We start from the raw sequence: 53,064 nt of genomic DNA on the forward strand, positions 1-53,064 counted from the left end.
GCTGCCATCTTCGGCCCGTCGGCCGTGATCACGCTGGCAGGCTGGTGCAGCGAGGTGAAGAGGTCCACGGAGAATTTGATCAACGGCACATTGATGGCGCCCACCATGGCCAGGATTGCCCCGGCGCGGGCTGCCTTCTGGCGCGAATCCATCGAGGCGCGCAGGGCCATGTATCCCAGAAACAGGAACAGCAGGAACAGGACGGACATCATCCGTGCGTCGTCCCATTGCCACCAGGTTCCCCAAGTTGGTTTGCCCCAGACAGAGCCGGTGGCCAGGCACAGCGCCGTCCACACCGCGCCGAGCGGGGCCATCGCCTTGGCGGCAATGTCGGCCAGCTCATGGCGCCAGATGAACCAGATGAAGCTGGCCACCGCGAGGCCCGAATAGCTCGCCATCGACAGCCAGGCGGCGGGCACATGGATGAACATCACGCGCATGATGTCGCCGCCCTGATATTCGTCTTTCGGCACGATCCACAGGCCCTGCCACAGGCCCCACAGGATGCAGAGCGCGCCCGCGCCATAGAAGAGGGGCGCCGCCACGGCGGAGAATTTCAGAAACTTGTGCGGGTTGGCGAAGGCAGACCACATGGGACTAACGCAATAACCTCCCCTCAGTCCGCCGCCAAGCGCAGGGCGGCTGCCATGGCATAGGGCGCAATGGCGCAGGCAAAGAGGGTGGAGGCGGCCAGCAGCATCGGCGCGCCGTCCGATCCGATGCCCCCGGTCATGGCGAGCGCCCCGAAGATGGCGGTCGGCACATAGAGGGGCAGGGCGATGATCGAGATCAGCAGCCCGCCCCGGCGCACCGTGGCTGAAAGCGCCGCGCCCACCCCGCCCCAGAAGAAAAAGGCAAGTCCGCCAAGGGTGTAAAAGCCAAGGTGGACCAACAGATCCATGCTCGCCTGGGCCTGAAACATCAGCGCCAGCAGGGGAGAGGCCAGCGCCAGCGGCAAGCCCGCCGCCAGCCAGTGGGCCAGCGTCTTGGCCGCCGCAATCGCCGCCATCGGCGCCCCGGTCTGCAGCCAGAGGTCCAGCGTGCCGTCCTCGGCATCGGCCTGGAAGATCCGCTCCAGCGTCACCAGGCTCGCCAGGGCAAGGGCTACCCAGATAATGCCGGGGCCAACCGCCTTGAGGGTCTGCGTATCACTTCCGATACCCAGGGGCACCAGCACAGCTGCGCCCCCGAGAAAGGCAAGGGGCAGCAGCGCGCCCGCGCCCCCGGCCCAGGCTTCGGCGAATGCCTGCCGGAAAGCGGCAAGGATGGGGGCGGCGCTCAAAGCGTTACCTCGGCTGTCACCGGAAAGCCGGCGGTGTCGTGCATGGATGCAATGAGGGCACCTTTTGTCCGTAAATGTCCGGAAATGACCGCGTCGAGCATCGCTCTGCCGGCCGCGTCGAGCGCGGTGTAAGGCTCATCCAGCAGCCAGATGGGCCGGTCCTCCAGCAGCAGGCGGCCAAATGCCGTGCGCCGCCGCTGCCCGGCGGAGAGATAGCGTCCCGGCACATCAGCGGCCCGTGTCAGCGCCATTTTCTCAAGGATTTCAGGGATGTCGGCTTTCGATCCCCAGGCCTGCGCCCAGAGGGCAAGGTGGCCGCGCGGGGTTTCCTGCGGCTTGATGCCTTCCTTGTGGCCGATCCAGTGATGGGGCGCTGCCCGCGCAATATCCCCCGCTTCGGGCCGGGTCAGCCCCGCGAGCATCCGCAGCAGTGTAGTTTTGCCCGCCCCGTTGGCGCCGCGCAGCACGATGGCCTCGCCGGGGGATAGGGTCAGGCCAACGCCGCGGAACAGCGCCCGCTCCCCCCGCAGGATAGCGAGGCCGCTGGCTTGAATCAGGGGCGCGGTCGAGCTTGTCACCGGCGCAGGCTTAGCCTGTTCGCCTCCGCCTGAAAACGGGGCCTTGCGCCGCTATTAACGCATTGACCCTTTGTCCCAATTGCGCCGGAAGGGCAGGGCCTATATGAGGGCCGCAGCGACGAAAGCGGGCCTCCAGCCGTGAGGCCCTTTACCAGGAGGCAAGGGTCGGACATGCCGTCAAAGGACAGCTTTAAATCGAAAAGCACGCTCACAGCAGCTGGCAAGACGTACACTTACTACTCACTGGAAGCGGCGGCGAAGAATGCAGGCCTGGGCGATGTTTCGCGCCTGCCCGCCTCGCTGAAGGTTCTCTTGGAGAACATGCTGCGGTTTGAAGACGGCCTGACGGTTGTTGAAGACGACATCCGCGCCTTCGGCGAATGGGCCGACAAGGGCGGCCAGAACCCCCGCGAGATCGCCTATCGCCCGGCCCGCGTGCTGATGCAGGACTTCACCGGCGTTCCCGCCGTGGTCGACCTGGCGGCGATGCGCGACGGCATCATGGGCCTCGGCGGCAGCGCCAAGAAGATCAACCCGCTGGTCCCGGTGGATCTCGTGATCGACCACTCGGTGATGATCGACGAGTTCGGCACCCCGCGCGCCTTCCAGGCCAACGTCGATCTGGAATATGAGCGCAACATGGAGCGCTACACCTTCCTCAAATGGGGTCAGAAGGCGTTCAACAATTTCCGCGTTGTTCCGCCCGGCACCGGCATCTGCCACCAGGTGAACCTCGAATACCTCGCCCAGACAGTGTGGACCGATACCGACACCGACGGCTCCATCCTCGCCTATCCCGATACGCTGGTGGGCACCGACAGCCACACCACGATGGTCAACGGCCTCGCCGTTCTCGGCTGGGGCGTCGGCGGGATCGAAGCTGAGGCGGCCATGCTCGGCCAGCCGGTTTCGATGCTGATCCCGGAAGTCGTCGGTTTCAAGATCACCGGCGCGCTGAAAGAAGGCGTCACGGCGACCGACCTCGTGCTGAAAGTGGTGCAGATGCTCCGCAAGCACGGCGTTGTGAACAAGTTCGTCGAATTCTACGGCGCCGGCCTCGACAACATGCCGCTCGCTGACCGCGCCACCATCGCCAACATGGCCCCGGAATATGGCGCCACCTGCGGCTTCTTCCCGATTGATGACGAAACGATCCGCTATCTCCGCCAGACCGGCCGCGAGGAAGACCGTATCGCCCTCGTGGAAGCTTACGCCAAACAGAACGGCTTCTGGCGCGGCGCCGATTATGCGCCGGTCTACACCTCGACGCTGCACCTCGATCTCGGCGATGTCGTGCCGGCCATTTCCGGCCCGAAACGCCCGCAGGATCACGTCGCGCTCGACGCGGCTGCCAAGGTCTTCGGCGAATATATCGAAGGCATCCGCAAGCCTGCCGTCGCCCCGCAGCAGCAGAAGTCGGACATGACGGAAGAAGGCGGCGCGCCTGCCCCGAAAACCATCCCCGGCGACGCGCCCGGCGCCAATGAAGGCGCCGTCGAAGGGCAGGACTACAAGCTGCGCGACGGCTCTGTGGTCATCGCCTCGATCACCTCCTGCACCAACACGTCGAACCCCTATGTGCTGATCGGCGCTGGCCTCGTCGCCCGGAAGGCCCGCGCGCTGGGTCTTACCCGCAAGCCCTGGGTGAAAACCTCGCTGGCGCCCGGATCGCAGGTCGTTTCCGAATACCTCAACGCCGCTGGCCTGCAGGAAGATCTCGACGCCATCGGGTTCAACCTGGTCGGCTATGGCTGCACCACCTGTATCGGCAACTCCGGCCCGCTGGCCCCGGAAATCTCCAAATCGATCAACGAGAATGATCTCGTGGCGGTTTCGGTGCTGTCGGGTAACCGCAACTTCGAGGGCCGTATCAGCCCCGACGTGCGCGCCAACTATCTCGCCTCGCCGCCGCTGGTCGTCGCCTATGCCATCGCCGGTGACATGAACATCGACATCACCAGGGATCCGATCGGTACGTCGAAAGACGGCCAGCCGGTCTATCTCAAGGACATCTGGCCGACGACCAAAGAGATCGCCGACATGGTCCATGCTGTCGTCACCCGCGAGATGTTCATCTCCAAATATGCTGACGTGTTCAAAGGCGACACGAAATGGCAGGGCGTCAAAACCACCGACGCGGAAACCTATGACTGGCCGGTCAGCTCGACCTATATCCAGAACCCGCCTTACTTCCGCGGCATGTCGCCAGAGAAGGGCGACATCAACCCGATCAAGGGTGCCCGCGTGCTGGCGCTTCTGGGCGACATGATCACCACCGACCACATCTCTCCGGCCGGTTCGTTCAAGGCCAACAGCCCGGCAGGCAAATACCTCACCGAGCGTCAGGTTCCGGTGAAGGATTTCAACTCCTACGGCTCGCGCCGCGGCAACCATGAAATCATGATGCGCGGCACCTTTGCCAACATCCGTATCAAGAACGAGATGCTCGACGGCGTTGAGGGTGGCTACACTCTCGGCCCGGATGGCGAGCAGACTTCAATCTATGACGCGGCCATGGCCTGGATCGACCGGGGCGTTCCGCTGGTCGTCATCGGCGGCATCGAATACGGCGCCGGCTCCAGCCGTGACTGGGCGGCCAAGGGCACAAACCTGCTTGGCGTCAAAGCCGTGATCGCCGAGAGCTTCGAGCGGATCCACCGCTCCAACCTCGTCGGCATGGGCGTCATCCCGTTCGAGTTCACCGGCGGCGACAACCGCAAGTCGCTCGGCCTCAAGGGCACCGAAGTCTTCGACATCGAAGGCCTCGGCAACGACATCCGCCCGCTTTCCATGGTGCCCTGCCAGATCACCTATGCCGACGGCACGGTGAAGACGATCCAGATCAAATGCCGGATCGATACCGAGATCGAGGTCGATTACGTCAAGCATGGCGGCGTGCTGCACTATGTGCTGCGCAACCTTGCCCGCGCCTCGTAAGACTTTGAAAATCCCGCCACAGATCGCCTGTGGCGGGGTTTTTGCAGCCTCTCACGCGGCTGTGACTGTCGGCATTTTGCCCCAGAGCATATAAGCGAGTTGTGATGAAGCGACTGGCTATCCTGTTTTCCTCCCTTGCCGCTGCCTTTGCAGCGCCGCTGGCTTATGCTGAGGGCCCGGTTCTGGTGGAGCTTTTTGCCTCCAAGAACTGCCGCTCCTGCCCGGCGGCCTACAAGGCGATGGACGAGCTGGAAGCTCAGCGCGACGATGTTGGCGTGCTGACCTGGCCGGTCGACTACTGGGATTATCTCGGCAGCAAGGAAAAGATGGCGCTGCCGGAATCGAAAGACCGTCAGCGCGGCTATGTCGAACGCTTTTCGCTGCGCGGGCCCTATACGCCTCAGGCGGTGTTCAACGGCGTGAAACAGGCGCCGGGCAACAAGTCCAGCAAGGTCGACGCGGCTCTGGAAGAGGCGCTCGCCCAGCCCGAATCCGGCATCCGTATCGTTCGCAAGACCGGTAAGGTGTCCCTGAAGGGTGAAACCACCAGCCTCACTGATCTCTGGTGGGTCGCCTACCTCAAGGATGAGGACAACGAGACCAAGATGCCCAACCCGGTCACATCCGTCCGGCAGATCGGGCCCTGGCTCGGCGGGCGCGCGGATATCGAGCTGCCAGCCTGCGAATCCGGCTGTATGCTGATCGTTCAGGAGGCCGGTTTCGGCCCTGTTCTCGCCGTCATGGACGTGCGCTGATCAGTCTTCTTCAGGCGCCGCTTCGTCCGGCGCTTCTCCGCCGGGCGGCTGCGCGATGGACGCAATGGCGGGCGCAAAATCCATCCAGTCGATCTGAGAAATCTGGAAAGCCCAGCCTCTGGCGCGTTCATTGATGGCGGCTGCGCGATGGGCTCCTTCGCCCGCTTCTATGGCGCGCAGGGTGATGAAGAAGCCGTCTGCTTCCCGATAGGGGCGCACTTCCACCTCCAGCCCGTCATGCGTCTGGGTAATATGCGTGCCCACGGGCCGCGTCCGCAGGGCGCTTGCCGGACGCACGCCCACCGGCTGCAGCCGTGTCAGCGCCAGGGCGGGGCCGGTCGTCACCAGGCGATTGACCAGCTGATAATCCTGATAGGGCGGCGCGGGAACGAACGCCCGGTCGCTCGATCCGATCGTGCGCTGAAGATAAAGGGAGGCGCCCGTCGCGTCGGTCAGGCGCACGGCGGCGACAGCATCGCCGTTCAGGTCGATGATGTCGAGGTCCAGCCAGGCCTGCGCGGAATAGAGCGGGGGCAGGGTGCCGGTTACGCGATAGGCCTGCATCTCGCCGGGGCGGCGCACATAGATATGCTCGTCCTTGCGCCCGGTCAGCAGGGAGGCTTCAACCTCCCCATCCGGGCCGATCACTTCCACCAGCGCGCCATTCCCGCCGTCGCGCGGATCGCCCAGGCCGATGGCGTTCATCTTGGCCGGATCGCGCGTGCGCGGCGCGTCCCATACCAGCGTTTCCAGCCCGCCTGCCAGCTCGTTCAGCCGGTCGGCGCGGATGGGGTATCCGTCCGTACCCGACAGGCGCCAGCCGCCCGGCGTGGCAAACAGGGTGTAGCTTTCATCCGCCAGGGTCACGCGAATCTCTCTTGCGTCTGCGCGCACCTGGGCAAAGCCGGGCAGAACAGGCTGGCCCTGCAGATCGCTGCGGGGCGCAGGGGCGCTGCCGATAAACTGGCTGGCGATTGCCGCCACAGCCAGCCCGCCCGCCAGAGCGGCCATGATCCTGACGCGGAAGGTGCGTTGCTGGCTGCGCCCGGCGGTCATGCCTTGCCCCTCCGCCGCTTGGTCTGCCGCCGCCAGACGAGAATGCCGGCCAGCGTTACCAGCAGCGGCCCGCCCCAGATATTGATGGCCTTGAGCGTTGATTCCAGCTGGTCGATGTCGCGGCGATAATCCCGTTCAATATCGCGCAGGCTTGCCCGGATGGAGAGGATATCCTCGCGCAGGGTGGCCAGCTCGCGGCGTTCGTCCTCGGTCAGCTCCGCTTCCGGATCGCCCGCAAAGAAGCCGTCTCCGGAGGCAGCGGACTGAAGCTCCGCCAGGCGTGCCTGCGCCGTGGAGAGGCGCGATTCCAGGGCAGACTGCTGGCGGAAATATTGCGCTTCGGCAGCGTCCCGCATCGTATCTATACGGTCCATCGGCCGCAGGCTCGCTGCGCGGGACCGCAGCCGGGAAAGCTCGCCCCGCCCAGCCAGCGCGTCGAGCGCATTGAGCAGCAGGGCGCCATTGTCCGCCACCACCATGCCACTGCCCGGCACAACATAGAAATCATCTGCCAGGAAATCCGCGTCGGCGATCAGCACCATCTCGGCCGGCGTCTGGCTGGCGGCGATGTGGGGCGGCAGGTTTGCCGCCTCGGCGCGGGCGGCTTCCGCCTCGGCCGGGTCAGCAGGCTGATCCATCGGCGGCGGGCCATCGGGAAAGGCAGTGGAGAGGTTTCCCGAAAGGCGCGCGGCAATCACCAGCGGCGCGGGCTCGGTCATATAGCTCTGCAACACTTCGTTCGGGCCCATATCGCGCGCCGCGCGGGCGGGATCGATATAGGAAGGGCTGGGCCCCGTAGTGATCAGCGGCGCGAAGGTCTCGCCTGCCGGCAAGTCATTCACGATCAACGCGCCGGGGGCGCCGAAATTGATCACGCGCATCAGGTCTGCCGTGATCGGATCTTCCCGGCTCATCGTTTCAGCTGGCACGCCCACGAACAGGGGGTGGGCCATCTCCTCGATACGCCCGCCGAAGGAGTCCACCGGTACGGTCAGCGCATTGGCCGCATCGGCCACCGCTTGCGGCGCCAGTTCCACGCCCCAGGCCGCCCCCAGCCGCCCGAGGCCGGAGCGGGCGAGGGAGTCTGTCGCCGAAAACATGGCTCCGGAAAGCGCCGTCTTGGCGGCGGGATCCACCACGAAAATGGCGCGCCCGTTGCGCAGCACGAACTGGTCGATCAGCCATTCCTGCCGGACCGTCAGCGGCCCCGGATGGGCCACCAGCAGCACGTCCATCTCCGGCAGGGAGTGGAAATCCTCCGGGATCTGCTCCACCGTGAAGCTGCGCCCGATATCCTGTAACACCACATAGCCGCTTTCAGCGTTCAGCGCGCGCATGCCAGGCAGCGAGCTGAGGATGCCGACTTTCGGCGGCGTGGGATTGTCCAGCCGGGCAATCATCCGGGTAAGGTCATATTCCAGCGTCGTCTCGCGCTCGGGCGCGAGGAAAGGGATGAGGCGCAGGTCGTCGATCGTGTTGCGGCCTATGATGCCGAAATAGAGCGGATCGCTCCCCGCGGCAGGAATGGCGCTGATGCCGGCGGCGAGGGCTTCATCCTCGGCCTCGGAGAAGGGTTTGGGGTCAATCTCCCGCACGCGGACATTGCCGCCCGATTCGGCGGCGTAGGTTGCCAGCAGCTCGCGTACACGGGCCGCATGGGCCTGGATCGCCGGATAATCCTGCCCCACGCGGCGGGAATAGACGTAAGTAAGCTCCACCGGCTCGGCCAGATCGCGCAGCGTCACCCGCGTGGCATCCGACAGCGTGTAGAGCTTGCCTTCGGTAAAATCGAGGCGCGCGCCGGCCAGCAGCTTCTGCGCGGCAATGTTCCCCGCCAGCAGGATCACGCCTGCCAGCAGCGTCATGACCAGAATATAGCGCCGCGCCTGCATACCTAGCCAAGCCTCCGGCGCGACGCCCAGAGGCCGTTAAGGAAGGCAAAGGTGGCAGTAAAGCCCAGGAAATAGGCCACGACGCGCAGTTCCAGCACGCCGCGCTGGGCGCTTTCAAACTGGGTGATGAAGGAAAAGCGCGCGATGAGATCGGCAAAGCCGGTGCCGAATAGCGTTTGCACGGTTGAGAGCACCAGCGGCCAGCCCGCCGCCGTAAAGATGAAAGCGACGACCACGGAAATCACGAACGCCGTCACCTGGCTGCCCGTCAGCGCGGAGACCGCCGCGCCGATGGAAAGATACGCCCCAGCCATCAGGAAGCTGACGAAATAGGTGAGCGCGATGGCGGCATTGTCCGGATTGCCGAGATAGTTCACGGAGATCCACATCGGCAGGGTGAGCAAAAGGCCCGTGCCCGCCACCGTCCAGGCCGCGCAGAGTTTCCCCAGAACCAGCCCCGGCAGGCCGAGTGGCAGGGAGAGAAGCAGTTCATCCGTGCCCGCCGCGCGCTCATCGGCCCAGAGGCGCATGGCAAGGGCGGGCAGGAAGATCATGTAGAGCCAGGGGTGCCAGGCAAAGAAGGGCTGAAGATCGGCCACCCCGGAATCGAAGAAGCGCGCGGCTTCCCAGGTGAAAAGGCCCAGTGCCAGCAGGAACACGGCGAGAAACACATAGGCCATGGGCGTTGCGAAATACGCATTCAGCTCACGGCGATATGTTGCGGTAAACCCGCTCATCTGTTGGCGGACGGCGCTGATCACAGCGTTTCCTCCTCCACCTGATCGGTCAGGCGGGCAAAGGCGCTTTCCAGCGTGCCGTCATCGCTGCGCTTGGCCAGGCCTGCGGGCGTGTCATCGGCCACGATCCGCCCCCGGCTGACCAGCACCGCGCGGTGACACATCGCGGGCACTTCGGTCAGTGTGTGGGTGGAGATGATGATCGCCTTGGTGGGCGCCATCCGGGCGATCAGCGCGCGCACGGCGCGTTTCTGGTTGGGGTCGAGGCCATCGGTCGGCTCGTCCAGCACCAGCACGGGCGGGTCGTGCAGAATGGCGCCTGCAAGGCCCACCCGGCGGCGATAGCCTTTGGAGAGCGCGCCGATCCGCTGGCCCAGAACGCCGGAAATCCGCGCATCGGCAATCGTGCGCTCAATGGCGTCCTTGCGCTGCGCTTTTGGGAGCTGCCGGGCGCTGGCGAGGAAAGCGAGAAACTCCGGCGGCGTCATGTCATTATAGAGCGGCGCGCCCTCGGGCAGGTATCCGAGGGCGGCCTGCGCGGCGCGGCGCTCGGAAATGATGGATTTCCCGTCGATCAGCACATCGCCCACATCCGGCTCCAGCACCCCGGCAATCATCCGCATCGTGGTGGATTTGCCCGCCCCGTTCGGCCCCAGAAAGCCCAGCACGGTGCCCTTCTCCACGGCAAAGGATATGCCGCGCACGGCCTGCTTGGTCCCATAGGCTTTTTCGAGCGATCTGACGTCCAGCATGAATGTCCCGCGCTTCAGCGTGCCCCCGTGATAGCGGGCGTCGCTCCAAGGTCAAAGCCGAACCCTCAGAGATTACGGGCGTTTCATGTCAGAAGGGTCAGGCAGAAAACCGCGCGACCTCTTCGATCACGCATTTGGCCGCCACCGCGACAATCTTTCCGCCATCTTCGACGCTCGATTGCGTGGGGTCCGAGCCGATCCGGCCATCGGGGAAGTCGCGGCGATACTGGATGGCGTCGCCAATCGTGCCCGAGGGCGCAATCTTCGGGCTCATCGCGGTCTTGCTGCGCTCGCGCTCGGGGTATCCCCAATAGGTGACGGAGACCTCAGACGGCGTGGCGTGGCTGCCATGACCCACGGGGTAAAGCTCGTTGCAGATGCCCATCACTTCCTTGAAGTCCCACCAGTCGCGGCGTTTCAGGCTGAGGCCGGGGCGGTTGGTCTCCCCGCGCGGGTCAAAGCTGCGGCGGGCATGGATTTCGGAGAAGGCCGCCTCGATGGTGGCAATGTTGCCGCCATGCCCGTTCAGCCAGTAGATCCGCTCAAAGCCATGCCGCATCAGGCTCTCGGTCCAATCCGTCATCACGGCGATCATGGTTGAAGGGCGCAGGGTGATCGTGCCGGTAAAGCCAAGGTGATGCTGCGCGCAGCCGACATTGAAGGTCGGCCCCACAAGAATATCGTCCGGCGCCAGGCTCTCGGCATGGTTGGCGATGATTTCCGGGCACAGAGCATCGGTGCCGATAAAGCCGTTGGGCCCATGCTGCTCGAACGAGCCGATGGGGATGACGATGGTTTTCGATTTCTTCAGCCAGGCTTCGATGTCGGGCCAGGTGGAAACGGGAAGGCGCATGAGACTAGTCCTTTCGCGGGGCAAGCCGGCGGGTGATATGGCCCATCTTGCGTCCGGGCCGGGCCTCACGCTTGCCGTAGAGGGTCAGAATATCATTCTTTCCGAGCGTTTGCGGGTCCACAAGGCCTGCGTCCCCGATCAGGTTCAGCATTTCCGCATCAAACAGGCGCCTTGTATCGCCCAGCGGCCAGCCGGCCACGGCGCGGATATGCTGCTCGAACTGGCCAGTCTGGCAGGCTTCCGGCGTCCAGTGGCCGGAATTGTGCACGCGCGGGGCAAATTCGTTGGCCAGCAGCGTGCCATCCGGCAGCACAAAGAATTCCAGCGCCAGCACGCCCACATGGCCCAGCGCTTCGGCCAGATGCATCGCCTTGGCGCGCGCTTCGTCCTCCACAGACCGCGCGAGGCCAGAAGGTACGGTGGAGCGGGAAAGGATGCCGTTCTCATGTTCATTGCGCGGCGGCGCCCAGCTCGTCGTCTCGCCGGTCAGGCTGCGCGCCACCAGCACGGAGATTTCACACTGGAAGGCAATGGCGCCTTCCAGAATCGCAGGCGCCCCGCCGATCTTCTGCCAGGCGGCGTCCGCTTCGGCAGCGTCATGTACCCACGCCTGCCCCTTGCCGTCATAGCCTTCGCGGCGCGTCTTCAGCACGCCTTTGCCGCCGAGCTCCGCCAGCGCGGCGGGAATGTCGCCCGCCGCATCAATCTGCCGGAAGGGCGCGGTCGGGATGCCATGCGCGTTGAGAAAGGTCTTCTCGGTGAGGCGATCCTGCGACACCGACAGCGATTTTGCCCCCGGCAGTACGCGCTTGCCCGCCCGCTCGATGATCTCGGCGCTCGCCACTGGCACATTCTCGAATTCCAGCGTGACGACATCACAGGCGGCGGCAAATTCGGTGAGCGCGTCGGCGTCATCCCAGTCTGCCTGCAAGGCGCCGGCCGCCACCCGGCCGGCCGGCGGGTCATCCTCGGGAGAATAGATCAGAACATCGAAACCGAGTTGCGCTGCGGCGCTCGCCATCATCCGGCCAAGCTGCCCGCCGCCCAATATCCCGATCGTCGCGCCGGGGCGAAGCGGGCTCATTCCTCGGGAACCTCTTTCACCGCTGCCGTCTGCGCCGCGCGGAAAGCGTCGAGCTTTGCCGCCACGCCCGTGTCTTCCAGAGCAATGATCGAGGCTGCGAGAATCCCGGCATTGGCCGCCCCGGCCTCGCCAATCGCCAGCGTCCCCACCGGAACGCCCTTGGGCATTTGCACGATGGAAAGCAGGCTATCGAGACCTTTGAGGGCTTTGGATTGAACCGGCACGCCCAGCACCGGCAGCGGCGTCATCGAGGCGGCCATGCCGGGCAGGTGGGCCGCCCCGCCTGCGCCGGCGATGATCACCTTCAGGCCGCGCTCTTTCGCCGTGGTGGCATACTCGACCAGCCTCTGGGGGGTGCGGTGCGCCGAAACGATCTTCGCCTCGAAGGCGACGCCCATATCCTCGAGAATCTTCGCGGCCTCGCGCATCACTGGCCAGTCAGACTGGCTGCCCATGATGATGCCCACAACCGGGGAGCGCGCCTTGTCCATGCCTGCCTCGCCGCTGGAAAGCGCGCACCATAAGTATGCGCGGCCTCTGGTCAACCGGTCCTGTGAGGGGAAACCAGCGGCGGGGAATACAGATCTCCTCTACAAGCGCTGCGAACAGGGTTAGTGTTAACAGATGCCGACAGAGCTGCCCCCGCTGACTGATGCCGAAAAGCGTGCCCTGATCGATGCACTCGGGGTTGATCTGGCGCGGCTGGACCTGCGCGCCCGCGCCGCCATCGAGGCGCTTGCCGAAGAAGTGATCGCCCTGCGCGAAGAGGCCGATACGCTGCGGGCAAGCCTGGCCGACGCCGCCCTGCTGGCCGACAATGACGCGCTCTGCCCGGTCTTCAACCGCCGCGCCTTCGAGCGGGAAGTGCGCCGCGAAATCGCGCTTTCCGGCCGGTTCCAGACGCCGCTGACCCTGATTTTCATCGATCTGGACAACTTCAAGACGGTTAACGATGTCTATGGCCATGCCGCTGGGGACAGCGTGCTTCTGAAAGTGTCTGACATTCTGCTGGCCCGCACACGGGAGACAGACATTGTCGGCCGCCTCGGCGGAGATGAGTTCGGCATCGTGCTGGCCCATGCCAGCCTTGAGGACAGCCGCCGCAAGGCCGCCCAGCTCGCCGGCGCAATCGATGCGCTGGAAGTGCGGGGGGAGGAGGGCTCGTCTCTGCCTCCGGTCCAGATCGGAGCGTCCTGCGGCGCGGTCGAATGGAGCGCGGGCCAAAGCCCGGCGGCGCTCATTGCGCGAGCAGATCAGGCAATGTTTGCCGAAAAAGCGCGCCGGAAGGGCGAAGGGCGCACATTAAGGTGAAAATGCGGCAAGATACGTGGTTCTACCCATGACTCACCTACACGTGTGTGGCATTCTTGCATCACCGGTCAAACCGGACCGGAGACGTAAAGGAGACTGCCTATGTCGCTCAACGGTCGCATCAGTGAACTTGCTGCAAAGCACCGCAATCTGGACGAACAGATTTCCACCGAACAGAAACGCCCCTCTGCCGATGGCCTGGTCCTCAAGGATTTGAAGCGACAGAAACTCAGGATTAAGGAGCAGCTGCGACACCTCAAAGTCAGCTAGCCCTATCCCGGCAGTCCCGTTCCTGGGGGGCCGCAGGGCCTCAAAAGGAACGGGACACATGCCCTCCACCCAATCCAGCCTTTCTATCCCCATGGCCGCCTGAACCATGGCTCAGCCTGTAACCCTTGTTCTTGGCCTTGGCCGTGAAACCGGAGAGGCAATCGCCCGCCGCTTCGAAGATGAAGGCCACCGGGTTCTGGTCGCAGATCCGTCACTGGAGCGGATCGAGGCCGCCCGCGACACGCTCGATGAAGCGATCGAGTTCTATCATGGCGATCTGTCGACCAAGCTCGGCCTGCGCAACGCCGTCACCGCCGCAATCGAGGCGTTCGGCCGGATAGATCATGCCGTCATCGTGCCCCCCTATGAAGACCCCGACACGTTGCTCGATCTTGCCCAGGAGAAGTTCGAAAAAGCGCTCGGCAGGTCCGCCCGTGGCGCGGCGCTGGCCCTGCGGGTCGTGGCAGAGCGCCTGCTGGAACAGGAAGATCTCCCTGAAACCGGGGTCGAGCGCAAACGCCAGAAGGGCTCGGTCACCTTCGTTCTGCGCTATGCCGCGCAGGCCTCCATGCCGGGCCGTTTCACCGATACGGTCGCCCAGGCTGCCGTGCAGGGCGTCATGCGGGCCGGCGCGCTGGAGCTTGCCGAACATGCCATCCGCGTGAATGCGATTGTGTCCCTCCGCCCCAGCGAGGAGCGGGCAACGCCCTGGTCGCTCGGGCGTGTGCCGCTTGGCCGCGCGGTGCTCGCCGATGAGATCGCCGGCGCGGCCTTTTTCCTCGCCTCGCGGGACGCGGCCTTCATGACCGGGCAAAGCCTGATCATGGATGGCGGCCGCGCCACGCTTTCGGGCGTGCTGGACTAGCGCTAGAGAGTTTTCAGCGGCGAGACGCCGCCGGCCTCTGCCACGGCCTCAAAGCTCGCAACCGTCTCTGTGCTGAAGGTCTCGGTATAGATGTCCGACACCTTGCGGAACACCGCCCGCGCCGTAGACGGCGTCAGCGTCACCAGCGTGTAGCCATGGCCGAAGGGATCATGCCACACCACTTCCTGGTTGGCATCGGCAATCTGCTGGCCGAGGTCTGGCACGTTCTTCACATACGCGCCCATGCCGGGGGAGGAGATGGATGTGCAGCCAAACTCTACCCCGCGCCGCGCGCCGGATGCATCGTAAAGTTCGTTGGCATAGGCCGTATGCGTATCACCTGCCAGCGTCACGAGCCGGGCATTGGCCGCTGCTGCGCTCTGGTAAAGACGCTCGCGCGCAGCCGGGTAGCCGTCCCACGCATCCAGGTTCCAGGGCAGGCCCAGCGCGGTAAAGGCGAGGAAAGCGCGCACCTCGGGCATGTCCTGTGCGGCCACCTGTTCGGGTGTCAGCGTTTGGGTGAAATTGGGCAATGCCACGCGCGCCATGATCACCTGATTGGCAAGAACCTGCCAGGCAGCGCCGGATGAAACGGATTTGGAAAGCTCCGTATCCAGCCAGCTTTCCTGCTCGGCGCCCAGCATCGTGCGGGCCGGATCGGCGGCGGTCTGCAGCAGTTCGCGTGCCTTGCCGCCCGCTTCCAGCGGCGAAGCGGCGTTGCCCAGTGCGCTCGCCCAGCTCAGGCTTTCCGAACGCCCCGTCAGGCGCGTTTCCAGGGCGTGCATCGTTGCCACATCGCCAAAGCGGAAGCTGCGCCAGGCTGCCGATGTGATCTCTCCGGGCTTGATGTCGCGGATAGGCATCCATTCGAAATAGGCCTGCACCGCGGCCATTTTCCGGTCGCTCCACTCGCCTTCGCCATCCTCCGGGTTATGGTTCTGCGCGCCGGTGCGGTAGGCGTCATTGGCGCTTTCATGGTCGTCCCAGGTGCAGATCCAGGGCACAGCGGCATGGGCCGCCTGCAGGTTGGGATCGGTCTTGTACTGAGCATGACGCTGGCGATAGTCGGCCAGGGTCACAATCTCCGTGGACGGTTCATGCATCCGGTCCAGCTTGGCAGCAATATCGCCGCCATATCCGTCGATACCGTATTCGTAGATATAATCGCCCAGATGCACGATCACGTCGAGGTTGGGTTCGGCGGCCAGTGCCTTGTAGGCGTTGAACAGGCCGAACTGCCAGTTGGAACAGGAAACCACGGCAAGGTTCACCGCGCTTGTTCCGCTGGCGGCCGGTGTGCGCAGACGCCCGGTGGGGGAAACCACATCGCCATGATCGGTCAGTGCGGTGAAGCGGTAGGTATAGTCCGACCCCGGCTGCAGGCCGGCGGCGTCCACCTTCACGCAATAGTCGCGCGCTTCGCTTGCTTCGGTGACACCGGCGGCAACCGGGCTTTCCTGGCCCGCACGCAGCACTTCCCAGCGCACGGGGATGGCGCCGGCGCCCGAAAGGGGCGTCACGCGCGTCCAGAGGATGATCCTGTCGGGCAGGGGATCGCCAGAGGCAACCCCGTGCTGGAAGGCCACCTCGCCCTTATACGTTTGCGGGCCCGTCTGGCCGCAGGCGGCCAAAGCCACCGTACCCAATGCTGCGCCGCCCAGCAGGCCGCGCCGTGTAACCTGTGTCATCTTGTCTGGAACTCCCCAGTTGCGTGGCGCTCTCATGGCGCGAATTTGCGACACCAGCATGACGCGCGCTGAAAGCTTCGTCTATAAGGCGGCGATGAGCACGATTGTGATTACTTCTGAGGCAGCCGATGCCGGCCAGCGCCTCGATGCGTTCCTGGGCGCCCGCGCCGAGGGCATTTCCCGTTCCCGGGCCAAAGCCCTGATCGAGGAAGGCGCGGTCTCGGTTGGCGGCGTCGTGGAAACAAATCCCCGCGCGCCGGTAAAGGCGGGCCTGGTCTATGCCGTGGCGCTGCCCCCGCCGGTGCCCGCGACGCCCCAGCCGGAAAATATCCCGCTGGACATCCTGTTCGAGGACGCTCACCTGCTGATCCTCAACAAGCCGGCGGGCCTCGCCGTTCATCCCGCGCCCGGCAGCGAAAGCGGCACGCTGGTCAACGCCCTTCTTTATCATTGCAAAGGTCAGCTTTCCGGCATTGGCGGGGTGGAGCGGCCCGGCATTGTCCACCGGCTCGACAAGCTGACCAGCGGCGTCATGGTCGCTGCCAAGACAGAAGCGGCCCATACCGGCCTTGCCGCCCTGTTCGAGCGGCACGACATCGACCGGCTCTACCGCGCCATCACGCGCGGCGCTCCGCGGCCCCTGTCGGGCACCATCGATGCCCCCATCGCGCGCTCTGAAAATGACCGCAAGAAAATGTCGGTTCACAAGAACCCCGACAGCCCCGCCGCCCGCCATGCGGTCACCCATTACCGGGCCATCGAAACCTATGGCTATAAAGACCGCGCCACGCGCCTTCCCGCCGCCGCGATGATTGAGTGCCGCCTCGAAACCGGGCGCACGCATCAGATCCGGGTCCACATGACGCATGTCGGCGCCCCGCTCATCGGTGATCCGGTCTATGGCCGCCAGTCCGGCATCATGGCGTGGAAATCACCTGCGGCGCCTGAGGCAGACTATGACGCCGCGCTTGCGGCGGCGCGGGCCTTTCCGCGCCAGGCGCTGCACGCCGCCGTGCTCGGCTTCGTCCACCCGATCACGGGCGAAACCCTCCGCTTTGAGCAGCCCCTTCCGGAAGACATGGCCGGGCTGGTCAGCGCGCTAAGAAAGCTGCCGGTGGATTAAGGCAGGCGGAGAGCCTATGGCGCGCCGCCTGCGCCGGCCTGCGCAGAGGCCGTCTGCAGCGGTTCAAACCGCAGCGTGCGGGCCTGCAGGGTCACCTTGCCGATCCTGTCGGTGTCGGCAACGATCCGCACCGGCACATGGCTGCCGTTTTCCAGCGGCGCCAGATACATGCGCAGCGGGCCATCAATACCGGTCAGCGTGTCCTTGTTCACTTCGCCCGCCTTGTAGCCGGCGATCTTGTCCATGGTCACATGGCATTCAATGGCCTGGCCGCTCCAGGCCGGGCTTTTCACGTTCGCGGTGCCCTTGTTCTCCAGATGCAGATAGGTCAGCTGCTTGCCGTCGAACACGCGGATCGGCCCGCCGCACGGATCGGCGCCCTTGGCGCGCGGCTCCAGCGCGAAGGTGATCAGCGCGGTCAGCGGGTCATTCGCCAGGATCGCCTGTTCCTGCGTCGCGGCCGGGTCGCCCAGATCGCCAAAGCGCGGATTGGCCGTCATGGTGAAGCCGTCCTTCTTCATCGACAGTTCCACGCGGCGGTTCTTTTTCCCGTCGCGGTTCTGCGAGACATAGCCGGAGGTCTTCAATTCCTTGGCGCGGACAAAGCCGGAAGAAGCCAGCTCCATGTTATAATTGACGAACACATCGGCCAGGCCCGTCGTGCGCACCTTGGATTTGATCGTGTAGGTGTTCGGCTTCAGTTCCACATCGAAACTCGCCCGGCCGGTGGCGGGGATGATCAGGATCATTGCCCGAGCGTCCAGCTCATACACCATGCGCATGGGCTCGCCCGCCTTCACATTGGCCAGGAGATTGGTTTTCGGCGCGGCGGGGGCCGTATCGGCTGTGGAGAGGCCGGCAAGGGCAAATGTCGCAGCGGCGGCAAGGAGGAGGCGCTTCATGGGAGGGTCGATCCTTCTGGTCGGGCGGGCGCAAACGCCTGCTGAGCGGGTATATATAGTCGCCTTGTCCCAACGCCGCCTGAACGAACCGGCCCCCAAGATGCCGCATTCTTCAGGCCTCGCCCACTGACATAAAGTGACAGAGCGTGACATGGGAGCGCAATTCTCCGCCCGCAAGCCTGATTGCGCGGTTGACAGGGCGCCCCCGCAGACTGTAGACGCGCGCCTTCAGATCAAAGAACACCTCTTTTTCGGAGCGAGGCCCATGTCCCGCGAATGTGAACTCACTGGCACCAAGCCGATGGTTGGCCATATCGTCAGCCACTCGCAGATCAAGACCAAGCGTCGTTATCTGCCCAACCTCGTGCAGGTTACGCTGCACTCTGAAGCCCTGAACCAGGACTTCAAACTGCGCATCGCGGCGAAAGCCCTGCGCACGGTCGACAAGCTCGGCGGCCTCGACGCTTTCCTCGCCAAGGCGAAGGAAGACGGCCTCTCCGACAAGGCCCTCAAGATCAAGCGCGACATCGCGAAGAAAGCTGTCGCTTAAGCGGCCTCTTTCTCCGGCTTCCGCTGCTGACAAAAGTTCACGCCGGGCCTCCTCGCAGGCCCGGTGTTTTTGTTTGGGCTGTCCCTGGGTTGTGGAATTCAGGGTAGCTAAAATTTTTTCTTAGGGTTTCACGCTTATCCACCTTCGGAACATCGGTTTTCCGTCTGGGGGAGAAACATGAAGAGACTTGTTCTGGCCGCTACCCTGATTGGTCTTGGCGCCTGCGCCAATCACGCGCCTGGCAAACAGGGCGTGATGGGCCTGCCCGGCTTCATGAATGAAACCCAGACCATCGCGCGTCAGCGCCCGGCGCTCCCCGTCACCCACTATATCCGCTGGAACCCCGGCGACCGTCTGATGCATGGTCTGGAACTCGACTATATCAGCGGCATGTCCCAGCGGGACTATCTTTTCGAGGAACCCAATCAGGGCCTCTTCCGCCCGATGGTCGACAGTTCTCTCAAGGGATCCGGCCTCGAGGCAAAAACAGCGGCGGGGGCGCGCTATGCGCTGCAGATCGAATTCCATGAGTTGAAATCGGACGCGTTTGGCCGCCACTTTGCCGGAACCACCAGCGCTACCTACCGCGTCGTTGACCGTCGCACGGGGCAGCCGGTTTATGAAAATCTGATCCGCTCCAGCTTCCTTGCCGAATATCCCGGTCTCAATGAAGATGATGCCAGCTTCGCCTATAACGTCTCCGCCCCCGGCGTGATTGCCTCGACAGCCGTCTTTGGCGCCTTCACCCTTTACGAAGGCGGGCTGGTCGAAGTCTGGAACAATAACCGCAAGCTTCAGAACTTCTTCGGCGGCAGTTCGATTGACGAGTTGTCGCAAGCCGAATGGAACGATGTCTATCAAGGCTATGTCTGGACAGCCGGCATTTCCGCCCTTTCCGGCCCCGCGCTGGTGCTGCTCGGCCAGATGAATCCCTTGAACTATGCGGCTCTGCAGACCGACCCGGCAAATTATCTCCCCCTCGGTCTATCGAGCGCCGATGAGAAGCAGAAAGCCGCTGCCGCCACCCGTCACGGTAACCTCTCGACCGTCGGCGAAGGGTCACGCAATGCACGCACGCGCGCCCAGCAGCTCAATACGCACATCCTCGCCCAGAGCCTCACCTACTTCCTGCTCGATCTGGCCCAGTCCGAAGATGTCCGCCTCACCCAGCTCGTTTCCTGCCAAAGCGATGAATACACCGCAGACGCAATGATCCAGGCCGTGCGCATGAAATCGAAGATCATTACGGACAACTGCCTGGACTATGTGAAGAAGGACCAGCGCCGCGGCGTGCCGATCACCGCTTACCGGTAACCTGCTCCCAGCCGCTGACAAAAGTTCACGCCGGGCCTCCTCGCAGGCCCGGCGTTTTCGTTTGTCCGGAAGTGTCCACCTTCTCTCGCCCGATTTGCCTGCGATGACTGGCCACCGCGCGGGAACCAGTCCAAGACAAGGCGCAACAAAGGGAAGGGGAATCCCATGCGTCTCATCACCATCGCTGCCCTGGCCATTGCCGCCCTGACGGCCTGCACTGACCCGGCGCCCGCTGCGCCGCCTGCGCCGGAAGGCAATATCCGCGTCTTCACCGGCGGCACCATCTATACGGGCCTGGCTGACCCCGCCACGGTCGAGGCGGTGATCGTTGGCCCCGATGGCCGGATCATCGGCACAGCCCCGCCCCTGTCGCAGGACTGGAGCGAGGATGAGGTGGAGATCATAGACCTCGCCGGCGCGGTCATGTTCCCCGGCTTCACAGACGCCCACGCCCACCTCCAGGGCATTGGCGAGCGGGAGCTGATCCTCAACCTGGAAGGCACTGCCTCCATCGACGAGCTTGTCACCCGCACCGAAGCCGAGCTGCAGGGCCTGGCCCCCGGCGCCATCCTGTTTGGCCGGGGCTGGATCGAAACCGGCTGGCCGGAAGGACGTATGCCCTCGGCGGCAGATCTGGACGCGGTCAGCCCGGAAAACCCCGTCATCCTGGTGCGCTCTGACGGCCATGCGCTGGTCGCCAATACGGCGGCGCTGAAAGCCGCCGGGATCTACGACATGGCCGCAGATCCGCCGGGCGGACGCACGGAGCGCGACGAGAATTTCAAGGCAACCGGCATCGTCATCGACAATGCCATGATGCCCGTCCTCGCCCTGATCGAGAACCCGACCTATGACGATATGAGCAAAGCGCTTGAGGTTGGCGCGCAGACCTATGCCCGCCGCGGCTGGACCGGCATCCACAATATGAGCGCGGCCACCGATCATGCCCGCCTTCTGAAGGCGCTGGATGATGAGGGCCGCTTGCCGCTGCGCGTCTATAACGCTTTTGACGAGCGCGGTTTCGACATTGCCAAACGCCGCGAATTTGAAACCGCGCGCATCACCAATCGCGCCGTGAAGCTTTATATGGATGGCGCCCTCGGCAGCCGGGGAGCGCTGCTGATTGCGCCCTATGCCGACCAGCCCGAAACATCCGGTCTCGCCCTGCTGGAGCCTGAACAGCTGCACAATCTGATGATGGACGCTCAGAAAGAGGGCGTGCAGCTGACAATCCATGCCATCGGCGACCTTGCCAACCGCCGCATCCTCGAGAAGTTCGAGGAGCTGAGCTATGGCGCAGACCTGCGCTGGCGCATCGAACACACCCAGATGCTGCACCCCGATGATATCGACCGCGTCGCCAGAAGCGGCCTCATCGCCTCCATGCAGCCCAGCCATGCCATCGGTGACCTGCATTTTGCCCCGGCCCGTGTGGGCATCGACCGCTTGCGCGGCGCCTATGCCTGGGCAAGCCTCCTGAAGGCGGGCGCGATGATTGCCGGGGGCTCCGACGCGCCGGTGGAAGTCGGCTCGCCAACAATCGAATTCTATGCCGCCGTGGCGCGCAAGGATCTGGCAGGTTTTTCCGGCGAAGGCTGGCATCCTGAAGAAGCCCTCACCCGCCAGCAGGCGCTTGCCCTCTTCACCACAGGCCCCGCCTATGCTGCCTTCCAGGAAAACGACCTCGGCACCATCGAGGCCGGGAAAATCGCCGATTTCACCGTGTTTGACGCCGATCTGATGACGATCCCCGAACAGCAGATCCTGAAAGCCCGGCCGGTGATGACTGTTGTGGGCGGAGAGGTGGTCTGGCAGGCGGAGTGGTAGCCGCCGCAGGCCTCTCCGCATTGTGACAGCGGGGAGGGTGGACCTTCGCCGGCGCGCCCATACCTTTCCTCCGTAAACCGGAAGGAAGACCCCCGATGCGCCTTGCCCTGACCGCCGCCCTCGCCCTGGGCCTCGCCGCCTGCAGCAACGCGGCCCTGCCGGCCAGTGCCAAAGCTGCCCCGATCGAGCGGCCAGAGGCCGCCGCGCATGAAGAGATCGCGATCTTCGCCGGCGGCTGCTTCTGGTGCATCGAGGCAGAGCTTGAAGAAGTGCCCGGCGTGCGCACCGTCCTCTCCGGCTATACCGGCGGCACCACGCCCGACCCCACCTACCGCAATATGGGCGACCATGCCGAAGCCGTCGAAGTGATCTTTGATCCGGCCAAGGTCAGCTATGAGCAGCTTCTGGAAGTCTTCTGGTCGAATATCGACCCCACCGATGAGGGCGGCCAGTTCTTTGACCGGGGCAGCCAGTATCGCACGGCGATCTTCGTGCTGGATGAGGCTCAGAAATCGGCGGCCACACAGTCGCTCGAGGCCAATGCCAAGCGCCTCAAACAGCTCATCGTCACAGCGGTCCTGCCCGCTACCGCCTTCTATCCGGCAGAAGAGTATCATCAGGACTATTACCTGAAGGAGCCCGAGCGCTACGAGGCCTACAAGAAAGGCAGCCGGCGCGAGGAGACGCTGAAGAAGGTCTGGCAGGAATAGGCCGGGCCTCATCCAGCAAAGCCCCTGCCCCCGGCAGGGGAGGGCTGCAGACTTTACGTTGCGTCGCACTAGGCGCGCGGCCATCCCGTGCTAGAACCCAGAGTCTGACCTGATTTCTCCCGATGGCGAGCTGATACCCCATGACCGTTATGTCCGACACCGATGCCCTCGAAGGCCTGAAGCCGACCGAAAAAGTGAATGTCAAAAAGGTGTTCGGCCTCGACACCAACATGATCGTCCACGGCTTCAAGACGCGCACCGAATATGTGCCGGAGATTGACCCGTCCTACCGCTTCGATCCGCAGACGACGCTCGCCATTCTCGCCGGCTTCGAGCACAACCGCCGCGTCATGGTCCAGGGCTATCACGGCACGGGTAAGTCCACCCATATCGAGCAGGTCGCCGCCCGCCTCAACTGGCCGATGATCCGCGTCAACCTCGACAGCCATGTCAGCCGGATCGACATGGTCGGAAAGGACGCCATCGTCCTGAAGGATGGCGTGCAGGTCACCGAATTCCGCGAAGGCATTCTCCCCTGGGCGCTGCAGCGCCCCGTCGCCATCGTGTTCGACGAGTATGACGCCGGCCGCCCGGATGTGATGTTCGTGATCCAGCGCGTGCTGGAAGCCAGCGGCAAGCTGACGTTGCTCGACCAGAACCGCGTCATCGCGCCCCATCCGCAGTTCCGCCTGTTCGCCACCACCAACACGGTCGGCCTTGGCGATACGACCGGCCTCTATCACGGCACCCAGCAGCTCAACCAGGGCCAGATGGACCGCTGGAGCATCGTCACCACACTGAATTATCTCACCCATGACGCGGAAGTCGAAATCATCAAGGCGAAGGCCACGGGCGTGGACGAAGCCACCATCGCCAAGATGGTCACCCTGGCAGACCTCACCCGCAACGCCTTCATGGCCGGCGACCTCTCCACCGTGATGAGCCCGCGGACCGTCATCACCTGGGCGGAAAACTTCGCCATCTTCGGCGATCTCGGCCATGCCTTCCGCATGACCTTCCTCAACAAGTGCGACGAGCTGGAGCGCCCGCTGGTCGCGGAAATGTATCAGCGCTGCTTCGGCGTCGAACTGCCCGAAAGCCCGCTGATGGTGAAGGTCGCATAGGAAAGGCGCGGCCCGCGCGGTCGACGGATGGCAAAGGACACGACCCCTCAGGAACTCTTCAAGGCCGCGCTCGCCGCGACCACCAAGGCGATGAGCGGTGAGCGCGAGATCGAGGTCGGTTTCGGCCCCGATGTTGGCGATCAGGGCACGCGCCTGGTACTTCGTCCGCCCCCGGTGGAAGTCTCCGCCGAGCTTGCCGCCCGCATCCGGGGCGAGGCGGACGCGCTCGCCCTGCGCCGCGCCCATCATGACGCCGCCGCGCATATCGCCAACCGTCCGCAGGGGGATCTTCCCCGCCGCGTCTATGAGGCCGCTGAAACCGCCCGCATCGAAAGCCTCGGCGCCAATGCGATGCAGGGTACCGCCGGAAACCTCGAAGCCGTGCTCGATTTCCGCTGCCGGTCCACCAATTTCGGCCTCGGCTCGGAAGATCCCGAGGCCGTGCTTGCCCCGGCGCTGGAATTCCTGCTGCGCGAGAAGCTGACCGGCCGCCCGCTGCCCGAAAGCGCAAAGCGCGTTGCCGATGTCTGGCGCGAGAAGGTCGAGAAAAACGCCGGCGACGCGCTCGAAATGCTCACCGGCCAGCTCCACGATCAGGCCGGCTTTGCCCGCACCATCCGCTCGATCATCCGGGATCTGACAGCCTCAGACCTGCCGGGAGACGAGGCTGAGGCCGAAGACGAAGCCCCTACCGAGGAGCAGGAAGAGCAGCAGAACCAGACCGGTGAGGACGACACCTCCACCGAAGAGGAAATGGGCGCCTCTGCCGATCAGATGGAAGCGGGCGACACCGAAGACCTGGAAGGGGAGGAGGCCAATGTCTCCGTCGACCAGGACGCCGATCTGGATGCGGACGATACGCCGGATGAAGAGGACGAAGGCACCAAGCCGCTGCGCCCCAATTTCCAGGCGGGCGACGACAAGGACCGCTTCAACTACCAGATCTTCACTCGCGCGCATGATGAGGTCGCCAATGCGCCGGACCTGTGCGACGCCGAAGAGCTGACGCGCCTGCGCGCCTATCTCGACCACCAGCTTCAGGGCCTGCAAGGCGCGGTTGCCAAGCTTGCCAACAAGCTGCAGCGCCGCCTGATGGCCCAGCAGAACCGCACCTGGAGCTTCGATCTGGAAGAGGGCGTGCTCGATACCGCCCGCCTCACCCGCGTCATCACAGACCCCACCTCGCCGCTCTCCTTCAAGCAGGAAGACGATACCAAGTTCCGGGATACGGTCGTCACCCTGCTTCTGGATAATTCCGGCTCCATGCGCGGGCGGCCCATCATGGTGGCTGCTCTGTGCGCGGATATTCTCGCCCGCACGCTGGAGCGCTGCGCGGTGAAAACCGAAATCCTCGGCTTCACCACCAAGGCGTGGAAAGGCGGCCTCTCCCGCGAAGACTGGATGAAGGCCGGCAAGCCTCAGGCGCCCGGCCGCCTGAACGACATCCGCCACATCATCTACAAGCAGGCCGACGCGCCGTATCGCCGCGCGCGCCGCAATCTCGGCCTGATGATGCGCGAAGGTCTGCTCAAGGAGAATATCGACGGCGAAGCGCTCCTCTGGGCGCACGACCGGCTGCTCGGCCGGCCGGAGCAGCGCAAGATCCTGATGGTAATCTCAGATGGCGCCCCGGTCGACGATTCCACGCTGAATGTGAACGTCGGCAACTACCTCGAACGCCACCTGCGCCAGGTGATCGACGAGATCGAAAACCGCTCACCGGTCGAACTCATCGCCATCGGCATCGGCCATGATGTGACGCGCTATTACAAGCGCGCCGTCACCATCGTGGACGCCGAACAGCTCGGCGGCGCGATGACCGAACAACTCGCCTCCCTCTTCGACGAGAACGAGCCCAACCCCAAAGCCATGGCCATCCCTCCGCTCACGGACCGCACGGTGCGCGGCGCCGTCAGCGGCGCCTCCGCCGGCGCCCCCAGCTATGGAAAGAAAGTCGGAACGGGCAGGTACGTGAAAACGACCAAATACTGAATATCAGAAGAGATTATGCGCACTTTCATGAGAAGGTCTGCAAGGTGTAATTTTCTTTTATTCCGTAGCGCCTCTGCTCATCGGAAGATTCAACCCGAGCTCCTTATTTGCATCTGCGTAGTTTCCTTTGGCTACATGGTACAGAAACCATAGCCAGCCTAGGTCCAAGGATCCCTTTGAACCATGCTCATAGAAATGCCGATCTACGAAATTATGTGTAGTCACCAAGCAGTGCTCAAATAGTCGCAACTCACCAGCCGTAGCCACCTTTTTTGCAATTATAACGCGAAGCATGAAGTCGACGTTTGATCTTGTTGGAGGAGCACAATCTTGAAGAACTGTATGCAAGGTGGATCTGAGGATATCGACGGGTAAATCTCTTGCGCTAAGCATTTTGCTACCCGACAAAACAGAAATCCTGTCTATGCGATCAAGGTCGTATTGAGCGTCTTGAATACAATAATCCATCAACATTAACAAAAATGCCAACCATAGTATTTGGCACTCTCTATACTGAGCGCTCTTTTGTTCGATATCGTACAAATCTTCTTGTATTACTTCTGAGAACAGGACCCGTGTTCGGCTAAGTAATCCGTATGCTTTGGTTGTTGCTAATAAGAGCAATTGATTATCAACTTTTTTCTTGCCAATTCCGAACATGTTATCCCCCAATCTCGCCAAACAGACCTTTAGTATATGTAGCCTAGTTTCAATAGTAGGTTTTAAGGTGAGTTGAGCGCAGCGATACCCGCCATCTGCCGTATGCGGTGGGTATCCGCCCTTTTGGCGTCAACCCACCCTACGGGTTGCGTGGATAAAGCCTGCCCTATCCCCCAACCGCAGCGAACCGGGTTCGTCTTCCCGGAATTTGGGTCAGCAAATATCCGGAACCCAGAAAGCCCAGCAAAACAAAACTCTATCTGGATCCCGGTCTTTGCCTCCGGCAAAACCGGGAAGACGGCCGAGAAGTTTTTTTTGGAAACTTATCCGCCCGGCTTCCCCGCGCCCCCATCCTCTGCGCCATGGACATCACCGCGCCCCGCCCGGAACTCTGGACCCGCATTGCCGCCCTGCTCGGCGCGCTGCGGGCCCTGCTGCGTCAGGCGGTGCCGGAACACTTCGCCAGCATTGCCGCCGAGGCCCGCCTCCAGCTCATCACCGCCACAGCGCTCGTGCGCCGCTATATCCATGCGCTCGCCGGCGAAATTACCCTGCCCGAGCCGCGCCCCGTTGGAATTTCTCGCAAGCCCTCCAACGAAACTCCAGGAAAACTCCAACGCCGCCGCGAGGCCCTCTTCTGCCTTATCGAGGAGACATGCCCCGCCCGCCACGCCGCAAAATCAGACGGGGCCGACACGCCCTTCGTGCAATGGGCACTGATGATGGAAGTGGCTAGGCGGCTCGTCCTCGTGCTCAACCATCCGGAAAAACACGCCCTGCGTCTCGCCCGCATGCTCCGCAGGCGGAAAGGCCGTGTCCTGAAGGATCTGCCTGTTCCCAGCCACATCCTCCGCCGCCTGCCGCCCTGGATCGACGCGCTGCTCTGCCGCCTCGATGAATCCGCCCGGCCAGAGGCCTGGGCCGCGATCACCGCGCAGGGCCCACCCGTTCTCTGTGGTTGACACGGGCCTGCGCCTCCCCCGCTGATGCCGGGGGAGGATAGGGGCGCTTGCGTCAGTTCTTCCCGAACTTCCGGTCCCGGCCAGCCAAAAGGCGCAGGCGCAGCGCGTTCAGCTTGATGAAGCCGGCGGCGTCTTTCTGGTCGTAGGCGCCGTGATCGTCCTCGAAGGTCACGATCTTCTCCGAGTACAGAGAATAGGGGCTCGAGCGGCCGATCAGATAGGCGTTGCCCTTATAGAGCTTGATCGTCACTTCGCCGGTCACAAAGCGCTGCGAATGGTCGATGGCGGCCTGCAGCATCTCGCGCTCCGGGCTCCACCAGAAGCCGTTATAGATGAGCTCGGCATAGCGCGGCATCAGCTCGTCTTTCAGGTGCGCGGCGCCGCGGTCAAGCGTTGCCTGCTCAACGCCGCGGTGGGCCACCAGCAGGATCGTGCCGCCCGGCGTCTCGTAAATGCCGCGCGATTTCATGCCGACGAAGCGGTTTTCCAGAAGGTCGAGCCGGCCAATGCCATGCTTCTTGCCGTATTCGTTGAGCTTGGTCAGCAGCGTTGCCGGGGACAGCGCCTCGCCATTGATCGAGACGGCATCACCCTTTTCAAAGCCGATGGTGATCACTTCGGCCTGGTCGGGCGCCTCTTCCGGGCTGATCGTCCGCATATGGACGAATTCGGGCGCCGGCTCGGCCGGGTTTTCCAGAACCTTGCCCTCGGAGGAGGAGTGGAGCAGGTTCGCATCGACCGAGAAAGGCGCGTCGCCGCGCTTGTCCTTGGCGATCTCGATGCCGTGTTCCTCGGCGAACTTCAGAAGGTCGGTCCGGCTCTTGAACGCCCAGTCGCGCCAGGGCGCGATCACCTTGATGTCGGGGTTCAGGCCATAATAGCCCAGCTCAAAGCGGACCTGATCATTGCCCTTGCCGGTGGCGCCATGGCAGACGGCGTCGGCGCCGACCATGTCGGCAATCTCGATCTGGCGCTTGGCGATCAGCGGCCGGGCAATCGAGGTGCCGAGCAGATAGACGCCCTCATAAACGGCGTTCGCCCGGAACATCGGGAAGACGAAATCGCGGACGAACTCTTCGCGCACATCTTCGATGAAGATGTTCTCGGGCTTCACGCCTGCGGCCAGCGCCTTCTTGCGCGCCGGCTCCAGCTCCTCGCCCTGGCCGAGGTCGGCGGTGAAGGTGACAACCTCGCAGCCGAATTCAACCTGCAGCCATTTTAGGATGATCGAGGTGTCGAGGCCGCCGGAATAGGCAAGAACAACCTTTTTCGGGGCAGAAGCAGCTTTGGACATGGGATTTACGTCGTCTTTCTGGGGCGCAAACGGGAAACTGTTGCCTTAAAGTCCCGCACCCGCCCTGACAAGGCGGCGCCTTACAGGGAATTTTATGGTTTCCGCCGCATAGGTTGGTTATAGTAAACGCTGGATAGGGCGCTTGTTAACCTTTTGCGCTCAGGAGAATGGGCTGATGCTGCAGGAGCCGCTGAAACCGACCGAGGCTGCCGACGCGCCTTTCCGTGCCCGCCTGCGCGCGCGCGATGGCCGCCGGCCGCAATCGACGCTGGCGATCCTGGCGGGGTATGAGCCCAAGGATGGCGAAACGGCTGAACTGGCCGCCATCGCGCCGCGCCGCCCGCGCCCTGTCGCGGTGACCGCCCCAGTCGCGCAAACCCGGCCTGAACCGCGCCGTGTTCCGCCGGCTGGCCGGCCGGAAGCCTGGGCCCCGCCCGCGCGGCCTGAGCCCGCGCCTCCGCGCCAGGAAATCCGCCGCCCGCCGCTGGTCATCGTGCCGCCGGCCGAAGAGGCAGCAGAGCCCGCCACCGATACAGATAAAAAGGAAGAGCGCGCCACCCGCCTCGGCTGGCTGAGCGAATATTCGCAGCTCGCCTTTGCCGGTCTCGCCGTGCTTGGCTTGGCGGGCTTGTCGCTGCTGGCGATCGACCATTCGCTGAAGGGCAAGCCTGGCGCCGCGCCGGAAGAGGGCGATGACGCCGCCCGCCGGTCTGCGGCTGATACAGGCACGGCCGTATTGCCTGCCTCCGTCTCTGCCGTTGCGGTGCAGGAAGCGGCCACCCCGCTTGGCGCTGAGCCCCAGCCCTGGTTCGACTATCGCGGCGTTGCCGATTATCTGAAAACACGTGTCGATGCGTTTGAAACCTCCGAGCGCGACGCCGCCCGCCGCCAGCAGGAAGAAGCCCAGCGCCTTGCCTCTGCTGCGATTGCGGACGCCGAAGCCGGCCGTCTGGCGGCTGCGGCTCAGGCTGAGGCCGACGCGCTGGCCGCCCGGGACGCTGCCATCGATGCAGAACGCCAGCGCCTGGCGCGCGAAGAGGCCGAGCGGATCGCAAATGAGGAAGCCGCCCGTCTGGCCGCCCAGGCAGAGGCTGAAGCCGCCGCTAGGGCTGAGGCGGACCGTCTGGCAAAGCTGGAGGCTGAGCGGGCCGCTGCTGCTCTGGCCGAGCAGCGCCGCGTCGCTGAGCTGGAGGCCGAACGCGCCGCCGCTGCCGAGGCAAAGCGCCTTGCCGAAATCGAATCCCGCCGGATGGCCGCTGAAGCGGAAGCCAAGCGCCTGGCCGAGTTGGAGGCGCAGCGCGCCGCCGCGCAGGCCGAACAACAGCGCCTTGCCGATCTGGCAGCAAGACGCGCGGCCGAAGAGGAAGCGCGCCGTCTGGCGGCGCTGGACGCCAAACGGGCAGCGGATGCTGCCGAGGCCCGCCGCCTGGCGGATCTGGAAGCCCAGCGTCTGGCAGATATCGAAGCCCAGAGACTCGCGGCGCGCAATGCCGAAGAATCGGCCATCACGCTGGCTGCCGCAGGTGTTGCGCCGCGTGCACCGGCCGTTGTCAAACCGGTGGCGCCGCCCCGGCCGGCTTCGCTGAAACCCGATCGTGCCAGCATCCAGCCTTTGGCGACGCCGGAACCAGCCCCCGTCACCCGTCCGGCGCCTGCAATCCTTACGGCGCGCGCCCCGGAAGTCCGCCCGTTCATTGCCGGCCCTGCAGACGCGCGGCGCGGCGCAGACGTGTTCGTCGCCGAACGTGTGGCGCTGACAACCGGAGAGACGATCAGTGTCGACGCCATGTCCGGCCTTCAGACAGAATTTGTGCGCCTTGTCGCCGTCAGCCCGGATGGCGCCGCCCATCAGATGGCAGCGCCGGATGGGCGCCAGATCGAGATCACATTTGAGCGTACCCAGCTGGTGGAAGCTGGCGCCGCAAACCTGCGCACGATTGGTTACTCGGCCGATGACGCGGCGCCTGTAACGCGCGGTTATGCCGAACAGCCGGTGGTGAATGTCTCGGTCATGTGCCGGGATGTGGCGTATGCCATTCCGGGTCAGGAGCGCGGCCGCTTCTCTGCCTGCCGGGGCGCGGACGGGCATTGGATGCTGGCCCGCACAGCTGATCCCTCTGTTGGACAGGGCGTCTGACGGGGCGGTTGCCTGCCGGCGGAAAGCCTGCAAAAGCAGACATCATGCAAAATGTCCCGGTCTATAAATTACTGACGGAAGAAGAGTGGCGTGCCGCCGAAGCGGCCGGCCATACCGTCAGCGCGATTGATATTGCCGATGGCTATGTGCATCTTTCCACGCGCGCGCAGCTGCCGGAAACGGCAGCGCGGCATTTTTCAGGGAAGGGACGTGTCAAGCTGCTGGAGTTTGAAAGCGCGGCGCTTGCGCCGCTGCGCTGGGAGCCGAGCCGGGGCGGTGATCTCTTTCCGCATCTCTATGCACCCCTCGAAATTGCGCGCGCGCAGGCGGCCTGGTGGCTTGAGCCTGGCCCAGACGGCGCGCTGCTTCTGCCGGAGGACATCTGAATGATTGCATCAGCCGGTGCCCGCATCGCCCGCATGTTGCCGCCGGAAACGGCGCACACGCTGACCCTCCGGATGCTGACTTATGGCGCAGGCGTTCCGCTGCATGCGCCCCAGCTGCCGGTCTCCACGCGGGTGGAGTTGCCGAAGTCGGGCCTGCGGCTCTGCTCGCCAGTAGGGCTGGCGGCAGGCTTTGACAAGAATTGCGAAGTTCCAGAGGCGATGGCGAAGTTTGGCTTCGGCTTTGTCGAATGCGGAACGGTCACCCCAAAGCCCCAACCGGGAAATCCGAAGCCGCGGCTTTTCCGCCTCAGTGAAGACCGCGCCGTGATCAACCGGATGGGGTTCAACAATTTCGGTCTCGATTATTTCGTCCGTAGGCTTCAGAAATATTCCCATGCCGTGCCGATTGGCGCCAATGTCGGCGCCAACAAGGACAGTGACGACCGGATTGGCGACTATGTGACCGGCATCGAGGCGGTTGCGCCGCATGCCGACTATATCACCATCAACATCTCCTCACCCAACACGCCGGGCCTGCGCGGCCTGCAGGACCGGGCTTCTCTGACCCAGCTATTGACGCGATGTGGCGCGGCGGACCGGAAGGAACTGCCGGTTTTCCTGAAGGTGGCGCCGGATCTGGACGCAGAAGCAATCGCAGATATCTGCAACGTGCTGCACGCTGAAGGGGGCTGGCTATCCGGCCTCATCATCTCCAACACTACCCTGGCGCGGCCGCCGAGCCTGCGCAGTGAAGACAAGTCCGAAGCGGGCGGCCTTTCCGGCGCGCCCCTGCTTCAGCCGTCTACGGAAGTTTTGTTGCAGTTTGCCCGCAAGCTAGAAGGCGCGTTCGATCTGATCGGCGCGGGCGGTATCGCCACGGGGCGGGACGCCTATGCCAAAATCCGCGCTGGCGCGTCAGCGGTGCAGCTTTATTCCCTGATGGTGTATGATGGTCCCGGCATTGCGTCCCGCGTTGCGCGGGAGCTTTCCCATTGCCTGGCCGAGGATGGGTTCTCCGCGATTGCCGACGCTGTGGGGAAAGATCTCTAGCCGATAGAGTCGATCCGGACTGCCACGCAACCATCCATCGCGGTGAAGGCGATGTAAGTATACTTCACGTTCCGGCTGCTGACGAATTCCTGCCAGGCCTTGTATTCGTGGTGTCGCCAGCTCGGATAGTTGAAATATTCGTCAAACATCACGATGGAGCCAGGCTTCAGCCGGTCTCCGGCCGTGTCCAGAATGTATTTGGTGCCGCCGTAGAGATCGCAATCGATATGCAGCAGGCTGATGGGTTCCGAATTAGAGGACAAGACGCCGGGCAGGGTGGCATCAAACCAGCCGACATGCAGCTTCACATTCGCCGGCACCTGCGGCAGCCGCTGTTTCTGGGTGAACGCGCCGCGGCGTTCCAGATGGCCGGACCAGTCTTCCGGCAGGCCTTCGAAACTGTCGAAGCCGTGGACCATTTTCTGGGTTCGGCCTGCGATCTGACGGATGGAATTGCCGCCCGCGACACCGAACTCCATCATCAGGCCCTCGGCCGGTGACTTGTCAACGAGGAAGCCGATATAGGCAGCATGGCTCTCGAAGATCATCGCTTCGGGCATGTTGGCCTGGACGTAGTCTGCCGCTTCGTTCAGCGCGCGAAGCTGGAGCTGGTAAAGCAGGTTCCGCCCGTAATTCTTGTAGATGACACGCCGGAGCAAACGCTGAACGAAGGAACGTTTTGGTTTTGCAGGCGAAAGGGTGGCCATACGGCGCTCCGTGTTGATGGGGAGCGTTCTGTGTAGCGGCGGACGGGCAGCGCAGCAATCTGGGGACGTGCAAAAGCTTTCCGGTGCTCAATTGCCAGTCAAAATGCGCCGCCGCTCGCCGGCCGGGTTGGCGGGAGCGGCGGCGCCATGAGTGTACGGATCAGTTCAGGACAACCACCTGCCGCGCGACCGAACCCTTGTTGTCCAGAAGGTTCTGCATCGCCCCGGTGATGCCCTCAAGGCCGATGCGGTCGGAGATCAGGTCATCGAGGTGGAGCTTGCCCTGCTTGTAAAGGTCGATGAGGCGCGGGAAGTCCACCCGGAAACGGTTGGACCCCATCACGGCGCCCTGAATGCGTTTCTCGGTGACCAGCAGTTCGATACCGGGGATCTCGATGTTCACGCCGGGCTGGATCATGCCGATGACGGTGGCCACACCGCGCGGGCGGAGCATGTGGTAGGCCATCTCGGCGGTCTGCTTGGCGCCGACGCATTCGAAGGAATAGTGGACGCCGCCCTTGGTCAGCTCCTTCACCGCCTCAATGGCATTGACCTTGGACGGATTGACGACATCCGTTGCCCCGAAGCGGGTGGCGAGCTGGAGTTTCTGGTCCGACAGGTCGACCGCGATGATGCGGCTGGCCCCGGCGATGGCGGCGCCGTTGATGGCGGCGAGGCCAACCCCGCCGCAACCGATCACGGCAACCGTGGAGCCGGGCTCCACCTGGGCCGAATGGAAGACCGAGCCCACCCCGGTGATGACGCCGCAGCCGATCAGGCAGGCGCGGTCCATCGGCATGTCCTTGTCGATGGCGCACAGGGTGTTCTCATGCACCAGGATTTGTTCGGCGAAGGAGGAGAGGTTCAGGAACTGGCCGACCTTTTCCTTGCCGATGGAGAGGCGCGGATGTTCGGTGACGCTGCGCTGGAACAGCTCACGGTTCACCGTGTGGCAGACGGACATATGGCCGGTGAGGCAATACTCGCAGGTGCCGCAGAAAGGCGAGAGGATCGAGATCACATGGTCGCCCGGTTTGACGGCTGTGACCATCGAGCCGACCTGCTCGACCACGCCGGCGCTTTCATGGCCGAGGATCACGGGCAGCTCAGCGGGGAAGGCGCCGTCCCAGAAGTGAACGTCGGAGTGGCAAACGCCGATGGCCTTCAGGCGGACCAGCACTTCGCGCGGTCCCGGCTTGGAGATCGTCACGTCTTCAATCGACAACGGCGCTTTCGGCGCCCGCATCACGGCGGCTTTCATGGTCTGGTTTCCTCCCGGTCTTCTTGTTTGCGCCAAGTGTCGCGCAAGGCAGGCGTTTTGGCCAGAGTGACGCGAGGGGAGGGGATCAACCGGAAAGGCTTGCGGCCAGCGCGGTTACAGCGATGCGGGTGGCGTCATCGGCGGGGAAGAGCAGCTCCAGCCGCAGGTCGCGAATGGTGACGTCTTCGCTGGTGCCGAAATGGGCAATGGTGGAGAGGAAGCGCAGCGCGCCGGAGGGCGAAGCGAGGGTAAGCGGGACGATAGGGCTGCGCCGGGGCAGGCTATGAGACAGGGGATGGCGGAGCGCCGCTGCCTGAAGGCGCGCGGCGAGCCCGGCGAGCACCGGGTCATCTGCCGCTTCGAACGCTTCAAGCTGAATGCGGCTTTGCATCTCGGCGATCATTTCGGCCAGGTTGACGATCACGCCGCTGGCGGCAGCGTCACTGGTGAGCAGGTGGATGAGATTGGTTTCATCCGCGCTTCCCCCGGCTCGAAGCCCGGCCAGCAGCGCGGTGGCCACCGGGCTTGCTTCCAGCACATTCCAGTGCCGGTCGCAGAGCAGCGAGGGCCAGGGCGCGTGCCGGGCCATCATTTCGGAGAGGATCTGCCGGAACGGGCCAAGCGCTTCGGAGGTGAGCGGGGAGGCGGGATAGATGGCGGCATAGCCGGCGGCCTGAAGCAGGGCGTTCTGCGCGCTCAGCGGCAGGAGCAGGCCTTCGGCCAGCTGCAGCACCATCTCCCGGCTGGGATTGGCGCGGCCGGTTTCCAGGAAGGAAAGGTGCCGGGCAGAGATGTCACATGCCAGCGCAAGGTCGAGCTGGCTGAGCCGCCGAGCGGCGCGGAAGCGGCGCAGCTGGCCGGCAAAGCTTGCAGCATCGGGCAGGGGTGTTGGGGCGCGGTCCGGCATCGGCCTGTGATGCCACTGCCCGGAAACGGCGTCCATGACCTGCGAGGTAATTGCGGCGGCTACGCTCGCCGTCGCAATCTGGCGCCATCAAAAATGTCGTCAGGGAGCAGACAATGAACGGAGCATGGAAAAGCTGGATGGTAGCCTGGTGCGGCGGGGTGATCCTCTTTGGCGCGGTGCTGGCCGGCGGCGGCTTGCCCGCAACCGATGGCGCCGTGACCTTTCTCTACAACCTTCTGGGCGGGCTAGCCCCCGGCGCGCTGAACCTTGACGCGCCCGGCATGCGCTTTTCCGTCGCCCTGATGGGGGCGGTCACCCTCGGCTGGGGGCTGACGATCCTGCTGCTGCTGCCCGCGATCCACGCAGCGGGCGCGCCGGCCTGGCGCGGCCTGACCCTCGCGCTGGCCGTCTGGTATGTGATCGACGGCGCCTTGTCAGTGGCAACCGGTTTTGCGCTCAACATCGTGCCGAATACAGCGCTGGCCGTCGCCTATCTGGTGCCCGTCCTGGCCAGCGGCGCTCTGCGCCCCGCTCGCCGTTGAGGGGCGGGGCTTATTCGTCTGCCGGCGCCGGGATCAGGCCGATGGCGCGGCCCATGATGTGGAAGAGTTCGTTCTGCTCGATCACGCCGGAGACGAGGTTTGCGCCGGGGCCGGAGGCAAAGGCGGCAACGTCTTCCCCGCCATGGGTTTCCGAATAGAGGGGCACGAGGGATTGCTGGCGGAAGTCAGCGGCCATCGTGTCGACATTGGTGAGGTCGTAGCGCTTGCAGTCATAGACCGGCTTGCCCTCGGCATCGGTGCCGGTTTCGCGGCAGGCGCCGGGGCCGTTGGCGTAGGAGAGGGTGGTGTAGGGCATCCCGTCTGCGCCGAGCGATCCGCCTTCGGCCGATGTGCCTGCGGTGACGAGCCCGAGGATCGGATTGCCGCGCTGGGGATAGCCGTTGATCGTCAGCGTGTGGGAATGGTCAGCGGTGACGATGATAAGCGTATCTTCGCGGCTGGTCATCTCCAGCGCGGCGGCGACAGCTGCGTCAAAGGCGAGGGTATCTTCCAGCGCGCGGATGGCGTTGCCCGCATGGTGGGCATGGTCGATGCGGCCGCCTTCCACCATCATCACGAAACCGTCCGGGTTCTGAGAAAGGCGGGTGATGGCGGCGCGGGTCATTTCTTCCAGCGAAGGCTCGCCGGCCTTGTCCTGCTCGCGGTCGAGTTCGTATTGCATGTGGGAGGGCTCGAACAGGCCAAGCACTTTCACATCGGAGGTGAAGTCCGCCGCGTCAAAGCCGGCGCGGTCAACCATTGTCACGCGCGCGCCGCCTTTGGCGGCCCATTCTTCCATAAGATTGCGGCCATCGGCGCGGTCGCCGGTCTGGTCGGCATATTCCGGGTCCGGCGTTTCCTTCGGCAGGAATTTCGAGCGGCCGCCGCCGAGGATCACGTCAAAGTCGCTGGCGGCACCTTCGATAAGTTGGCGGGCAATGTCCTTGCAGGTGTCAGAAGAGGCCCCGCGCATGTCGCTGTCGGCTTCCCAGTTGCGGTGGGGCACCTTGGCATAGGTAGAGCCCGGCGTGGCATGGGTGATGCGGGCGGTAGAGATAACGCCGGTGGCCAGGCCAGAGCGCTGGGCGATCTCGAACAGCGTATCGGCTTCCGTGCCCGGCACGCTGGCGCAATTGCCGAAATTGGCGGCGCTGGAAACGCCCAGGAAACCGGATTTGGTTTTCAGGCCGGAGCTCATCGCGGTGGCGGTCGCTGCCGAGTCCGACACCTGATAGTCGTGGCTGTAGGTCTTCGAGAGCGCCGACCAGGGCAGGGTCTCCATCGCGAGGTGGAAGCTTTCCCCGTCCACGCCGGCAGACTGGCCGGCATAGATGCGCGCAGCCGTGATGGTGGAGATGCCCATGCCATCGCCAATGAAAAGGATCACATTCCTGGCCGGTTTGAGGCCGCGTTCGGCGATGCGGGTGTCGACGGTAGTGGCGGCGGATTTGTAGTAGCTGTCATCGGCCTGGATGGGCAGGATCGGCTTGTTTCCGGAAGAGGCGCGGGTGGAGGGCGCGGTGCTGGTGGCGACCGCAGCGGCGCAGGCGGCAGCCAGAGCAAGCGTGGAGACAAGGGCAACAACGGCGAGGCGCATGAGCGGCTCCTTCAGGCGATGATCACATTCCCCGCGCTTAGCCCAATCATGTGACAGTTGCGAGATGTTATGCCGGGCGCGGCGTTCTTTCGCGCTGCGCCAGCCAGACAGCGACCAGGATCGTGGCAGCGCCTGCCGCCTGCAGAGCGGTCAGCGGCTCATCAAACAGCTTCCATGCGATCGCCGCGGCGACCACGGGCTGGGCCAGAACGAGGATGCCGGCAACGGCCGTGTTGGTCCAGCCGAGCCCGGACACGATCAGGCCCTGACCCATGACATGCGCGACGAGGGCGAGGACCAGCGGCACGATGAAGCCATTTGCGGTCACCGGCAGAACGCGTTCACCCGCCAGGTTCACGATGATGAAAGCAACCACCGATTCCACCACGCTGAGCCAGAAGATGGCTTCGATGCCGCTGAGATTGCGGCGGCCAAGCTTGGAGAACATCATGTAGCCTGCGACGAAACAGGCTGCGCCGAGCGCAAAAAGATCGCCCTTGAGGCCGCCGGTGTGCAGCGCCTTGCCGCCAAGCGACAGGGCGGCGGCTCCGGCGATGGCAAGGCTGGCAGCAAAGAACCAGTGCATGCCCGGGCGCTCCTTCAGGAACAGCCAGGCGACCACGCCGACGCCGATATTGCCCAGATTGACGATGAAGGTGGCGTTGGAAACGCTCGTCATCGTCAGGGCCCAGTGCCACAGGGCAATGTCGATGGCGAAGAAGGTGCCCGCCAGGATGATGAACTTGTTGGGTGGCCGGGGCAGGCGGCGGTGGATCAGCAGCACCAGGCCGAACAGGATGGGCGTGGCAAAGATATAGCGCCACATGGCGATGGCCTGAGGGCCAAGTTCGTTGCCGAACTCCTGAATCCCGATGCGCAGGCCGATGGGCGCAAAGCCGATGGCAACGCCTCCGCCAAGCACCATAAGCGGGCCAAGCCAGCTGCGCGCGGGGGGCAGGGAACCGGAAGGGGGCGCGGCGGCCAGGGGAGTTTGTGTCATGCGGGCGCTGTCATGGCCCGAATATCTTCCGGCGTCATCCCCTCGGCGCGGTACTCGGCCAGACTTTTGTCAGCATTGCGCTTGGAAAGCTTCTTTCCGTCTGCGCCCAGAAGCAGCGGGTGGAAGCGGTAGACCGGTTGGGGCCAGCCCATCAGCGCCTGCAACATGGCGTGAATGGCGGTTACCGCGCGCAGATCTTCCCCCCGGACAACATGGCTGATGCTCTGCAAGGCGTCATCATGGCAGCAGGCGAGGTGGTAGCTGGCGGGAGTATCCTTGCGGGCGAGCACGACATCTCCGAAACGCGACGGGTCGGCAGGCACGCGCCTCACGCCTCCGGCGGTCTGTTCCTGGTAAGAGAGGGTCTCCCAGCGCGCGCCGAGGGCAGACCGCGCCGCTTCCAGAGACAGGCGCCAGGCGAAGGCCGCGTTATGGGAGAGGCGTTCGGCTTCATCAAACGGCGACAGCGGGCGGCTGACAAAGCCCGCCTCGTCCGGGTCCGCCCCGGCGGGCAGGCTGGCGGCAATTTCGCGCCGGGTGCGGAAGCAGCGATAGATAAGGCCGCGGGCCTGAAGTGTGTCCAGAGCGGCACGGTAGTCGGAAAAATGATCCGATTGCCGCCGCACCAGCCCTTCCCAGGAAAGACCCAGCCAGCAGAGGTCTTCCACAATGCCGGCTTCATATTCGGGCCGGCAGCGGGTTTGGTCGATGTCCTCAATTCTCAGGTAAACCCTGCCGCCTGCCTCGGCTGCAGCAGCCCAGACATTGAAAGCCGACACGGCATGCCCAAGATGAAGGCGGCCAGTGGGCGAGGGGGCAAATCGCGTGATATAGTCGGGCATCGGCGGCTTGTAGCGGTGTTTCCCTGTTGCAAGAAACTGGCAGGAAACGTATCGCCTTGAACCAGATGAGGTAAACTCTGATGTCGATCTCAGCGTGGGCGAAATCTGCAGAAACCTGGCTCATGACGCATGTGCCGGGCGCCGACTGGTTAATGCTGTTTGGCGCGGTCATGGCTGTTGTGACTGCCTTGCTGGTGCTGGTCTGGGTATTGCGGCTGGCAAACCGCGCCATCAATACGCTCTCGAATGAAGGCAAGGCCCGCGCCGCCCGCCTCAGCAAGGCGCCGGGTTTCCGCATCCTGATCGCCCCGCCCGTCAAGGACCGCCCTGCCGGCAAATGGTTGCAGGCGGCCCTGTCGCAATATCTGCCCACTTTCAGTTTTGGGGCGCCGTTCAGCCTGGTGGCGATGGGCCCGATCAAGGGCGGCCTTGAAAGCCGGTCGGTTGCCCGCGCCCGCAAGCGTATGGCCACCGCGGACGCTGACATGTTCCTCTGGGCCAGCCGCGCCGGGAATGGCGAGCGGGGGCTGGAACTGCATGGCCTCAGCCGTGGCGGCGGTCTCTCTCCGGCAGAAGCGCGCCTCTTTACCATTGCCCTGCCGGGCGCCCGCAAGGTTCGCGACGATGATCTCGCCCGCGCGGCCGCCTATCTGATTGCCAAGCAATTGCAACCTGCGCTGAGTGATCCGCAGGCCTTCCGGGCCGAGAAGATCCGCCAGCTTGCGAATGACCTGGACAGCCTGCTTGCTGGCGAGCCGCCGATTTCAGCCACGCTGCGGGCCGAGATCGAGGCAGATTTCTGCGCCTCCGGCGTGCGCGTGGCCGAGGAGCTGGGCGATGTGACGGCCCTCGACAAGGTGATCGTCATGCGCCGCAAGCATCTGGAAGCGGCCAGCGAGACGGCTGATACCGGCCGGGTGATCCAGGCGCGGCTGGAGCTGGGCCGCGCCCTGATCGTGCGGGCCGAGAAGCAGTTCGACCAGAACATCGTGCGCGAAGCGATCGCCCAGCTGTCTCAGGCGGTTGAGGGCCTGCGGGCAGACCCCATGATCCTGCGCGCCCAGTCAGCGTCTGACGCCCTGTTCAAGGCCCAGTCGATGATCGAGTCGCGCAAGCGTTTCTCGCTGAACTTCGGTTCCTGATCTGAAGCTTCAAAGGCGCAGGGTCAGGCCCTCTGGGGCAGGGGACAGCTAACGCCGGTGCCGCCGATGCCGCAATAACCGTTGGGGTTCTTCGCCAGATATTGCTGGTGATAGTCCTCGGCCAGATAGACCTTATCGAGCGGTTTGATCTCGCTGGTGACCTTTTCCCGGTGGCCGGCGGCGGCGAGCGCCTTTTCGTAGTCGGCGATCATCTCCCTGGCGGTCGCCTCCTGCTCGGGGGACAGAACGTAGATGGCCGAGCGGTATTGCGTGCCGATGTCATTGCCCTGGCGCATGCCCTGGGTGGGGTCGTGGCTTTCCAGGAAGAGTTTGACGAGGGCGGCAAAGCTGACCTCTTTGGGGTCGAACTGCACTTCCACGATCTCGGTATGCCCGGTGCGGCCGGAGCAGACTTCTTCATAGGTGGGGTTGGGCGTGATGCCGCCCGCATAGCCCACGCGGGTCAGCCAGACGCCGGGGGTTTTCCAGAAGATGCGCTCGGCGCCCCAGAAGCAGCCCAGCCCGAAGATGGCCGTTTCAAAGCCTTCGGGCGGCGCAGCCGTCAGCGGGCGGCCGAACACGAAATGCGTCTCCGCCGTGGGAATGGCGGCCGCGCGGCCCTTCAGGGCAGTTTCGGCAGTCGGCAGGTCGAGGTTTTTCTTCATGAAGAACATGGGCCGGGTTCCTTCTCTGGCCCCGGATATGGGGATTGATGCGTTTTCTGGCAATCACACGCTTGCGGGGCGGCGGGTCATCCGTTATCTGGCTCGCTTCCAGCTTACGGGCCGGAATGGAGAGGTGGCCGAGTGGTCGAAGGCGCACGCCTGGAAAGTGTGTAGACGGCAACGTCTCCAGGGTTCGAATCCCTGTCTCTCCGCCAGCCATTTTCCCACCCGGAGCAGAGGTCAGCTTTCCCGCCAGAACCCCCGCAGTGTGCGGGCTTTCGCGGCCGCTGCGCGTCTCCGATTCCAGGAACAGCCTTATACAGCCGCCGGATTCCGGCAAAGTCTCTGCGGGCGATTTGCAAGGGGTCAAGTTTGGCCGATTTCCCTGTTCCGGCCCGATTTACAGGGAATTCCAGAAAAAGATCAGGGAATCGCTGGATCGGGCCCTGTAGATCTAACTGAAATCATTGAAGAAAATTGGCAAATTCCCTACTCGCAGAACAGGGAATTTTTCCAGCCGTATCAGGGAATTCAAATCCCGGAACAGGGAACCGTTTCGCTGCTATCAGGCAGCGTCCTCGAACCCCAGAATCTGCCATTGCGCATCCCATTCAGACGGGATGTCCATCCGCATCAGACGCGAGAATGTCAGAGCCGCAGGCTGGCGGCCGTCCAGGATCGCTTCGACAATCGGAGGTGAGAGGAAGGCAAGGCGCATCCGCCGTGCGAGCTTTGCGGGCGGCCGGCCAACACGCTCGGCGATCACCGTGACCGGCGTTCCACTGCGGATTTCCTCCAGCCAGACATGGGCATCGGCGATCGCACGAACGAGCGTCTGATCAGGACAGGCAACATCAGATCCGAAGACGAGCTTCGACTCCACACCGCGGCGGCGGAGCTGGAAGGGAGCTTCGATGGTGAGGTGTTTGGGCGCGGTGATTTGGAAGTCTGCGCCAAGGAATTCCGCCAGCTCTTTCGCGTCCAGACGGATTGTCATCTGGCCTGGCGACACATCCACCCGCTCGATGACGCTGCACACATCGCTGCGGCCAATATCGGTGAGCCGCATGTCGATACGATCCATATCGGACCGTGATGGCCTGGCGACCATCTGCGCTGCCTTTGATCGCAGATGTTCCGTGGTCGCCCTGACCACGGCATCCTCGACCTGCCTTGCTGGCAGGCGCCATGCATCCGCGCAGTTCGGCTCACCCGCCAGCAGTCGCGCCGAGCTGTAATAGTGATACCGGCGGCCACCCTTCTGCGCATGTGTCGGTGTCAGGAAGTCGTCGGTCTCATCAAAGATCCGTCCGGTCAGCAGCGCGCCGGATTTCGATGGGCGGCGTGCCTTCTTCGGGGAGTTCCGGTCGAGCCGCCCCTGAACCGCGTCCCAGAGTTCCGGGTCGATGATCGCCTCATGCAGGCCGTCATGGATCTCCAGCTTGTGGCGGATGCGGCCGGTATAGACCGGGTTGCGCAGGATGAAGTTGATCTGTCCGCGGTTCAGCGACCTGCCACCGGTTGTCCTGCCATTGCTGAACGTCCGGCGTTTGGATGTGTAGCCGCGGGCAGCGACCTGCTGCTCCGCAAGCCGGAGGCAGCCAAGATCCCGGTAGAGCCGGAATATCTCCCGGACCCTCTCCGCTTCCAGCTCATTGATCACCAGCGTCCGCATCTTCGGATCGGGATGCTGGTCATAGCCAAGCGGCAGCAGGCCGCCCATCCAGTAGCCCTTTTTCTTGGACGCGGCGATCTTGTCCCGGATACGTTCGGCGGTGACCTCGCGCTCGAACTGGGCGAAGGAGAGCAGCACGTTGAGGGTGAGCCGGCCCATGCTCGTCGAGGTGTTGAACGACTGGGTGACGGAGACGAAGGAGCAGCTGGCCGCATCAAACCGTTCGACCAGCTTGGCGAAGTCGGCGAGCGATCGGGTCAGGCGGTCGATCTTGTAGACGACCACCAGATCGATCCTGCCGGCGGCAATGTCCGAGAGGAGGGCCTGGAGGGCAGGGCGGTCGAGGTTGCCGCCGGATAGTCCCCCATCATCATACCGGGCGGGGATCAGCTTCCAGCCTTCATGGCGCTGGCTGGCGATGTAGCTTTCGCAAGCCTCGCGCTGGGCATCGAGCGAGTTGAAGGTCTGGTCGAGGCCCTCATCGCTCGATTTGCGGGTGTAGATCGCGCAGCGGATTGTCCGGCGGTCGGTGGCGGTCATGCTGATGCCTTCAGGCCGAAGAAGCGGGGCCCGGACCACCTCGCGCCCGTGATCTCGCGCGCGATGGCCGACAGGGAGTTGTAGGTCCGACCGCGATATACGAACCCATCTTCCATGCGATCGACGACATGCGAGACCCCGTTCCATTCCCGCACCAGTCGGGCGTCGGACTTGAGACGGGTGTTGGGCGTCACCGCCCGGTCCTCGCTGGCGATGGCGCGAAGTTGTCTGCGAAGCCGGAGAGACAGGCCGCCGGTTCCGGCCGCCTGACGTTCGTAGGCGATAATGTGCGCGATCACCTCGCGACTTAGCGACCGGGGTGGATCAGTTCCCGCAAGCGCCACATAGTGTCGGATCAGATCCTTACGGGGCAGCGTCTGAAGATCAGCGATGCTCACTTCTTCGCTCCAGCGATTCTGTAACGGCACTGCCGCGAGCCTTCCGCCGGCTCCAGCTTTTCCAGCGCGATCCCGGCTTGCCTCATCCTGGTAAGCGCAGCCCGGGTTGTATGGTGCAGCCAGCCGAGCTTCGCGGACAGCTCCTCTACCGTGATGCCGGCGGGGCCGGAAACGAGCGTTCTGAGTTGTTCAGTTTTGGAGGCACTGGGCTTCGCGGGCGCCTTCGTGGACTTGGTTCTGGTCATCGGTTTGCCTTTCGGGTTTGCGGAAGCGGAGATGCTTCCACGACCTCAAGGCCCGGGGATCAGGCGGGCGTGCGCGGCGGTGGTCCGCGGCAGGAACACCAATGCTTGGAGTGAAGTAACAGTCCAGCATTTTTGGTCTGACAACGGATAATACTGAGCGACTCAGCGATGTTTTAGGCGGCCATTCGAGGGCGCCCTTGCCAGCAACCTCGTGCTGAATCCGTCCGGGGTTGTCAGGTAGAGTTCCTCGGCCATGCGAAGCGTGGGAGCTAAGGTGATAAGCACCAGTCGCAGCGCATTCGCGATCGCTGATGGACAGGGCTGAATACGAGTTGTCCCGAACCCAGAATCGGTGTTGAATTTTCTCCTTATGATAGATGAATCGCCGATGTTCTTTGCCCGATCAACGTCAGACGCGTCGCAGAGAGACTGGCAGCTCCTGTGGGAGCATCTTCTGGGAGCTTCAGAACGGGCGGGAGTGTTTGGGGAGACCATCGGCATCCGACGCGCCGCCGAACAGGCCGGGCTTCTTCACGACCTTGGAAAGTATTCGGCGGACTTCCAGAAGCGACTGACAGACCCCCGAGTGCGGGCTGAGCACAGCACAGCGGGTGCCTGGCTTGCCTGGAATGACACAACGCCGGGTACGCTGATCTTTCGCCAGCTGATCGCCTACGCCATCGCCGGACACCATGCCGGACTTGCCGATCGGATCGGCGAGCCCGCAGCCGGAGCGAGTCTTGAAGACCGAATACGGCGATTTGGTCCGGGTACGCTTGATCCGGCCTGGCGATCCGAAATCAATCCGGACTTTGAGGGGATCACACCTGCCATCAAGCCAAATCCTGATCCGTCCACCAGAGGCTTCCAGCTTGCACTCCTCGGACGAATGCTATTTTCATGTCTTATCGACGCTGACCGCAAGGATGCTGAGGCGTTTTGCGTCCGCACCGGTAGTCAGGATGCAGACAGAGGCTGGCTCGCGCTTCAAGACATACTTCCGACTGTCATTGCAGTCTTCGAGAGCCGTATCGCTGGCTTCCAGCAGGACACTCCCGTCAACGAACTGAGGGCCGAAATCCTCACGCACACACGCGCACAGGCCGGGCGCGGGCCGGGGCTTTACACGTTCACGGTTCCGACCGGTGGCGGCAAGACGCTGGCATCTCTTGGCTTCGCGCTTGATCATGCGCGGGCGCATGGGTTGCGCCGGATCATCTATGTAGCGCCGTTCACAGCCATTATCGATCAGACCGCTGCGATCTATCGCGACATTTTTGGTGAGGATGGCGTGCTGGAGCATCATTCAGCTGTCGATGAGGAGGGCGCCCGCCCGGCGGACGCAAGTGAGAATGAGAATATCCGCCGAGTTCAGCATGCGATGCAGGACTGGGTCGCGCCGGTTATCGTCACGACGAATGTTCAGTTGTTTGAAAGCCTATTTGCGGCGCTTCCGTCCAGATGCCGGAAACTGCACAGCATTGCGCACAGCGTGATCATTCTGGATGAAGCGCAGACCCTGCCGCGCCATCTGCTCGCGCCGTGCATGCGTGCGATCGACGAACTGACGCGCAATTATGGCTGCACAATCATCCTGTGTACGGCGACACAGCCTGCGCTCGACGTCCGGAATTTTCCGAAGCCCAAATCGGAAAAGCAGATGCAGCTGGGATTGGAGCTTGAGGGGCGGGAACTCGCTCCCGATCCAGCCCGGCTCGGGTGTGCGCTCCGCCGTGTCACGCTCCAGTTCGATGGCGACCGGACGAATGGTGACCTTATCAAGGAGCTTCGCGATCGCGATCAGGGTCTGATCATCGTCAATTCCCGCAAGCATGCGCTGGCGCTGTATCGGGAGGCTGTCTCGGCGGGGCTTGATGGCCTCGTTCACCTCTCAACGCGGCAGTGCGGGCTGGATCGCAAGGCGATCCTGACTCGGGTCAGGTCGTGTCTCAGTGAGACACTACCCTGCCGTGTGATCGCAACATCGCTGGTGGAAGCGGGTGTCGATCTTGATTTCCCGCGTGTCTGGCGCGCGGCGGCGGGTCTCGACCAGATCGCGCAGGCAGCGGGCCGCTGCAATCGGGAGGGTAGGCGCGCTCCAGGGGACAGTGTCGTTTCCGTATTCGAGGCGCCGGACTTTCCTCCACCACCCGAGATCAGGAATCTCACTGGTGACCTGTCCCGCATTCTCAGCAAGCACCCTGACCTCTTTTCGCCTGAAGCGATGGAGGACTATTTCGGCGAGGTCTACTGGCGTGTCGGCCCGGAGGGGCTCGACCGGGAAGGCATTCTTGACATGCTTGGCCCTGTGGACCGCAGCGGCGTGCACTTTGCTTACCGCACGGCCGCGGAGAAATTCCGTATGATCGAAAGCGGCATGGTGCCGGTGATCATCGAGCGCGATGATAAGTCGGCCGAAGCGATCAGGCTGCTCGGGGTCGAAGCCATATCTTCCGGCAGGCTCGCGCGCGATCTCCAGCCATACATTGTGCAGGTTCCGCCCCGTGCCCGCGCCCGCCTTGTCTCCAATGGGCGCGCCGGCTTCGCACATCCTGCCCTTCGCGGCGATCAGTTTTGCGTCCTGACGGACTCAGGCCTCTATACAGCGGAGACGGGTCTGCTCTGGGAGGATGCGGATTTCCTTTCAACCGAAAGCCTGATGTGGAGCTGAGATCGACATGACATACGGTGTGAAACTGCTCGTGTCAGGCCCGAGGGCCTGTTTCACGCGGCCGGAAATGAAGGTCGAACGCGTATCTTATGACGTGATGACGCCTTCCGCCGCGCGCGGCATCCTCGAGGCGATCCACTGGAAGCCGGCGATCAGCTGGGTCGTCGACGCAATCCACGTTTTGAAGCCGATCCGGTTTCAGTCTCTCCGGCGCAACGAAGTTGGCTCCAAGGCGCCTGCCGGTTCAGTGAAGCAGGCGATGAATCGTGGCAACCTTGAGGGCCTCCAACTGATCGCCGACGAAGACCGCCAGCAGCGCGCGGCCACGATCCTGACTGATGTGGCCTATGTCATCGCGGCACATTTCGTCATGACGCCCAGGGCTGGTCCGGATGACAATGAAGGCAAGCACCTCGACACGTTCAACCGCCGCGCCGTGCGGGGGCAGTGTTTTCACCAGCCCTGCCTTGGCACGCGGGAGTTCGATGCGCGGTTTGAGCTGTTGGATTCCTCTGCGCCCCTGCCGCAGGCGGAGCCCACGCATCGCACGCCCGAGCTTGGGTTCGGCGTGCCACGCGATCTGGGCATAATGCTGTGGGATATCGCCCATCAGGAGAAGGGCAAGCCGTCCATGTTTTTCCGTGCCCGGCTGGAAGATGGCGTAATGCGTGTGCCGCAGCCGGGCTCCGCGGAGGTGTTGAAATGACAATCCTTGCTTCGCTCGCCCGTGCTTATGAGCGCCTGCCGGACGCGCCTCCATTCGGGTATGCGACCGAGAAGATTGGCTTCTGCGTCATTCTGACGCCCAACGGCGACGTAGCTCACGTCGTCGACCACCGCTCTATAGATGGGAAGCGCAATCCTGAATCCATGATTGTACCCGCTTGCCCGAAGAGGTCAGGGCAGACTCCGCGTCCGAATTTTTTGTGGGACAACATCAATTATTCGCTCGGCGCCGGAAAGCTCTCCGACAAGAACGACAAGCGGTTTGATGCCTTCCGCGACAAGCACCTGGCCTATCTATCCGATCTGAAAGACTCTGAGATCGAAGCCTTCTGTGCCTTTTTGCGCAAATGGGATCCGCCTGATGTGCTTCGACACTTCCCAGCTGGCGACCTGCCAACGAGCGGAATCGTGTTCGCCTCTTCCGGCAGCTATCGGGATCACTTCCTGCACCAAAACCCCGCTGCCAGGTCGGTCTGGGAACGCGTGAGGCTCTCGTGGGTTACCGTTGAGGGTAAGAGCGCGGCACCCGCGATTTGTCTGGTGAGCGGCGCTTCTTCAGAAATTGCCCGCACTCACCCGCCGATCAAGGGTATGTCCGGTTTTGGCGGGAAGAGTGAAATGGCGCTTGTCTCCTTCAACGACGATTCCTACGAATCCTATGGCCACTCACAGGGCGACAATGCTCCCGTCTCGGAAGCCGCTGCGTTTGCCTACACGACTGCGCTGAACACCTTCCTCGCGAAGGGCAGCCGGAATCGCATCCAGATCGGCGATGCCTCCACGGTCTTCTGGGCGGATGCGTCGGATGCGGAGACGGCAGAAGCGGCTGTCGAGACATATGGCGGCTGGTTCGACACTTCGATTGACGAAGGGATTCAGTCCGAAAGGGTCCGCGCCGTGCTGGAAGGCCTGCGTAAGGGCCGCCCATTGGGAGAACTCGACCCGCAGCTTGAAGCCGGAGTTCGTTTCTACGTCCTTGGCCTCGCGCCGAATGCGGCGCGGATTTCGATCCGCTTCTGGTTTGAGAGCGACTTTGCGGACCTTGCACGGAATTACCAGCGCTTCACGGCGGACATGGATATCGAGCCACCGCCGAGAAATCCGTTTCCGCCCATCTGGCAGTACCTAGTTGAAACAGCCGTCCTGAAGAAGCGCGAAAACGTACCTCCCTATCTCGCTGGGGAATGGATGCGCGCAATCCTGACCGGCAACCGCTATCCGCTCACTTTGCTCACCACCGTGCTGATGCGCATCCGCGCCGACGGAGAGGTCAATGCGCTCCGCGCGGCCTTGCTCAAGGCCGTTCTCACCCGGAACTTTGAACGAAAGGACACACCCGTGGCACTGGACCCGGACTTCAAGGACAAAGGCTACCTTCTGGGACGCCTGTTCGCCGTCTATGAACGCATACAGGAAGCCGCGCTCGGACGCAGCGTGAATGCGACGATCAAGGACAAGTTCTATGGCTCGGCATCGGCGCAGCCGCGAAAGGTATTCTCCGCCATCGACCGAAATTCGGCCAATCACCTGTCAAAGGTAGCCAAACAGGCACCCGGTTACAAAGTGACGCTTGAGCGTACCCTGTCCGACATCATGGGGAGCCTCAGCCCGGCCGATGATCCATTTCCAGCTTCGCTGTCTGCGCAGGAACAGGCCCTGTTCGGCCTCGGTTACTACCACCAGAGAAGCGCATTCTTCCAATCAAGTGACAAGGACGCATCGGAGACCGCTCAATGACCACCATCACCAACCGCTACGATTTCGTGCTCCTGTTCGACGTCACCAATGGAAATCCGAACGGTGATCCCGACGCTGGAAATCTGCCGCGCCTTGATCCGGAGACCAATCATGGCCTCGTTTCGGATGTCTGCCTGAAGCGTAAGGTAAGGAACTATGTCGAGCTCGCACATGCCGGTGCAGACGGGCGCCACATCTACGTCCAGGACGGCTCGATCCTCAACGATAGGCACCGTATGGGTTATCGGGCGATCCGTCCGGGCGACGACAAGGTCGATAAGGACGCAAAGCTCAATCCGAAAGACGATACGGAGGCGGACAAGCTCCGTGGCTGGATGTGCGCCAATTTCTATGACGTTCGTTCGTTCGGGGCTGTCATGTCGACGGGCGTTAACTGCGGACAGGTGCGCGGACCTGTGCAGATGACCTTTGCCTCATCCATTGAGCCCATCGTACCTTCCGAAGTCTCGATTACCCGCATGGCGGCCACTAACGAGAAGGAAAAGAAGGAGCGTCAGGAGGGCGATGATGGCGACGCCCGCAGCGACAACCGCACCATGGGCCGCAAGCACATCGTGCCTTACGGTCTCTACCGGGCGCATGGCTTCATTTCGGCCAAGCTCGCTGAGCGCACCGGCTTTTGCGATGACGATCTTGGCCTTCTGATGGAAGCGCTGGAGAATATGTTTGAGCATGACCGATCCGCCGCGCGCGGCGAGATGGCAACGCGCAAGCTGATCGTATTCAAGCATGACAGTGCGCTGGGCAATGCAAAGGCGCACGACCTGTTCGACCGTGTCCATGTCGGGCGCAATGTTGGCGGGGAGTTCCGTAACCCGGATGATGCAGGGCTCGGCAATCTGCCGCCTGCACGGAAGTATGCGGACTATCTGGTGCAGATTCACCGCGAAGGCATGCCCGAGGGTGTCGAGATCATCGAGCGGCTGTGATTGTGGGCATAGGTTCGCCTTCTCCCGAAGCCGGCGCACTTGCCGGCAGCGAGGCAGATGGCGAGCCCATTCCCATCTCCGCAATCCAGCACGCAGTCTATTGCCTGCGGCAAGCCGCCCTGATCCATCTGGAGCGGCTCTGGGCGGAAAACCGCCTGACCGCCGAAGGGCATGTCCTGCATCTGGCCTCAGACGAAGCTGGAAGCCGGAAGGTCAGGGGTGTCAGACGTGTGTCTGCCCTGCACCTGGCGTCCCGCCGTCTCGGCATCGCCGGTGTGGCAGACCTCGTAGAGTTTCGCGCGGCGCCTGACGGCCGCGAGACGCCCTATCCCGTCGAGATCAAGCGCGGCAGGCCCAAGCTGTACAGGGCAGATGAAGCCCAGCTTTGCGCGCAGGCGCTGTGCCTGGAGGAGATGACGGGTCGCCCCGTGCCGGAAGGCGCGCTTTTCTACGCCGAGACGCGGCGGCGGACGGTTGTGCCTTTTGATGCTGAACTCCGGACTCTGACAGAAGGCACGATCTGCAAACTCCAGGAAGTCTTTGCGAGTGCGCGGACGCCGCCCGCCGTCTATAGCGCTGCGCTCTGCCGCGCCTGTTCCCTCAGCGCGCTTTGCCGTCCGAGGCTGGTGGCAAAATCCGCCCTCGGATGGCGCGCGCGTGCACTGGCGGCGGCGCTGGGTGGGGAAAGCGGCGGTGAGGGGGGTGCATGAAGAAACTGCTGAATACCCTGTATGTCACCACGGAATGGGCGAGCCTGCACAAAGAAGGCGAGAATGTCGTTGCGCGCATCGATGACGAGCCGGACCGCCGGGCCCCGCTTCATCTGCTCTCCTCGATCGTCACTTTCGGCTCAATTTCCATATCGCCCGCTCTTATCGGCGCTTGTGCGGGCGCGGGCATATCTATCGCGCTGCTCGACCGCGTTGGCCGGTTTCAGGCACGGATCGAAGGCCCCTCGGCTGGAAATGTGCTGCTGCGTCGCGCGCAGTATCGCGCCGCGGAATCGGAAGCAGGTGTCGAGATCGTCCGAAGCATCCTGCTCGGAAAGCTTGCCAATCAGAGAGGTGTGTTGTTGCGCGCATTGCGCGATCATGGCGGCAGTATGCAGACTGAGGCACGCGACGCGGTTGCTGCAGCGGCCCGCCGGCTGGAACTCATGCTGCGGGGCGCGATCCTTCAGGCTACGTGCATTGACACCCTTCGCGGCCATGAGGGCGACGCAAGCCGGCTGTATTTCAGCGTTTTCAACAAGCTGATCCGCTCGCCGGATGGTGAGATGACATTCAAAGGACGGTCGAGACGCCCGCCGCTCGACCCGGTCAATGCGCTGCTGTCATTTCTGTATGTGTTACTGACGCATGATTGCCGCAGCGCGCTGGAAGGTGTTGGGCTGGATCCTGCAGTTGGGTTTCTGCACCGGGATCGGCCGGGCCGGCCTAGCCTCGCCCTTGACCTCGTGGAAGAATTGCGCCCGGCGCTCGCAGACCGGCTTGCCCTGTCGCTTATCAACCGTCGGCAGCTGCGGGCAAGCGACTTCACGACAAGCGACAGCGGAGCTGTCTTTCTATCCGATGACGCTCGCAAGACAGTCCTGACTGCCTGGCAGGAACGCAAACGGGAGGAGCGATTGCACGATTTTGTCGGGGAACGCGCGCCGATCGGTTTGATGCCGCACCTGCAGGCGCTTCTCCTCGCGCGACACCTGCGCGGCGATATTGACGGCTACCCACCCCTGTTCTGGAAATGAGGCTGTGTCATGATGGTGCTGGTAACCTATGATGTGCGTAGTTCGACGCCGGGGGGCGCACGGCGGCTGAGGCGGATCGCAAAGTCATGCCAGGACTTCGGGCAGCGGGTGCAGTATTCGGTGTTTGAGATCGAGGTGGATCCTCACCAATGGGTCCGGCTGAAAACCAGACTGGAGGCGCAAATTGATTCGGCAGAGGACAGTCTGCGGTATTACTATCTCGGATCAAACTGGGAGCGGCGCGTCGAGCATGTCGGGGCCAAGCCCGCGCAGGATTTGAATGGTCCGCTGATCTTCTGACTACCATTTAATGGGAGTGGCGCGAACCATAAGCGTGCCGCATTCGGCCGGCAGGTTCGCGCTTGGTTCAACCTGCTGAAAACTAGCGGAAAGTTATGAGATTCACGGCGTTCTGCCGCGGCGAATGCCGGCAAAGCGACGCGGTTCGCGCACGACTTGGCTATTGTTGTTTGTTTTCTTGGAGGTAATGTTGATTTCTGCTGAGAACTGACCCGGGATTTCCATCGAGAACTGACCCGCCTTTTCACTATCTTTCGGGTTTCATTTCCGGGTCAAGATGATGCCTTCTCCTTTTTCGATTTCGGTTTCTGCGCCGAGCTGTTCTTGAACCGGAAGCTATCATTCCCGGTTTCGAGGATGTGGCAGTGATGGGTGAGGCGATCGAGCAGCGCGGTTGTCATTTTCGCATCGCCGAACACGCTGGCCCACTCGCTGAAGCTCAGATTGGTCGTGATGACGACGCTGGTGCGCTCGTAGAGTTTGCTCAGCAGATGGAACAGGAGCGCGCCGCCTGATGCGCTGAACGGCAGGTAGCCAAGCTCGTCGAGGATTACGAGATCGGAGTGGATCAGACGGTTCGCGATCTGACCGGTTCGCCCTTGAGCCTTTTCCTGCTCGAGTGCGTTGACCAGCTCGACGGTTGAGAAGAACCGGACACGGCGTCGATAGTGCTCGATCGCATGTACGCCGAGCGCCGTTGCGATATGCGTCTTGCCGGTGCCCGGACCGCCGACCAGGACGATATTGTCGGCCACATCGATAAAGTCACAGCGATGAAGCTGGCGGACGAGGGCTTCATTGATTTCGCTGCTGGCAAAGTCGAAGCCCGCAAGGTCGCGGTAAGCGGGGAACCGGGCGCTCTTAAGCTGGTAGGCCACAGACCGCACTTCCCGTTCTGCGGTTTCGGCTTTCAGGAGCTGGGACAGCATCGGGATTGCCGACTCGAACGCGGGCGAGCCCTGAGCCATGAGATCAGTGACGGCCTGCGCCATCCCGTGCATCTTCAGGCCGCGCAACATGACGACGATCGCGCCGCTTGCTGGGTCATGACGCATGACGGGTCTCCCCGGCTGCACGCAACGTGTCGTAGCGATCAACATTGGCCTGTGGCTCACTGGCCAGGCGCAACGCCTGCGGCGCCGTCACAGGCGGTGTACTGATGGGTTTGCCATCGACCAGCCGGTGCAGCAGGTTCAGGATATGGGTCTTGGTCGCAACGCCTGCTTCCAGCGCCATCGACACGGCCGTCAGAACCGCGTCCTCATCGTGCTGCAACACCAGCGCCAGGATCTCGACCATTTCCCGGTCACCGCCCGGCGTA

General features: G+C 63.4%; 50 protein-coding genes, 1 tRNA gene and 1 pseudogene (1 of these 52 only partly in view). 26 read left to right on the top strand and 26 right to left on the bottom strand.

The genetic code is table 11. The features are described from left to right. The 3 genes in view from ccmC to ccmA are tightly spaced (at most 23 nt apart) and all read right to left on the bottom strand, a layout consistent with a single transcriptional unit that may run on beyond the window. Positions 1–593 carry the 5' portion of a heme ABC transporter permease CcmC gene (ccmC, locus tag HPO_RS09245; RefSeq protein ID WP_035597452.1) on the bottom strand. The gene continues 136 nt to the left of window position 1, outside the view, so the window shows 593 of its 729 coding nt (coding positions 1–593); it begins with the start codon at positions 591–593; its stop codon lies beyond the left edge, outside the window. 23 nt (positions 594–616) lie between these two features. Next, on the bottom strand, positions 617–1,282 hold the full coding sequence (gene ccmB, locus HPO_RS09250; RefSeq protein ID WP_035597454.1) for a heme exporter protein CcmB: 666 nt from the start codon (positions 1,280–1,282) through the stop codon (positions 617–619). Further along, positions 1,279–1,860, bottom strand: a complete 582-nt coding sequence (ccmA, locus tag HPO_RS09255; protein WP_051612482.1) for a heme ABC exporter ATP-binding protein CcmA — start codon at positions 1,858–1,860, stop codon at positions 1,279–1,281. The genes ccmB and ccmA overlap by 4 nt, the downstream gene beginning before the upstream one ends. Positions 1,861–2,031: 171 nt before the next feature. Here ccmA and acnA point away from each other — a divergent pair, with 171 nt between their 5' ends. Both acnA and HPO_RS19735 read left to right on the top strand, forming a co-directional pair. Next, on the top strand, positions 2,032–4,797 hold the full coding sequence (gene acnA / locus HPO_RS09260) for an aconitate hydratase AcnA (protein ID WP_035597456.1): 2,766 nt from the start codon (positions 2,032–2,034) through the stop codon (positions 4,795–4,797). 104 nt (positions 4,798–4,901) lie between these two features. Further along, entirely contained in the window at positions 4,902–5,552 is a 651-nt protein-coding gene (locus HPO_RS19735; RefSeq protein ID WP_051612483.1) for a DUF1223 domain-containing protein, read from the top strand. On the opposite strand, the gene HPO_RS09270 is transcribed toward HPO_RS19735, so the two are convergent. The 7 genes from HPO_RS09270 to purE form a co-directional block, all read right to left on the bottom strand. Then, the gene (locus tag HPO_RS09270) at positions 5,553–6,608 is read right to left on the bottom strand and encodes a DUF4340 domain-containing protein (RefSeq protein WP_035597459.1); all 1,056 of its coding nucleotides are present in this window, start codon (positions 6,606–6,608) and stop codon (positions 5,553–5,555) included. After that, positions 6,605–8,500, bottom strand: a complete 1,896-nt coding sequence (locus HPO_RS09275) for a GldG family protein (protein ID WP_035597462.1) — start codon at positions 8,498–8,500, stop codon at positions 6,605–6,607. Before HPO_RS09275 ends, HPO_RS09270 begins: the two co-directional genes overlap by 4 nt. 2 nt (positions 8,501–8,502) lie before the next feature. Further along, complete coding sequence (locus HPO_RS09280; protein ID WP_241767891.1) at positions 8,503–9,261, bottom strand: ABC transporter permease subunit; 759 nt, start codon at positions 9,259–9,261, stop codon at positions 8,503–8,505. Continuing rightward, on the bottom strand, positions 9,258–9,989 hold the full coding sequence (locus tag HPO_RS09285) for an ABC transporter ATP-binding protein (RefSeq protein WP_035597465.1): 732 nt from the start codon (positions 9,987–9,989) through the stop codon (positions 9,258–9,260). Before HPO_RS09285 ends, HPO_RS09280 begins: the two co-directional genes overlap by 4 nt. A gap of 97 nt (positions 9,990–10,086) precedes the next feature. Continuing rightward, entirely contained in the window at positions 10,087–10,842 is a 756-nt protein-coding gene (locus HPO_RS09290) for a creatininase family protein (protein WP_035597468.1), read from the bottom strand. Positions 10,843–10,846: 4 nt separating this feature from the next. Next, positions 10,847–11,926 (bottom strand): 5-(carboxyamino)imidazole ribonucleotide synthase, encoded by a 1,080-nt coding sequence (locus HPO_RS09295; RefSeq protein ID WP_035597470.1) that lies wholly within the window; start codon positions 11,924–11,926, stop codon positions 10,847–10,849. Further along, on the bottom strand, positions 11,923–12,417 hold the full coding sequence (gene purE / locus HPO_RS09300; RefSeq protein ID WP_035597473.1) for a 5-(carboxyamino)imidazole ribonucleotide mutase: 495 nt from the start codon (positions 12,415–12,417) through the stop codon (positions 11,923–11,925). Before purE ends, HPO_RS09295 begins: the two co-directional genes overlap by 4 nt. Before the next feature lie 133 nt (positions 12,418–12,550). On the opposite strand from purE, the gene HPO_RS09305 reads away from it, so the two are divergent. The 3 genes from HPO_RS09305 (at position 12,551) to HPO_RS09315 (ending at position 14,372) form a co-directional block, all read left to right on the top strand. After that, on the top strand, positions 12,551–13,237 hold the full coding sequence (locus tag HPO_RS09305) for a GGDEF domain-containing protein (protein WP_051612484.1): 687 nt from the start codon (positions 12,551–12,553) through the stop codon (positions 13,235–13,237). Positions 13,238–13,339: 102 nt separating this feature from the next. Further along, a complete protein-coding gene (locus tag HPO_RS20260; RefSeq protein ID WP_084324251.1) occupies positions 13,340–13,507 on the top strand; it encodes a YdcH family protein in 168 nt (55 codons plus the stop codon). Between the two features lie 106 nt (positions 13,508–13,613). Beyond that, positions 13,614–14,372: an SDR family NAD(P)-dependent oxidoreductase gene (locus HPO_RS09315; protein ID WP_035597477.1), complete on the top strand. Its 759-nt coding sequence runs from the start codon at positions 13,614–13,616 to the stop codon at positions 14,370–14,372. Between the two features lie 2 nt (positions 14,373–14,374). Here HPO_RS09315 and HPO_RS09320 read toward each other — a convergent pair whose 3' ends face one another. After that, positions 14,375–16,060, bottom strand: coding sequence for an alkaline phosphatase D family protein (locus HPO_RS09320; protein WP_035597479.1), 1,686 nt, complete (start codon positions 16,058–16,060; stop codon positions 14,375–14,377). A 58-nt stretch (positions 16,061–16,118) separates the two neighbouring features. Here HPO_RS09320 and HPO_RS09325 point away from each other — a divergent pair, with 58 nt between their 5' ends. Continuing rightward, positions 16,119–17,183: an RluA family pseudouridine synthase gene (locus tag HPO_RS09325; protein WP_241767892.1), complete on the top strand. Its 1,065-nt coding sequence runs from the start codon at positions 16,119–16,121 to the stop codon at positions 17,181–17,183. 14 nt (positions 17,184–17,197) lie between these two features. Here the strand turns inward: HPO_RS09325 and HPO_RS09330 are convergent, their stop codons facing one another. Continuing rightward, a complete protein-coding gene (locus HPO_RS09330) occupies positions 17,198–18,085 on the bottom strand; it encodes a DUF3108 domain-containing protein (protein ID WP_035597482.1) in 888 nt (295 codons plus the stop codon). A gap of 265 nt (positions 18,086–18,350) precedes the next feature. Between HPO_RS09330 and rpmB the strand changes: the two genes are divergently transcribed. The 6 genes from rpmB to cobT all read left to right on the top strand — a co-directional run bounded on the left by rpmB (position 18,351) and on the right by cobT (position 25,602). Then, positions 18,351–18,635: a 50S ribosomal protein L28 gene (gene rpmB / locus HPO_RS09335; protein ID WP_035597484.1), complete on the top strand. Its 285-nt coding sequence runs from the start codon at positions 18,351–18,353 to the stop codon at positions 18,633–18,635. Between the two features lie 177 nt (positions 18,636–18,812). After that, entirely contained in the window at positions 18,813–19,949 is a 1,137-nt protein-coding gene (locus HPO_RS09340; protein WP_035597487.1) for a hypothetical protein, read from the top strand. A gap of 165 nt (positions 19,950–20,114) precedes the next feature. Beyond that, a complete protein-coding gene (locus HPO_RS09345) occupies positions 20,115–21,776 on the top strand; it encodes an amidohydrolase (protein ID WP_035597490.1) in 1,662 nt (553 codons plus the stop codon). Positions 21,777–21,871: 95 nt separating this feature from the next. Next, positions 21,872–22,486: a peptide-methionine (S)-S-oxide reductase MsrA gene (gene msrA / locus HPO_RS09350; protein WP_084324252.1), complete on the top strand. Its 615-nt coding sequence runs from the start codon at positions 21,872–21,874 to the stop codon at positions 22,484–22,486. A 140-nt stretch (positions 22,487–22,626) separates the two neighbouring features. Then, positions 22,627–23,610 (top strand): cobaltochelatase subunit CobS, encoded by a 984-nt coding sequence (gene cobS, locus HPO_RS09355; RefSeq protein WP_084324253.1) that lies wholly within the window; start codon positions 22,627–22,629, stop codon positions 23,608–23,610. A gap of 27 nt (positions 23,611–23,637) precedes the next feature. After that, a complete protein-coding gene (cobT, locus tag HPO_RS09360; RefSeq protein ID WP_035597493.1) occupies positions 23,638–25,602 on the top strand; it encodes a cobaltochelatase subunit CobT in 1,965 nt (654 codons plus the stop codon). A gap of 57 nt (positions 25,603–25,659) precedes the next feature. On the opposite strand, the gene HPO_RS09365 is transcribed toward cobT, so the two are convergent. Beyond that, on the bottom strand, positions 25,660–26,262 hold the full coding sequence (locus tag HPO_RS09365; RefSeq protein ID WP_035597496.1) for a hypothetical protein: 603 nt from the start codon (positions 26,260–26,262) through the stop codon (positions 25,660–25,662). Between the two features lie 362 nt (positions 26,263–26,624). Between HPO_RS09365 and HPO_RS09370 the strand changes: the two genes are divergently transcribed. Then, positions 26,625–27,224, top strand: a complete 600-nt coding sequence (locus tag HPO_RS09370) for a hypothetical protein (protein ID WP_035597499.1) — start codon at positions 26,625–26,627, stop codon at positions 27,222–27,224. A 52-nt stretch (positions 27,225–27,276) separates the two neighbouring features. Here the strand turns inward: HPO_RS09370 and HPO_RS09375 are convergent, their stop codons facing one another. After that, positions 27,277–28,518, bottom strand: coding sequence for an argininosuccinate synthase (locus HPO_RS09375; protein ID WP_035597502.1), 1,242 nt, complete (start codon positions 28,516–28,518; stop codon positions 27,277–27,279). A 175-nt stretch (positions 28,519–28,693) separates the two neighbouring features. Here HPO_RS09375 and HPO_RS19740 point away from each other — a divergent pair, with 175 nt between their 5' ends. Genes HPO_RS19740 through HPO_RS09390 form a run of 3 tightly spaced genes read left to right on the top strand, consistent with a single transcriptional unit; the run spans position 28,694 to position 32,091 of the window. Further along, positions 28,694–30,655, top strand: a complete 1,962-nt coding sequence (locus tag HPO_RS19740) for a hypothetical protein (protein WP_051612485.1) — start codon at positions 28,694–28,696, stop codon at positions 30,653–30,655. A gap of 44 nt (positions 30,656–30,699) precedes the next feature. Then, positions 30,700–31,041 (top strand): DUF952 domain-containing protein, encoded by a 342-nt coding sequence (locus HPO_RS09385; protein WP_035597505.1) that lies wholly within the window; start codon positions 30,700–30,702, stop codon positions 31,039–31,041. Next, complete coding sequence (locus HPO_RS09390; RefSeq protein ID WP_035597508.1) at positions 31,042–32,091, top strand: quinone-dependent dihydroorotate dehydrogenase; 1,050 nt, start codon at positions 31,042–31,044, stop codon at positions 32,089–32,091. On the opposite strand, the gene HPO_RS09395 is transcribed toward HPO_RS09390, so the two are convergent. The 3 genes from HPO_RS09395 to HPO_RS09405 all read right to left on the bottom strand — a co-directional run bounded on the left by HPO_RS09395 (position 32,088) and on the right by HPO_RS09405 (position 34,966). Then, complete coding sequence (locus HPO_RS09395; RefSeq protein WP_035597510.1) at positions 32,088–32,798, bottom strand: class I SAM-dependent methyltransferase; 711 nt, start codon at positions 32,796–32,798, stop codon at positions 32,088–32,090. The two genes, HPO_RS09390 and HPO_RS09395, sit on opposite strands and share 4 nt — an antisense overlap. Before the next feature lie 160 nt (positions 32,799–32,958). After that, positions 32,959–34,059: a Zn-dependent alcohol dehydrogenase gene (locus tag HPO_RS09400; protein WP_035597512.1), complete on the bottom strand. Its 1,101-nt coding sequence runs from the start codon at positions 34,057–34,059 to the stop codon at positions 32,959–32,961. 85 nt (positions 34,060–34,144) lie between these two features. After that, positions 34,145–34,966 (bottom strand): helix-turn-helix domain-containing protein, encoded by an 822-nt coding sequence (locus tag HPO_RS09405; protein ID WP_051612486.1) that lies wholly within the window; start codon positions 34,964–34,966, stop codon positions 34,145–34,147. Positions 34,967–35,079: 113 nt separating this feature from the next. Between HPO_RS09405 and HPO_RS09410 the strand changes: the two genes are divergently transcribed. Beyond that, complete coding sequence (locus HPO_RS09410) at positions 35,080–35,508, top strand: hypothetical protein (RefSeq protein WP_157532753.1); 429 nt, start codon at positions 35,080–35,082, stop codon at positions 35,506–35,508. 10 nt (positions 35,509–35,518) lie between these two features. On the opposite strand, the gene HPO_RS09415 is transcribed toward HPO_RS09410, so the two are convergent. From HPO_RS09415 to gluQRS, 3 genes are all read right to left on the bottom strand, one after another. Next, positions 35,519–37,105, bottom strand: a complete 1,587-nt coding sequence (locus tag HPO_RS09415) for an alkaline phosphatase family protein (RefSeq protein WP_035597521.1) — start codon at positions 37,103–37,105, stop codon at positions 35,519–35,521. A 67-nt stretch (positions 37,106–37,172) separates the two neighbouring features. Further along, positions 37,173–38,105: a DMT family transporter gene (locus HPO_RS09420; protein ID WP_035597524.1), complete on the bottom strand. Its 933-nt coding sequence runs from the start codon at positions 38,103–38,105 to the stop codon at positions 37,173–37,175. Beyond that, positions 38,102–38,947 (bottom strand): tRNA glutamyl-Q(34) synthetase GluQRS, encoded by an 846-nt coding sequence (gene gluQRS / locus HPO_RS09425; protein ID WP_035597527.1) that lies wholly within the window; start codon positions 38,945–38,947, stop codon positions 38,102–38,104. The genes HPO_RS09420 and gluQRS overlap by 4 nt, the downstream gene beginning before the upstream one ends. Positions 38,948–39,027: 80 nt before the next feature. On the opposite strand from gluQRS, the gene HPO_RS09430 reads away from it, so the two are divergent. Beyond that, on the top strand, positions 39,028–40,089 hold the full coding sequence (locus tag HPO_RS09430; RefSeq protein ID WP_035597530.1) for a hypothetical protein: 1,062 nt from the start codon (positions 39,028–39,030) through the stop codon (positions 40,087–40,089). A gap of 23 nt (positions 40,090–40,112) precedes the next feature. Here the strand turns inward: HPO_RS09430 and msrA (HPO_RS09435) are convergent, their stop codons facing one another. After that, positions 40,113–40,763, bottom strand: coding sequence for a peptide-methionine (S)-S-oxide reductase MsrA (gene msrA / locus HPO_RS09435; RefSeq protein ID WP_035597533.1), 651 nt, complete (start codon positions 40,761–40,763; stop codon positions 40,113–40,115). 118 nt (positions 40,764–40,881) lie between these two features. Between msrA (HPO_RS09435) and HPO_RS09440 the strand changes: the two genes are divergently transcribed. Further along, positions 40,882–40,969, top strand: a tRNA-Ser gene (locus HPO_RS09440). A 350-nt stretch (positions 40,970–41,319) separates the two neighbouring features. Here the strand turns inward: HPO_RS09440 and HPO_RS09445 are convergent. The 3 genes from HPO_RS09445 to HPO_RS09455 are packed head-to-tail and all read right to left on the bottom strand — an operon-like array spanning position 41,320 to position 43,612. Beyond that, on the bottom strand, positions 41,320–42,969 hold the full coding sequence (locus tag HPO_RS09445) for a recombinase family protein (RefSeq protein WP_035597536.1): 1,650 nt from the start codon (positions 42,967–42,969) through the stop codon (positions 41,320–41,322). Next, a complete protein-coding gene (locus HPO_RS09450) occupies positions 42,966–43,397 on the bottom strand; it encodes a DUF2924 domain-containing protein (RefSeq protein WP_241767893.1) in 432 nt (143 codons plus the stop codon). The genes HPO_RS09445 and HPO_RS09450 overlap by 4 nt, the downstream gene beginning before the upstream one ends. Continuing rightward, positions 43,364–43,612 carry a DUF3489 domain-containing protein gene (locus HPO_RS09455; protein WP_035597542.1) on the bottom strand — a complete coding sequence of 83 codons (249 nt, stop codon included), beginning with the start codon at positions 43,610–43,612 and terminating at the stop codon, positions 43,364–43,366. Before HPO_RS09455 ends, HPO_RS09450 begins: the two co-directional genes overlap by 34 nt. A 370-nt stretch (positions 43,613–43,982) precedes the next feature. On the opposite strand from HPO_RS09455, the gene HPO_RS09460 reads away from it, so the two are divergent. From HPO_RS09460 to cas2, 7 genes are read left to right on the top strand one after another with little or no spacing between them, the layout of a single operon-like run. Then, positions 43,983–46,283 (top strand): CRISPR-associated endonuclease Cas3'', encoded by a 2,301-nt coding sequence (locus tag HPO_RS09460; RefSeq protein WP_206742145.1) that lies wholly within the window; start codon positions 43,983–43,985, stop codon positions 46,281–46,283. A 7-nt stretch (positions 46,284–46,290) separates the two neighbouring features. Next, positions 46,291–46,989 carry a type I-C CRISPR-associated protein Cas5c gene (gene cas5c, locus HPO_RS09465; protein ID WP_035597544.1) on the top strand — a complete coding sequence of 233 codons (699 nt, stop codon included), beginning with the start codon at positions 46,291–46,293 and terminating at the stop codon, positions 46,987–46,989. Next, positions 46,986–48,746: a type I-C CRISPR-associated protein Cas8c/Csd1 gene (gene cas8c, locus HPO_RS09470; protein WP_035597547.1), complete on the top strand. Its 1,761-nt coding sequence runs from the start codon at positions 46,986–46,988 to the stop codon at positions 48,744–48,746. The genes cas5c and cas8c overlap by 4 nt, the downstream gene beginning before the upstream one ends. Continuing rightward, a complete protein-coding gene (gene cas7c, locus HPO_RS09475; RefSeq protein ID WP_035597550.1) occupies positions 48,743–49,696 on the top strand; it encodes a type I-C CRISPR-associated protein Cas7/Csd2 in 954 nt (317 codons plus the stop codon). The genes cas8c and cas7c overlap by 4 nt, the downstream gene beginning before the upstream one ends. A gap of 8 nt (positions 49,697–49,704) precedes the next feature. Further along, positions 49,705–50,406 (top strand): CRISPR-associated protein Cas4, encoded by a 702-nt coding sequence (gene cas4 / locus HPO_RS09480; RefSeq protein WP_051612490.1) that lies wholly within the window; start codon positions 49,705–49,707, stop codon positions 50,404–50,406. After that, positions 50,403–51,443 carry a type I-C CRISPR-associated endonuclease Cas1c gene (gene cas1c, locus HPO_RS09485; RefSeq protein ID WP_035597553.1) on the top strand — a complete coding sequence of 347 codons (1,041 nt, stop codon included), beginning with the start codon at positions 50,403–50,405 and terminating at the stop codon, positions 51,441–51,443. The genes cas4 and cas1c overlap by 4 nt, the downstream gene beginning before the upstream one ends. 9 nt (positions 51,444–51,452) lie before the next feature. Next, positions 51,453–51,743, top strand: a complete 291-nt coding sequence (gene cas2 / locus HPO_RS09490) for a CRISPR-associated endonuclease Cas2 (protein ID WP_035597555.1) — start codon at positions 51,453–51,455, stop codon at positions 51,741–51,743. Between the two features lie 272 nt (positions 51,744–52,015). On the opposite strand, the gene istB is transcribed toward cas2, so the two are convergent. Both istB and HPO_RS09500 read right to left on the bottom strand, forming a co-directional pair. Beyond that, positions 52,016–52,798 carry an IS21-like element helper ATPase IstB gene (gene istB, locus HPO_RS09495; protein ID WP_035597557.1) on the bottom strand — a complete coding sequence of 261 codons (783 nt, stop codon included), beginning with the start codon at positions 52,796–52,798 and terminating at the stop codon, positions 52,016–52,018. Continuing rightward, positions 52,788–53,064 (bottom strand): annotated as a pseudogene (locus tag HPO_RS09500) (IS21 family transposase); the annotation flags it as partial. The gene istB and the pseudogene HPO_RS09500, both read right to left, overlap by 11 nt.

The organism is Hyphomonas polymorpha PS728 (assembly GCF_000685315.1).
Lineage (GTDB): Bacteria > Pseudomonadota > Alphaproteobacteria > Caulobacterales > Hyphomonadaceae > Hyphomonas > Hyphomonas polymorpha.

What these genes read in the sequence shown, in the direction of transcription:
- HPO_RS19735 (WP_051612483.1), top strand. Translation starts at nt 4,902, where the DNA reads ATGAAGCGACTGGCTATCCTGTTTTCCTCCCTTGCCGCTGCCTTTGCA.
- cas2 (WP_035597555.1), top strand. Translation starts at nt 51,453, where the DNA reads ATGATGGTGCTGGTAACCTATGATGTGCGTAGTTCGACGCCGGGGGGC.
- HPO_RS09290 (WP_035597468.1), bottom strand. Translation starts at nt 10,842, where the DNA reads ATGCGCCTTCCCGTTTCCACCTGGCCCGACATCGAAGCCTGGCTGAAG.
- HPO_RS09420 (WP_035597524.1), bottom strand. Translation starts at nt 38,105, where the DNA reads ATGACACAAACTCCCCTGGCCGCCGCGCCCCCTTCCGGTTCCCTGCCC.
- HPO_RS09285 (WP_035597465.1), bottom strand. Translation starts at nt 9,989, where the DNA reads ATGCTGGACGTCAGATCGCTCGAAAAAGCCTATGGGACCAAGCAGGCC.
- HPO_RS09445 (WP_035597536.1), bottom strand. Translation starts at nt 42,969, where the DNA reads ATGACCGCCACCGACCGCCGGACAATCCGCTGCGCGATCTACACCCGC.
- HPO_RS09400 (WP_035597512.1), bottom strand. Translation starts at nt 34,059, where the DNA reads ATGAAAGCCGCCGTGATGCGGGCGCCGAAAGCGCCGTTGTCGATTGAA.
- HPO_RS09430 (WP_035597530.1), top strand. Translation starts at nt 39,028, where the DNA reads ATGTCGATCTCAGCGTGGGCGAAATCTGCAGAAACCTGGCTCATGACG.
- HPO_RS09325 (WP_241767892.1), top strand. Translation starts at nt 16,119, where the DNA reads ATGACGCGCGCTGAAAGCTTCGTCTATAAGGCGGCGATGAGCACGATT.
- HPO_RS09275 (WP_035597462.1), bottom strand. Translation starts at nt 8,500, where the DNA reads ATGCAGGCGCGGCGCTATATTCTGGTCATGACGCTGCTGGCAGGCGTG.
- HPO_RS09305 (WP_051612484.1), top strand. Translation starts at nt 12,551, where the DNA reads ATGCCGACAGAGCTGCCCCCGCTGACTGATGCCGAAAAGCGTGCCCTG.
- HPO_RS09390 (WP_035597508.1), top strand. Translation starts at nt 31,042, where the DNA reads ATGATTGCATCAGCCGGTGCCCGCATCGCCCGCATGTTGCCGCCGGAA.
- HPO_RS09365 (WP_035597496.1), bottom strand. Translation starts at nt 26,262, where the DNA reads ATGTTCGGAATTGGCAAGAAAAAAGTTGATAATCAATTGCTCTTATTA.
- HPO_RS09370 (WP_035597499.1), top strand. Translation starts at nt 26,625, where the DNA reads ATGGACATCACCGCGCCCCGCCCGGAACTCTGGACCCGCATTGCCGCC.
- HPO_RS09415 (WP_035597521.1), bottom strand. Translation starts at nt 37,105, where the DNA reads ATGCGCCTCGCCGTTGTTGCCCTTGTCTCCACGCTTGCTCTGGCTGCC.
- purE (WP_035597473.1), bottom strand. Translation starts at nt 12,417, where the DNA reads ATGGACAAGGCGCGCTCCCCGGTTGTGGGCATCATCATGGGCAGCCAG.
- HPO_RS09345 (WP_035597490.1), top strand. Translation starts at nt 20,115, where the DNA reads ATGCGTCTCATCACCATCGCTGCCCTGGCCATTGCCGCCCTGACGGCC.
- msrA (WP_035597533.1), bottom strand. Translation starts at nt 40,763, where the DNA reads ATGTTCTTCATGAAGAAAAACCTCGACCTGCCGACTGCCGAAACTGCC.
- HPO_RS09405 (WP_051612486.1), bottom strand. Translation starts at nt 34,966, where the DNA reads ATGCCGGACCGCGCCCCAACACCCCTGCCCGATGCTGCAAGCTTTGCC.
- HPO_RS09320 (WP_035597479.1), bottom strand. Translation starts at nt 16,060, where the DNA reads ATGACACAGGTTACACGGCGCGGCCTGCTGGGCGGCGCAGCATTGGGT.
- cas1c (WP_035597553.1), top strand. Translation starts at nt 50,403, where the DNA reads ATGAAGAAACTGCTGAATACCCTGTATGTCACCACGGAATGGGCGAGC.
- rpmB (WP_035597484.1), top strand. Translation starts at nt 18,351, where the DNA reads ATGTCCCGCGAATGTGAACTCACTGGCACCAAGCCGATGGTTGGCCAT.
- HPO_RS09410 (WP_157532753.1), top strand. Translation starts at nt 35,080, where the DNA reads ATGAACGGAGCATGGAAAAGCTGGATGGTAGCCTGGTGCGGCGGGGTG.
- msrA (WP_084324252.1), top strand. Translation starts at nt 21,872, where the DNA reads ATGCGCCTTGCCCTGACCGCCGCCCTCGCCCTGGGCCTCGCCGCCTGC.
- gluQRS (WP_035597527.1), bottom strand. Translation starts at nt 38,947, where the DNA reads ATGCCCGACTATATCACGCGATTTGCCCCCTCGCCCACTGGCCGCCTT.
- istB (WP_035597557.1), bottom strand. Translation starts at nt 52,798, where the DNA reads ATGCGTCATGACCCAGCAAGCGGCGCGATCGTCGTCATGTTGCGCGGC.
- HPO_RS09455 (WP_035597542.1), bottom strand. Translation starts at nt 43,612, where the DNA reads ATGACCAGAACCAAGTCCACGAAGGCGCCCGCGAAGCCCAGTGCCTCC.
- cas5c (WP_035597544.1), top strand. Translation starts at nt 46,291, where the DNA reads ATGACATACGGTGTGAAACTGCTCGTGTCAGGCCCGAGGGCCTGTTTC.
- HPO_RS09385 (WP_035597505.1), top strand. Translation starts at nt 30,700, where the DNA reads ATGCAAAATGTCCCGGTCTATAAATTACTGACGGAAGAAGAGTGGCGT.
- HPO_RS09270 (WP_035597459.1), bottom strand. Translation starts at nt 6,608, where the DNA reads ATGACCGCCGGGCGCAGCCAGCAACGCACCTTCCGCGTCAGGATCATG.
- HPO_RS09395 (WP_035597510.1), bottom strand. Translation starts at nt 32,798, where the DNA reads ATGGCCACCCTTTCGCCTGCAAAACCAAAACGTTCCTTCGTTCAGCGT.
- HPO_RS19740 (WP_051612485.1), top strand. Translation starts at nt 28,694, where the DNA reads ATGCTGCAGGAGCCGCTGAAACCGACCGAGGCTGCCGACGCGCCTTTC.
- HPO_RS09295 (WP_035597470.1), bottom strand. Translation starts at nt 11,926, where the DNA reads ATGAGCCCGCTTCGCCCCGGCGCGACGATCGGGATATTGGGCGGCGGG.
- cobS (WP_084324253.1), top strand. Translation starts at nt 22,627, where the DNA reads ATGACCGTTATGTCCGACACCGATGCCCTCGAAGGCCTGAAGCCGACC.
- cobT (WP_035597493.1), top strand. Translation starts at nt 23,638, where the DNA reads ATGGCAAAGGACACGACCCCTCAGGAACTCTTCAAGGCCGCGCTCGCC.
- HPO_RS09460 (WP_206742145.1), top strand. Translation starts at nt 43,983, where the DNA reads ATGATAGATGAATCGCCGATGTTCTTTGCCCGATCAACGTCAGACGCG.
- HPO_RS09375 (WP_035597502.1), bottom strand. Translation starts at nt 28,518, where the DNA reads ATGTCCAAAGCTGCTTCTGCCCCGAAAAAGGTTGTTCTTGCCTATTCC.
- HPO_RS20260 (WP_084324251.1), top strand. Translation starts at nt 13,340, where the DNA reads ATGTCGCTCAACGGTCGCATCAGTGAACTTGCTGCAAAGCACCGCAAT.
- HPO_RS09315 (WP_035597477.1), top strand. Translation starts at nt 13,614, where the DNA reads ATGGCTCAGCCTGTAACCCTTGTTCTTGGCCTTGGCCGTGAAACCGGA.
- acnA (WP_035597456.1), top strand. Translation starts at nt 2,032, where the DNA reads ATGCCGTCAAAGGACAGCTTTAAATCGAAAAGCACGCTCACAGCAGCT.
- cas7c (WP_035597550.1), top strand. Translation starts at nt 48,743, where the DNA reads ATGACCACCATCACCAACCGCTACGATTTCGTGCTCCTGTTCGACGTC.
- cas8c (WP_035597547.1), top strand. Translation starts at nt 46,986, where the DNA reads ATGACAATCCTTGCTTCGCTCGCCCGTGCTTATGAGCGCCTGCCGGAC.
- HPO_RS09330 (WP_035597482.1), bottom strand. Translation starts at nt 18,085, where the DNA reads ATGAAGCGCCTCCTCCTTGCCGCCGCTGCGACATTTGCCCTTGCCGGC.
- HPO_RS09340 (WP_035597487.1), top strand. Translation starts at nt 18,813, where the DNA reads ATGAAGAGACTTGTTCTGGCCGCTACCCTGATTGGTCTTGGCGCCTGC.